The 54,721-nt window shown below is 67.8% G+C and carries 57 protein-coding genes, 1 tRNA gene, 2 pseudogenes and 1 riboswitch (2 of these 61 running past the window's edge); of the genes and pseudogenes, 36 read left to right on the forward strand and 24 right to left on the reverse strand.

Annotated features, from left to right (window positions below; genetic code table 11):
• Window positions 1-90 carry the 5' end (the start) of a hypothetical protein gene (locus tag ACFXHA_RS16775; protein ID WP_379357516.1) on the reverse strand. Its footprint begins 336 nt before the window's first position, so the window shows 90 of its 426 coding nt (coding positions 1-90); its start codon is at window positions 88-90; its stop codon lies off the left edge, out of view.
• Window positions 91-196: 106 nt separating this feature from the next.
• On the opposite strand from ACFXHA_RS16775, the gene ACFXHA_RS16780 reads away from it, so the two are divergent.
• On the forward strand, window positions 197-3,025 hold the full coding sequence (locus tag ACFXHA_RS16780) for a BTAD domain-containing putative transcriptional regulator (RefSeq protein ID WP_379357518.1): 2,829 nt from the start codon (window positions 197-199) through the stop codon (window positions 3,023-3,025).
• A 22-nt stretch (window positions 3,026-3,047) separates the two neighbouring features.
• Here ACFXHA_RS16780 and ACFXHA_RS16785 read toward each other — a convergent pair whose 3' ends face one another.
• On the reverse strand, window positions 3,048-3,737 hold the full coding sequence (locus tag ACFXHA_RS16785) for a hemerythrin domain-containing protein (RefSeq protein WP_379357519.1): 690 nt from the start codon (window positions 3,735-3,737) through the stop codon (window positions 3,048-3,050).
• Between the two features lie 78 nt (window positions 3,738-3,815).
• Window positions 3,816-4,364: an LppP/LprE family lipoprotein gene (locus ACFXHA_RS16790; RefSeq protein ID WP_379357521.1), complete on the reverse strand. Its 549-nt coding sequence runs from the start codon at window positions 4,362-4,364 to the stop codon at window positions 3,816-3,818.
• Between the two features lie 104 nt (window positions 4,365-4,468).
• On the opposite strand from ACFXHA_RS16790, the gene ACFXHA_RS16795 reads away from it, so the two are divergent.
• The 4 genes from ACFXHA_RS16795 (at window position 4,469) to ACFXHA_RS16810 (ending at window position 11,399) form a co-directional block, all read left to right on the forward strand.
• Window positions 4,469-4,954 carry an Lrp/AsnC family transcriptional regulator gene (locus ACFXHA_RS16795; protein WP_379357523.1) on the forward strand — a complete coding sequence of 162 codons (486 nt, stop codon included), beginning with the start codon at window positions 4,469-4,471 and terminating at the stop codon, window positions 4,952-4,954.
• A 190-nt stretch (window positions 4,955-5,144) separates the two neighbouring features.
• On the forward strand, window positions 5,145-8,621 hold the full coding sequence (locus ACFXHA_RS16800) for an indolepyruvate ferredoxin oxidoreductase family protein (RefSeq protein ID WP_379357525.1): 3,477 nt from the start codon (window positions 5,145-5,147) through the stop codon (window positions 8,619-8,621).
• 164 nt (window positions 8,622-8,785) lie between these two features.
• On the forward strand, window positions 8,786-9,856 hold the full coding sequence (locus ACFXHA_RS16805; RefSeq protein WP_379358306.1) for a Glu/Leu/Phe/Val dehydrogenase dimerization domain-containing protein: 1,071 nt from the start codon (window positions 8,786-8,788) through the stop codon (window positions 9,854-9,856).
• Between the two features lie 46 nt (window positions 9,857-9,902).
• Window positions 9,903-11,399, forward strand: coding sequence for an amino acid permease (locus ACFXHA_RS16810; protein ID WP_379358308.1), 1,497 nt, complete (start codon window positions 9,903-9,905; stop codon window positions 11,397-11,399).
• Here the strand turns inward: ACFXHA_RS16810 and ACFXHA_RS16815 are convergent.
• The gene (locus tag ACFXHA_RS16815) at window positions 11,360-11,644 is read right to left on the reverse strand and encodes a YciI family protein (RefSeq protein ID WP_379357527.1); all 285 of its coding nucleotides are present in this window, start codon (window positions 11,642-11,644) and stop codon (window positions 11,360-11,362) included. The two genes, ACFXHA_RS16810 and ACFXHA_RS16815, sit on opposite strands and share 40 nt — an antisense overlap.
• A 152-nt stretch (window positions 11,645-11,796) precedes the next feature.
• Between ACFXHA_RS16815 and ACFXHA_RS16820 the strand changes: the two are divergent.
• Window positions 11,797-12,534: pseudogene (locus ACFXHA_RS16820) on the forward strand (formate/nitrite transporter family protein); the annotation flags it as partial.
• Window positions 12,535-12,564: 30 nt separating this feature from the next.
• On the opposite strand, the gene ACFXHA_RS16825 reads toward ACFXHA_RS16820, so the two are convergent.
• Window positions 12,565-13,818, reverse strand: coding sequence for a serine hydrolase (locus tag ACFXHA_RS16825; RefSeq protein ID WP_379357529.1), 1,254 nt, complete (start codon window positions 13,816-13,818; stop codon window positions 12,565-12,567).
• 84 nt (window positions 13,819-13,902) lie between these two features.
• On the opposite strand from ACFXHA_RS16825, the gene ACFXHA_RS16830 reads away from it, so the two are divergent.
• The 5 genes from ACFXHA_RS16830 (at window position 13,903) to ACFXHA_RS16850 (ending at window position 17,634) form a co-directional block, all read left to right on the forward strand.
• Window positions 13,903-14,451 carry a helix-turn-helix domain-containing protein gene (locus ACFXHA_RS16830; protein ID WP_379357531.1) on the forward strand — a complete coding sequence of 183 codons (549 nt, stop codon included), beginning with the start codon at window positions 13,903-13,905 and terminating at the stop codon, window positions 14,449-14,451.
• A gap of 49 nt (window positions 14,452-14,500) precedes the next feature.
• On the forward strand, window positions 14,501-15,064 hold the full coding sequence (locus ACFXHA_RS16835) for an NUDIX domain-containing protein (protein WP_379357533.1): 564 nt from the start codon (window positions 14,501-14,503) through the stop codon (window positions 15,062-15,064).
• Window positions 15,065-15,186: 122 nt separating this feature from the next.
• Window positions 15,187-15,687 (forward strand): hypothetical protein, encoded by a 501-nt coding sequence (locus tag ACFXHA_RS16840; RefSeq protein WP_379357535.1) that lies wholly within the window; start codon window positions 15,187-15,189, stop codon window positions 15,685-15,687.
• A gap of 75 nt (window positions 15,688-15,762) precedes the next feature.
• Window positions 15,763-16,617: a thioesterase family protein gene (locus tag ACFXHA_RS16845; protein WP_379358310.1), complete on the forward strand. Its 855-nt coding sequence runs from the start codon at window positions 15,763-15,765 to the stop codon at window positions 16,615-16,617.
• 63 nt (window positions 16,618-16,680) lie between these two features.
• The gene (locus ACFXHA_RS16850; RefSeq protein ID WP_379357537.1) at window positions 16,681-17,634 is read left to right on the forward strand and encodes a LysR family transcriptional regulator; all 954 of its coding nucleotides are present in this window, start codon (window positions 16,681-16,683) and stop codon (window positions 17,632-17,634) included.
• A gap of 11 nt (window positions 17,635-17,645) precedes the next feature.
• Here ACFXHA_RS16850 and ACFXHA_RS16855 read toward each other — a convergent pair whose 3' ends face one another.
• Window positions 17,646-18,596, reverse strand: a complete 951-nt coding sequence (locus ACFXHA_RS16855; protein ID WP_379357539.1) for a serine hydrolase — start codon at window positions 18,594-18,596, stop codon at window positions 17,646-17,648.
• Between the two features lie 84 nt (window positions 18,597-18,680).
• Between ACFXHA_RS16855 and ACFXHA_RS16860 the strand changes: the two genes are divergently transcribed.
• From ACFXHA_RS16860 to ACFXHA_RS16875, 4 genes are read left to right on the forward strand one after another with little or no spacing between them, the layout of a single operon-like run.
• Complete coding sequence (locus tag ACFXHA_RS16860; RefSeq protein WP_379357541.1) at window positions 18,681-20,456, forward strand: penicillin-binding transpeptidase domain-containing protein; 1,776 nt, start codon at window positions 18,681-18,683, stop codon at window positions 20,454-20,456.
• 45 nt (window positions 20,457-20,501) lie between these two features.
• The gene (gene bla, locus ACFXHA_RS16865) at window positions 20,502-21,425 is read left to right on the forward strand and encodes a class A beta-lactamase (protein ID WP_379357543.1); all 924 of its coding nucleotides are present in this window, start codon (window positions 20,502-20,504) and stop codon (window positions 21,423-21,425) included.
• A 39-nt stretch (window positions 21,426-21,464) separates the two neighbouring features.
• Window positions 21,465-22,235 (forward strand): cyclase family protein, encoded by a 771-nt coding sequence (locus ACFXHA_RS16870; RefSeq protein WP_379357545.1) that lies wholly within the window; start codon window positions 21,465-21,467, stop codon window positions 22,233-22,235.
• 32 nt (window positions 22,236-22,267) lie between these two features.
• Complete coding sequence (locus ACFXHA_RS16875; protein ID WP_379357547.1) at window positions 22,268-23,887, forward strand: thiamine pyrophosphate-binding protein; 1,620 nt, start codon at window positions 22,268-22,270, stop codon at window positions 23,885-23,887.
• 29 nt (window positions 23,888-23,916) lie between these two features.
• On the opposite strand, the gene ACFXHA_RS16880 is transcribed toward ACFXHA_RS16875, so the two are convergent.
• The 4 genes from ACFXHA_RS16880 to ACFXHA_RS16895 all read right to left on the reverse strand — a co-directional run bounded on the left by ACFXHA_RS16880 (window position 23,917) and on the right by ACFXHA_RS16895 (window position 27,252).
• Window positions 23,917-24,780 (reverse strand): hypothetical protein, encoded by an 864-nt coding sequence (locus ACFXHA_RS16880; protein ID WP_379357549.1) that lies wholly within the window; start codon window positions 24,778-24,780, stop codon window positions 23,917-23,919.
• A gap of 31 nt (window positions 24,781-24,811) precedes the next feature.
• Window positions 24,812-25,684: an RNA polymerase sigma factor SigI gene (sigI, locus tag ACFXHA_RS16885; protein WP_379357551.1), complete on the reverse strand. Its 873-nt coding sequence runs from the start codon at window positions 25,682-25,684 to the stop codon at window positions 24,812-24,814.
• 108 nt (window positions 25,685-25,792) lie between these two features.
• Window positions 25,793-26,557: an SDR family NAD(P)-dependent oxidoreductase gene (locus ACFXHA_RS16890; protein WP_379357553.1), complete on the reverse strand. Its 765-nt coding sequence runs from the start codon at window positions 26,555-26,557 to the stop codon at window positions 25,793-25,795.
• 56 nt (window positions 26,558-26,613) lie between these two features.
• Window positions 26,614-27,252, reverse strand: coding sequence for a DUF4386 domain-containing protein (locus tag ACFXHA_RS16895; RefSeq protein ID WP_379357555.1), 639 nt, complete (start codon window positions 27,250-27,252; stop codon window positions 26,614-26,616).
• Between the two features lie 104 nt (window positions 27,253-27,356).
• On the opposite strand from ACFXHA_RS16895, the gene ACFXHA_RS16900 reads away from it, so the two are divergent.
• Window positions 27,357-27,839: a MarR family winged helix-turn-helix transcriptional regulator gene (locus tag ACFXHA_RS16900; RefSeq protein ID WP_379357557.1), complete on the forward strand. Its 483-nt coding sequence runs from the start codon at window positions 27,357-27,359 to the stop codon at window positions 27,837-27,839.
• Between the two features lie 13 nt (window positions 27,840-27,852).
• On the opposite strand, the gene ACFXHA_RS16905 is transcribed toward ACFXHA_RS16900, so the two are convergent.
• Entirely contained in the window at window positions 27,853-28,275 is a 423-nt protein-coding gene (locus ACFXHA_RS16905) for a helix-turn-helix domain-containing protein (RefSeq protein WP_379357559.1), read from the reverse strand.
• A gap of 84 nt (window positions 28,276-28,359) precedes the next feature.
• Between ACFXHA_RS16905 and ACFXHA_RS16910 the strand changes: the two genes are divergently transcribed.
• A complete protein-coding gene (locus ACFXHA_RS16910; RefSeq protein ID WP_379357561.1) occupies window positions 28,360-29,184 on the forward strand; it encodes a class I SAM-dependent methyltransferase in 825 nt (274 codons plus the stop codon).
• Between the two features lie 12 nt (window positions 29,185-29,196).
• Here ACFXHA_RS16910 and ACFXHA_RS16915 read toward each other — a convergent pair whose 3' ends face one another.
• The 3 genes from ACFXHA_RS16915 to ACFXHA_RS16925 all read right to left on the reverse strand — a co-directional run bounded on the left by ACFXHA_RS16915 (window position 29,197) and on the right by ACFXHA_RS16925 (window position 31,418).
• Window positions 29,197-29,607: a DUF2628 domain-containing protein gene (locus ACFXHA_RS16915; RefSeq protein ID WP_379357562.1), complete on the reverse strand. Its 411-nt coding sequence runs from the start codon at window positions 29,605-29,607 to the stop codon at window positions 29,197-29,199.
• 11 nt (window positions 29,608-29,618) lie between these two features.
• Window positions 29,619-30,185: a hypothetical protein gene (locus ACFXHA_RS16920; RefSeq protein WP_379357564.1), complete on the reverse strand. Its 567-nt coding sequence runs from the start codon at window positions 30,183-30,185 to the stop codon at window positions 29,619-29,621.
• A 75-nt stretch (window positions 30,186-30,260) separates the two neighbouring features.
• Window positions 30,261-31,418, reverse strand: coding sequence for a glycosyltransferase (locus ACFXHA_RS16925; RefSeq protein ID WP_379357565.1), 1,158 nt, complete (start codon window positions 31,416-31,418; stop codon window positions 30,261-30,263).
• 60 nt (window positions 31,419-31,478) lie between these two features.
• Here ACFXHA_RS16925 and ACFXHA_RS16930 point away from each other — a divergent pair, with 60 nt between their 5' ends.
• The 8 genes from ACFXHA_RS16930 to ACFXHA_RS16965 all read left to right on the forward strand — a co-directional run bounded on the left by ACFXHA_RS16930 (window position 31,479) and on the right by ACFXHA_RS16965 (window position 40,844).
• Window positions 31,479-32,111 carry a TetR/AcrR family transcriptional regulator gene (locus tag ACFXHA_RS16930; protein ID WP_379357567.1) on the forward strand — a complete coding sequence of 211 codons (633 nt, stop codon included), beginning with the start codon at window positions 31,479-31,481 and terminating at the stop codon, window positions 32,109-32,111.
• A 98-nt stretch (window positions 32,112-32,209) separates the two neighbouring features.
• Window positions 32,210-32,923, forward strand: a complete 714-nt coding sequence (locus ACFXHA_RS16935; RefSeq protein ID WP_379357569.1) for a GntR family transcriptional regulator — start codon at window positions 32,210-32,212, stop codon at window positions 32,921-32,923.
• Between the two features lie 3 nt (window positions 32,924-32,926).
• Window positions 32,927-36,532, forward strand: a complete 3,606-nt coding sequence (uca, locus tag ACFXHA_RS16940) for an urea carboxylase (protein ID WP_379357571.1) — start codon at window positions 32,927-32,929, stop codon at window positions 36,530-36,532.
• Entirely contained in the window at window positions 36,533-38,260 is a 1,728-nt protein-coding gene (gene atzF, locus ACFXHA_RS16945; protein ID WP_379357573.1) for an allophanate hydrolase, read from the forward strand.
• 117 nt (window positions 38,261-38,377) lie between these two features.
• Entirely contained in the window at window positions 38,378-39,193 is an 816-nt protein-coding gene (locus ACFXHA_RS16950; RefSeq protein ID WP_379357575.1) for an SPFH domain-containing protein, read from the forward strand.
• On the forward strand, window positions 39,190-39,612 hold the full coding sequence (locus ACFXHA_RS16955; protein WP_379357577.1) for a DUF5994 family protein: 423 nt from the start codon (window positions 39,190-39,192) through the stop codon (window positions 39,610-39,612). Before ACFXHA_RS16950 ends, ACFXHA_RS16955 begins: the two co-directional genes overlap by 4 nt.
• A gap of 1 nt (window position 39,613) precedes the next feature.
• Complete coding sequence (locus tag ACFXHA_RS16960) at window positions 39,614-40,054, forward strand: DUF5994 family protein (protein WP_379357579.1); 441 nt, start codon at window positions 39,614-39,616, stop codon at window positions 40,052-40,054.
• Window positions 40,055-40,127: 73 nt separating this feature from the next.
• Window positions 40,128-40,844 carry a TetR/AcrR family transcriptional regulator C-terminal domain-containing protein gene (locus ACFXHA_RS16965; protein ID WP_379357581.1) on the forward strand — a complete coding sequence of 239 codons (717 nt, stop codon included), beginning with the start codon at window positions 40,128-40,130 and terminating at the stop codon, window positions 40,842-40,844.
• Here the strand turns inward: ACFXHA_RS16965 and ACFXHA_RS16970 are convergent.
• Window positions 40,813-41,550, reverse strand: coding sequence for a TetR/AcrR family transcriptional regulator (locus ACFXHA_RS16970; RefSeq protein WP_379358312.1), 738 nt, complete (start codon window positions 41,548-41,550; stop codon window positions 40,813-40,815). The genes ACFXHA_RS16965 and ACFXHA_RS16970 overlap by 32 nt on opposite strands.
• Before the next feature lie 89 nt (window positions 41,551-41,639).
• Between ACFXHA_RS16970 and ACFXHA_RS16975 the strand changes: the two are divergent.
• A pseudogene (locus ACFXHA_RS16975) lies at window positions 41,640-41,756 on the forward strand (acyl-CoA desaturase); the annotation flags it as partial.
• Window positions 41,757-41,823: 67 nt separating this feature from the next.
• Here ACFXHA_RS16975 and ACFXHA_RS16980 read toward each other — a convergent pair.
• Window positions 41,824-42,273: a DUF5994 family protein gene (locus tag ACFXHA_RS16980; protein ID WP_379357583.1), complete on the reverse strand. Its 450-nt coding sequence runs from the start codon at window positions 42,271-42,273 to the stop codon at window positions 41,824-41,826.
• A gap of 335 nt (window positions 42,274-42,608) precedes the next feature.
• On the opposite strand from ACFXHA_RS16980, the gene ACFXHA_RS16985 reads away from it, so the two are divergent.
• Window positions 42,609-44,066 carry a protein kinase gene (locus ACFXHA_RS16985; RefSeq protein WP_379357584.1) on the forward strand — a complete coding sequence of 486 codons (1,458 nt, stop codon included), beginning with the start codon at window positions 42,609-42,611 and terminating at the stop codon, window positions 44,064-44,066.
• On the opposite strand, the gene ACFXHA_RS16990 is transcribed toward ACFXHA_RS16985, so the two are convergent.
• The gene (locus ACFXHA_RS16990) at window positions 44,059-44,412 is read right to left on the reverse strand and encodes a DUF4870 domain-containing protein (protein WP_379357586.1); all 354 of its coding nucleotides are present in this window, start codon (window positions 44,410-44,412) and stop codon (window positions 44,059-44,061) included. The genes ACFXHA_RS16985 and ACFXHA_RS16990 overlap by 8 nt on opposite strands.
• A gap of 115 nt (window positions 44,413-44,527) precedes the next feature.
• On the opposite strand from ACFXHA_RS16990, the gene arfB reads away from it, so the two are divergent.
• Both arfB and ACFXHA_RS17000 read left to right on the forward strand, forming a co-directional pair.
• Window positions 44,528-44,956 carry an alternative ribosome rescue aminoacyl-tRNA hydrolase ArfB gene (gene arfB, locus ACFXHA_RS16995; RefSeq protein ID WP_379357588.1) on the forward strand — a complete coding sequence of 143 codons (429 nt, stop codon included), beginning with the start codon at window positions 44,528-44,530 and terminating at the stop codon, window positions 44,954-44,956.
• Between the two features lie 61 nt (window positions 44,957-45,017).
• On the forward strand, window positions 45,018-45,335 hold the full coding sequence (locus tag ACFXHA_RS17000) for a DUF222 domain-containing protein (protein WP_379357590.1): 318 nt from the start codon (window positions 45,018-45,020) through the stop codon (window positions 45,333-45,335).
• A gap of 21 nt (window positions 45,336-45,356) precedes the next feature.
• Here ACFXHA_RS17000 and ACFXHA_RS17005 read toward each other — a convergent pair whose 3' ends face one another.
• A complete protein-coding gene (locus ACFXHA_RS17005) occupies window positions 45,357-46,187 on the reverse strand; it encodes a helix-turn-helix transcriptional regulator (protein WP_379357592.1) in 831 nt (276 codons plus the stop codon).
• A 102-nt stretch (window positions 46,188-46,289) separates the two neighbouring features.
• On the opposite strand from ACFXHA_RS17005, the gene ACFXHA_RS17010 reads away from it, so the two are divergent.
• On the forward strand, window positions 46,290-47,012 hold the full coding sequence (locus ACFXHA_RS17010; protein WP_379357594.1) for an SDR family oxidoreductase: 723 nt from the start codon (window positions 46,290-46,292) through the stop codon (window positions 47,010-47,012).
• On the opposite strand, the gene ACFXHA_RS17015 is transcribed toward ACFXHA_RS17010, so the two are convergent.
• Window positions 47,013-47,186, reverse strand: a complete 174-nt coding sequence (locus ACFXHA_RS17015; RefSeq protein WP_379357596.1) for a hypothetical protein — start codon at window positions 47,184-47,186, stop codon at window positions 47,013-47,015.
• A 409-nt stretch (window positions 47,187-47,595) separates the two neighbouring features.
• Between ACFXHA_RS17015 and ACFXHA_RS17020 the strand changes: the two genes are divergently transcribed.
• Window positions 47,596-48,441, forward strand: a complete 846-nt coding sequence (locus tag ACFXHA_RS17020; protein WP_379357598.1) for a DUF6551 family protein — start codon at window positions 47,596-47,598, stop codon at window positions 48,439-48,441.
• A gap of 177 nt (window positions 48,442-48,618) precedes the next feature.
• On the opposite strand, the gene ACFXHA_RS17025 is transcribed toward ACFXHA_RS17020, so the two are convergent.
• The gene (locus tag ACFXHA_RS17025; RefSeq protein WP_379357600.1) at window positions 48,619-48,897 is read right to left on the reverse strand and encodes a hypothetical protein; all 279 of its coding nucleotides are present in this window, start codon (window positions 48,895-48,897) and stop codon (window positions 48,619-48,621) included.
• Between the two features lie 245 nt (window positions 48,898-49,142).
• Here ACFXHA_RS17025 and ACFXHA_RS17030 point away from each other — a divergent pair, with 245 nt between their 5' ends.
• The gene (locus ACFXHA_RS17030; RefSeq protein WP_379357602.1) at window positions 49,143-49,436 is read left to right on the forward strand and encodes a tyrosine-type recombinase/integrase; all 294 of its coding nucleotides are present in this window, start codon (window positions 49,143-49,145) and stop codon (window positions 49,434-49,436) included.
• Between the two features lie 84 nt (window positions 49,437-49,520).
• Here the strand turns inward: ACFXHA_RS17030 and ACFXHA_RS17035 are convergent.
• A tRNA-Lys gene (locus tag ACFXHA_RS17035) sits at window positions 49,521-49,593 on the reverse strand.
• A gap of 223 nt (window positions 49,594-49,816) precedes the next feature.
• On the opposite strand from ACFXHA_RS17035, the gene ACFXHA_RS17040 reads away from it, so the two are divergent.
• Window positions 49,817-51,025: an Ig-like domain-containing protein gene (locus ACFXHA_RS17040; protein WP_379357604.1), complete on the forward strand. Its 1,209-nt coding sequence runs from the start codon at window positions 49,817-49,819 to the stop codon at window positions 51,023-51,025.
• An 80-nt stretch (window positions 51,026-51,105) separates the two neighbouring features.
• Here ACFXHA_RS17040 and ACFXHA_RS17045 read toward each other — a convergent pair whose 3' ends face one another.
• A complete protein-coding gene (locus ACFXHA_RS17045) occupies window positions 51,106-51,432 on the reverse strand; it encodes a hypothetical protein (protein ID WP_379357606.1) in 327 nt (108 codons plus the stop codon).
• Between the two features lie 181 nt (window positions 51,433-51,613).
• Window positions 51,614-52,261 carry a cyclase family protein gene (locus tag ACFXHA_RS17050; RefSeq protein WP_379357608.1) on the reverse strand — a complete coding sequence of 216 codons (648 nt, stop codon included), beginning with the start codon at window positions 52,259-52,261 and terminating at the stop codon, window positions 51,614-51,616.
• A 127-nt stretch (window positions 52,262-52,388) separates the two neighbouring features.
• Between ACFXHA_RS17050 and ACFXHA_RS17055 the strand changes: the two genes are divergently transcribed.
• Together ACFXHA_RS17055 and ACFXHA_RS17060 are read left to right on the forward strand one after the other, a co-directional pair.
• Window positions 52,389-53,093: a hypothetical protein gene (locus ACFXHA_RS17055; protein ID WP_379357610.1), complete on the forward strand. Its 705-nt coding sequence runs from the start codon at window positions 52,389-52,391 to the stop codon at window positions 53,091-53,093.
• A gap of 107 nt (window positions 53,094-53,200) precedes the next feature.
• A riboswitch (glycine riboswitch) is annotated at window positions 53,201-53,288 on the forward strand.
• 136 nt (window positions 53,289-53,424) lie between these two features.
• Window positions 53,425-53,958 carry a hypothetical protein gene (locus tag ACFXHA_RS17060; RefSeq protein WP_379357612.1) on the forward strand — a complete coding sequence of 178 codons (534 nt, stop codon included), beginning with the start codon at window positions 53,425-53,427 and terminating at the stop codon, window positions 53,956-53,958.
• 22 nt (window positions 53,959-53,980) lie between these two features.
• On the opposite strand, the gene ACFXHA_RS17065 is transcribed toward ACFXHA_RS17060, so the two are convergent.
• Window positions 53,981-54,376 carry a DoxX family protein gene (locus ACFXHA_RS17065; protein WP_379357614.1) on the reverse strand — a complete coding sequence of 132 codons (396 nt, stop codon included), beginning with the start codon at window positions 54,374-54,376 and terminating at the stop codon, window positions 53,981-53,983.
• A 15-nt stretch (window positions 54,377-54,391) separates the two neighbouring features.
• Here ACFXHA_RS17065 and ACFXHA_RS17070 point away from each other — a divergent pair, with 15 nt between their 5' ends.
• Window positions 54,392-54,721: the 5' end (the start) of a LysR family transcriptional regulator gene (locus ACFXHA_RS17070; RefSeq protein ID WP_379357616.1), read on the forward strand. It continues 567 nt past the right edge of the window; the window shows 330 of its 897 coding nt (coding positions 1-330); it begins with the start codon at window positions 54,392-54,394; its stop codon lies off the right edge, out of view.

Raw genomic sequence — 54,721 nt, forward strand, 5'->3', positions numbered from 1 at the left:
GGCCTTGTCCTTGCTGTCGCTCGAGCATCCGGCGAGCGCGGCACACGCCAGGCCGGTCAACGCGAGGGCGGCCGATACGCGTCGAATCATGCTGATCTCTCCTGGTTTCATGGTTGCTATCGTCGGCTGAGTAGATCAACGCGAAGCCTGTCGTCGATCAACACCGGATCAACGGCCTCGGACTGGAGTGTGCGCGGTGACGGATGCGGAACTGCGGTTCACGATCCTGGGGCGAATGACGGTCCGGCGCGGCGACATCGAGATCACCATGGCGCGGCCGCGCACCCAGGCGGTGCTGGCTGCCCTGTTGCTGGCCGACGGACGGGCGCTGCCCGCGGGCCGTCTGATCGACGCGGTCTGGGGTGACGAACCGCCGGAGCGGGTGATCGGTTCGCTGCGCTCGCATATCGCCCTGCTGCGCAAGGAACTCGAACCCGACCGTCCCCCGCGCACGCCGACGGGCGTCATCGTCTCGGTCGGCGACGGCTACGAACTGCGCGCCGGACGTGACGCGGTCGACGGCCTGCGGGCCGAATCGCTCGCGACGGAGGCCGAGAATGCCCGGCGGGCAGGCGAATTCGAGCAGGCACAGGAACTGGTGGACCAGGCGCTGGGATTGTGGCGCGGCGAGCCGCTGGCCGGGGTACCCGGCCCGTTCGCCGAGGCCCAGCGCCGCCGGTTCACCGAATTGCGGGTCGGGCTCCGGGAATCGAGGCTCGCACTGGATCTCGAACTGGGCCGGGGACAACAGGCCATCGGTGAATTGACCGCGTTGAGCGCCGAGTTCCCGCTGCGCGAACGCCCACGCGGACTGCTGATGACGGCCCTGGCGCGCACCGGACGCCGCGCCGACGCGCTCGCGGTCTATCACGAGATCCGCCGCACCCTCGTCGACGAACTCGGCATCGAACCCGGTCCGGAACTGGCCGAACTGCACCGCCGCATCCTGAATGACCAACTGCCCGTTCAGGTTACCGCCGGCCCCGGCGAGCGGTCCCGCGGCGAAGCGCCGATCGCACCCACCCCGTCCGCCGCCCTACCGATCGATATCAGCGACTTCACCGGCCGCGAAGCACTACTGGCCCAACTGGATTCACGCCTGACACCCTCCGCGACGGCACCCACCGTCGTGGTGATCACCGGTATGGGCGGCATCGGCAAGACAACCGTGGCCGTGCACCTCGCGCACCGGCTCACCGCCCGCTACCCCGGCGGCCGTTTCTACGTCGATCTCGACGGTGTCGGTGACCATCCCGCGGAACCGGATGCCGTGCTCGGCGTATTGCTGCGGGCTCTCGACGTGGGCGAAGGCGCGATTCCGCCCGGCGGGACCGAACGCTCGGCCCTGCTGCAACGCCTGCTGGCGGACCGAAAAGTGCTGCTGGTCCTCGATAATGCCGGCGATGCCGCACAGTTGGCCCCGCTGTTGCCGACTGCCGCGGGCAGCACCGCCCTGATCACCAGCCGCTCGATACTGGCCGAACTGCCCGGGGCGCAACTGGTTCCGGTGGATGTGCTCGACACCGGGCAGGCGCTCACCCTACTGGCCCGCATCATCGGTGACCATCGGATCACGGCGGAAGACGAAGCGGCACACCGCATTGTGGATTCGTGCGGCCTGCTGCCGCTGGCCGTGCGGATCATCGGCGCGCGGCTGGCGGCCCGTCCGCACTGGTCACTGGCCTCGGTCGCCGCCCGGCTGGCCGATGAGGGCACCCGGCTGAGCCAGTTGCGCCTGGGTGCGACCGCGGTGGAATCGACCTTCCGCTTCAGCTACCGCCAGCTCGACGGCGAAACCGCCCGGGCCTTCCGGCTGCTGGCGGTGCCGGCGGCCGGCGATCTCTCGGTGGCGGCCGCCGCGGCGGTCCTCGCCCGCGCCGAGACCGATACCGAGCAGCTCTGCGAGACCCTGGTGGATCTGGGCATGCTGCAGTCCCCGCAGCCGGGCCGCTACCGCTATCACGATCTGTTGCGCCTGTTCGCGATTCGCGAGGACGAGCCCGAAGCCGGGCTCGCGCCCGCGCGCCTGCTGGACTTCCTGTTGGCCACGGCCAAGAACCTGCTGCGCGTGCAGTGCCCGGGCTTCCGTATCGACCATCTGGCCGCGACCACGCATCCCGGCACCGCGATCCCGGATGTCGCCCGGGGCACCGGCTGGGTGGGGCTCGAACAGCCCGGCATCACCGCCGTGATCCGGCAGATCGCCACCGAATACCCGGCGCACGCGGCCGCCGCCATCGATCTCACCCTGGCGATGGCCGCACTCCTCGACGCCAGCGAGTACTCCCCGCATCGCGCACAGTCCCTGCGACTGCTCATCGACGTGACCCGCCGCAGTGGCGATCGAGCCGCGGAGGTCGCCGCCCGCGCGGTGCTGGGACTGCTGCTGGTGATGGATCTCGACGAGCGTGACGAGGCTCGCCGCGTGCTCGCCGACAGCACGATCGCCACCACCACCGACCCCTTCATCCTCGGCACCGTCGAATACGACCTCGGCATCGCCGTCTTCCTGGAGGGCGGATTGGACACTGCCGCAACGCATCTGGCTGCCTCCATCGACTACTATCGGGCCGCGGCCGACACCTCGCTGGAGGGCATGGCCGTCGCCAGCCTGGCCCTGTGCCTGGGCGAGTCACGGCAGTGGGATCGCTGCGCCGAGGCCGCCGAGCGGGCACTGCTGATCGTGCGCACCCACCCGGATCACACCCAACCGGCCTCGGAGTTCGAGTCACTCGCGCTGGGCGAGCTCAGCCGTGTCACGTTGGAACGGGACGCGGACCCGGAGCGGGCCATCGACCTGGCCCGGCAGGCGGTGGCGGCGGCCCGGGCCCGGGGCCGACGTCGCCACGAGGGCTGGGCGCTGTTGCGGCTGGCGGAGGCGGGCCTGCGCGCCGACCGTCTCGACCTCGCCGAGTCCGCCGCCGACACCGCCGTCCGCATCCTGACCGACCACGCCGGGCCCGCCCATCTGGCCCAGGCGATGCTGCTGCACGACCGGGTCATGGCGGCCGTGTCACCGCATTGACGGTTACCCCTCGAAACCGTTGTCAGACTTGCTGTTCCACGGGTGCGTAGAGGCGCTCACGGTTCCGGCGGTACGCCGATCTCCCCACGAAACGCCACAGCAGCCGCACCGGCGCAGGCACTCGATCCAGGAAGATGTGGCGTTCCGCGGGCGTCGCCACCGCCAGCAACCCGCTCAATTCGGCCAGCTTCTCCTTGGGCGGCTTGCGCACCGTCTTCGCCGCGGCGGCCCGGCCGAAGTCCGCCCATTCCGCGGCGGTCAGATACCGGGAGACCAGCGGCAGGATGGTGCGCTCCTCATCGTCCATGTGCGTGCTCACGGCCGACCGCAGATCCTCGAGGAATCCCGCGACCCGCTCCCGCACACCCGTTTCCGGGTCGGCGGTCAGCGCGGGCAGCAGGTTCGCGACCTCGGTGGCCAGCCATTCGATATTGCGATGCTGTTCCTCCATCCGGTGCACCGCCCCGGCCTGCAGGGTCACCCGCGGCGACAGCACCGGCCAGAGGTGGTCGTCCTCATTGGTGTGGTGGTCTTCGACCGCCTGCAGCACCTCGCGTAGATGCCCGACCACGAATTCGGTGCGGGCCCGATCCCCCGGCCGCAATGCCCGCACCAGATCCGGTGTCCGCCGCAGCAACTCCCGCAGCCAGCGGTGCACCACCACCATTTCCTGAATTTCCGGCCCGGCCTCGACTGACGATTGTGTATTCATGAATCCGATCGTCGGCCGCCGCGATCAAGGCCGAATGGCCGCCGGATCCACGCACGTTGATCGAGTGTTGATCACCGATCAGTTGTGTGGCGGGAACTGCCCATCCGCGGTCACCTTGGTGCCGTTCAGCGTGAAGGTGACGACGCTGGGCCCACCCGCCGGGCAGCACATGGCCTCGTTGTCCTTGATCCAGTGGTAGGTGAGGGTCACGGAATTGCGGGTCTTGCCGGTGATCTGCGTGTACATGTACGGCTCGGAGGTGGCGGTACCCAGGTAGGCGCCCCCGGTGAAGAACAGCAGGTGCGTGTAAGGGTGATTGATGGTCGAGCTGACCTCCATCCACGACAGCACCCCGTCACAGCCCGCGGAGATCGGATTGTCGCTGGCCTGACCGGTCTGCCACTTGCCCAGCGGAGCCGGTGCCAACTTGGCGATGGCCGCCTGCGCCAGATCGGAATTCAGGTCGAAACACGACCCGTGCCCGCTGCCCGCGGGCGCCGCCTGCTGCTGCGCGACCGTCGCGACCGTCGTCGAGCCCCCCGCCGTGGTGGACGCGCCACCGCACCCGCTGACCGCGAGCATCACCGCTGCCGCCGCCGAAACCAGCGCCGCTGACCTGGCCTTCATGATTCCCCTCCGCTCACGTTGCACGACTGGATCATCGAGCAAGGCGGAATTCGCGTTATCCCCGGCCCTCCTGTCGCACGCGTTCCGGAGTGCGAGAATGCGTTATGAGCATCAAGATCGACGGGCTGGATTCCGCGTTGCTGGCGGAGTTGGCGGCCGATCCGCGGGCGCCGATCCTGGAATTGGCGCAGCGGCTGGGGATCGCGCGGAACACGGTGCAGGCCAGGATGAAGCGGCTGGAGGCGTCCGGGGTGGTGCGGGGGTATCCGCCGGATGTGGACCTGGAGGCGATCGGGTTCGCGGTGCACGCGTTCCTCGGGATCGAGCTGAATCAGAACAAGATGAACGACATCGTCGAGGCGTTGCGGGAGTTCCCGAACGTGCTCGAGGTGCATGCGACCACGGGGCGCGGGGATCTGCTGGTGCGGATAGCCGCGCGTTCGCAGCCGGATCTGCTGTCCATCATTCAGCGGGTGCATTCGATTCCCGGGGTGAAGCACACGGAAACCATGCTGGCGCTGGCGACTCCGGTGGAATACCGGTCGCTGCCGCTCGTCGAGCACCTCACGAGTCAGCCGGTCGGCGACTGATCACCCGAGCGCTGTGACGCTGAACAGATTGATGCGCGCGTCACAGTGCTCCAGATCACTTTTGAGCAATCTGATCAACTTTTCGCGCCATGGTTGACACAGATCACACATCACGGCAGATTTCGCTGCACCGATCGCTTGATCCCCTTCGTGTGCAGCTCACAAGGCTGTGGAGAGTTGGTGACTGTCCATGACCGACGTTGCCTGGGCGCCTGTCCGTCAGGCCGAACCGGCTACGCCCTACGACCTCGCCGACCGCTACCGGTCCGGCGCGGGTCCGGTCCTTCTCACCGGCGTGCAGGCCATTGCCAGATTGCTGGTCGAGCAGCATGTGCGCGATATGCGTGCCGGACACCGGGTCGCGACCTTCGTGTCCGGGTATCAGGGCAGCCCGCTGGGCGGGGTGGACAAGATGTTGCTGGGCATGCCGAATGTGCTGGCCGAGCACGACATCGCGTTCACGCCCGGCTTCAATGAGGAGCTCGCGGCCACCGCGGTGTGGGGCAGCCAGGCCGATCTGCCCGCCGGCACGCCGACACACGATGGCGTGGTGGGGGTTTGGTACGGGAAGGGCCCCGGCGTGGACCGGGCCACCGATGCCATCCGGCACGCGAACATGTACGGCGTGAACGCCCGCGGCGGTGTGCTGCTGCTGGTGGGCGATGATCCGGCTTCGAAGTCCTCGACCGTGCCCGCGGTGAGTGAGCGGTCGCTGGCGGCCATGGGTGTGCCGGTGCTGTTCCCGCGCAATGCCCGCGAGATCATCACCATGGGCATGCAGGGTGTGGCCCTGTCCCGCGCCTCGGGCTGCATCGTGGCCATGAAGATCGTGGCCGATGTCGCCGACGGCGCGTGGACGGTGGACTCCTCGGTCGCGGAACTGCCCATCTCGGTGCCCGAAGTGCAGTGGGAGGGAAAGACTTTCGCCTACCGGCAGCGGCCGATGGCGGCTCCGGCGGACAGCGTGCTGGCCGAGGCGGATCTGTACGGGCCGCGCTGGGCCACCGTGCGCGCCTTCGGGGCGGCCAATGAACTCGATGTGATCGAGGTGGATCCGGTGGGGGCGCGGCTCGGAATCGCCGCCACCGGAACCACTTTCGACGCGGTGCGCCAGGCGCTGGTCGATCTGGGCGTGGACGACGCGGCCATGCATCGGGCGGGCATTCGCCTGCTTCGCATCGGGATGCCGTATCCGGTCGGGGCACAGCGGGTCACCGAATTCGCGCACGGCCTCGAGCAGGTGATCGTGGTCGAGGACAAGACCGCCTTCATCGAGACCCAGATCCGCGAAATCCTGTACGGCACCGCCGATGCCCCGCGCATCCTCGGCAAGCTGGATGGGAACGGCCTGCCGCTCATGCCGTTCGACGGCGAGCTCACCGCGGGCCGTCTGCTCGCTCCGTTGCGGCGGGTGTTGCGCGATCATGTCGAGCTGAAAAAGGCTCCGCTGCCCGCGCTTTCGCTGGAGGTGCTGTCGGCCAAGCGCACCCCGTACTTCTGCTCGGGCTGCCCGCACAATCGCTCCACCGCCATCCCGGAGGGCTCGATCGGTGGCGGCGGCATCGGCTGCCACACCCTGGTCACGCTGTCGGGGCGCAGTGACAGCGCGGTGACGGGACTGACCCAGATGGGTGGTGAGGGCAGTCAGTGGATCGGGCAGGCCCCGTTCACCGATGTGCCGCACCTGTTCCAGAACGTCGGCGACGGCACCTTCTTCCACTCCGGGCAGCTGGCCGTGCAGGCGTGCGTGGCGGCGGGGGTGAACATCACCTACAAGCTGCTCTACAACGAGGTCGTCGCGATGACGGGCGCGCAGGACGTGGAGGGGCAGCTGTCGGTCGCGCAGCTCACCCACAAGCTGACCGTCGAGGGCGTCAAGAAGATCGTCATCTGCGCCGATGAACCCAAGCGGCACAATCGCAAAGCGCTCGCCAAGGGCACGCTGCTGTGGCATCGCGACCGGCTCGACGAGGCGCAGAAGATGCTGCGCGAGATCGAGGGCGTGACCGTGCTGATCTACGACCAGCACTGCGCCGCGGACGCGCGTCGCCAGCGCAAGCGCGGCACCCTGCCGGTGCGCAATACCCGCGTGGTGATCAACGAAGCCGTGTGCGAGGGCTGCGGTGACTGCGGCACCAAGTCCAACTGCCTGTCGGTGCAGCCGGTCGAGACCGAGTTCGGGCGCAAGACGCGCATCGATCAGACCTCGTGCAATACCGATTACAGCTGCTTGGACGGCGACTGCCCGTCCTTCGTCACGGTGGAAGTGAACCCGGACAGCAAGGGCCGCAAGGGTTCCAAGCGCAAGACGGCCGAGCCGCCGACCGTGGCGGATCCCGGGCTGGGTGCGCCGCTGGGTACTCAGAACGTGCTCATCGCGGGCATCGGCGGCACCGGCATCGTGACCGTCAACCAGGTGCTGGCGACCGCCGCGCTGCGGGCCGGGTACGCGGTGGAGAGCCTCGATCAGATCGGGCTGAGCCAGAAGGCCGGGCCGGTGCTGTCGCACTTGCGGTTCTCCGCAACGGAATTGGAGCCGTCCAACCGGCTCACCCCGGGCAGCGCGGACTGCATCGTGGCCATCGACCTGCTGGGTGCGGCCGATCCCAAGAACCTGCAGTACGGCAATCCGGAATCGACCGTCGTGGTCGCCTCGACCAGCCAGACCCCGACCGGGGACATGGTCTACGACAAGTCGGTGGCCTACCCGGAGACCGGTTCGCTGCTGGATCGCCTTACCGCCGTGTCGGATTCGCTGTTCGACTTCGATGCGCTGGCGGCCGCGCAGCAGCTGTTCGGCAATACCGCCGCCGCCAACTTCCTGATGGTCGGCGCGGCCTTCCAGACCGGTGGACTGCGGCTGCCCGCCGCCTCGATCGAAGAGGCGATCGGCATCAACGGGGTCGCGGTGGCGTCCAATATCGCGGCCTTCCGCTGGGGCCGGGTCGCCATCGCCGATCCCGAGGCCTTCGCGGTGGCCACCGAATCGGCTGCGGCCCGGCGTGTTCCGCGCGTCGTTTCCGCCGAGCTGCTGGCGGGTACCACGTTCGAGGGTGAGGTCCGGCGCATTGCCGAACTCCGCGCCGCCGAGCTGGTCGACTACCAGAACGCCAAGGTCGCCCGCCGCTACCTCGATACCGTGCAGGCCGTCTGGATCGCCGAGCGTGCGGTCACCGAGCGCACCGAGTTCAGCGCGGCGGTGGCGCGGGGACTCTACAAGTTCACCGCCTACAAGGACGAATACGAAGTGGCCCGGCTGCTGGTGGATCCTGCCTTCCTCGCCGAGGTTTCCGCGCAGGTCCCCGGCGGCGAGAACCTCACCTACAAGCTGCATCCCCCGGCGCTGCGCGCGATGGGCCGCAAGAAGAAGATCGGCCTCACCCCCAAATCCCATGTGGCCCTGAAACTCCTGGCCAAGGGCAAGGCCCTGCGCGGCACCAAACTCGACCCCTTCGGCTACGCCCACGTCCGAAAGGTCGAGCGGGAGCTGCTGTCCCACTACACCGAGATGGTCCACCGTCTGGCAGGCGGCCTGACCGACCAGACCTACGCCACCGCCACGGAGGCAGCAGCCCTGCCCGACCTGGTCCGCGGCTACGAGGACGTGAAACTCGGCAATATCGAGCTCTACCGAGCCCGCCTGCGCGACCTCGGCCTCGACGGCTGAGACCAGCCCTCCCCCAACCACATATCCAACGCTGTACGGCGGCATCCGTCCGCCGTGCCGCGATGCCCCGTGCCGTGAATTCGGCGCGAGACCCGGCCGCCCACCACGCGGCCACCCATCAGCCGCCACAAGCGGCGTATTGAAAGGAATCGATTGTGACCGCAATGCACACCGAGGCAGGGGTTTTCGGGCGCTCTCACGAATTGAGCGCTCGGCGACACGAGCAGGTGGTGTTCTGTGAGGACGACAAGAGCGGGCTCAAGGCGATCATCGCGATTCACTCGACCACGCTGGGACCGGCCTTGGGCGGGACCCGGATGTACCCGTACGCGAGCGAGTCGGCGGCGCTCGATGATGTGCTGCGGCTGTCGTGGGGCATGACCTACAAGGCGGCGGCCGCCGGGTGCGATCTGGGCGGCGGCAAGGCCGTCATCATCGGCGATCCGGCGCTGGACAAGAGCGAGGAACTGTTCGCGGCCTACGCGCGGTTCGTGGAATCCCTTGGCGGCCGGTACATCACCGCCGGTGACGTGGGCACCAACACCGACGATCTGGATACCATCGGCCGCTACACCAGCCACGTCACCGGCCGCAGCGCCGGGGCGGGCGGCTCGGGTGACAGCGCCCGGCTGACCGCGCTGGGCGTGTTCAATGCCATGCGCGCCGGCGCCGAATCCGTGTGGGGCGCACCGACACTGGCCGGTCGCACGGTCGGCGTCGAGGGGGTCGGCAAGGTCGGCAGCGAACTCATCGCCCTGCTGCTCGCCGACGGCGCGGAGGTCTGCGCCACCGACGTGAATCAGGCCGCGCTGGACCGTCTTTCGAACGATCACCCTTCGGTTCGACTGTTGAGCACCGTTTCCGCCGCTCCGGTCGACGTCTACGCCCCCTGCGCGCTCGGCGGCACGCTCACCATGTCGAGCGCCGAAGCCATCGAGGCGAAACTCGTCTGCGGTGCGGCCAACAACCAGTTGGCCACGCCCGCAGTGGAATACACCCTGAACGAGCGCGGTATCACCTGGGTCCCGGATTTCGTGGCCAATGCGGGTGGGCTCATTCAGGTGGCCGGTGAGCTGCGCCAGGCAGCGCCGGTCGAGGTCGAAGACGCGGTGAGGGGCATCTTCGACCGCTGCCGCGACATCATCGCGGAATCCAAGGCCGAGGGCATCGGCACCGGTGCGGCGGCCAACAGGTTCGCGGAGCGGCGTCTCGACGCCATCCCGCGGGCCCTCTAGATCGCAGCTGAAGAGAGGAAAACGCAAAGTGGCGTTCGCGAGCGGAATGTTTCGCACGAAATCGGTCGAGCAATCGATCCGGGATACCGATGAACCGGATTCCAAGCTACGCAAGGATCTGACGGCGAGGGATCTCACCATTTTCGGTGTCGCGGTGGTGATCGGGGCGGGCATCTTCACGCTCACCGCCCGGACCGCCGGCACGGTCGCGGGGCCCTCAGTCTCGCTGGCCTTCGTGTTCGCGGCCGTCGCCTGCGGATTGACGGCGTTGTGCTACGCCGAATTCGCGTCGACGGTGCCGGTGGCGGGCAGTGCGTACACGTTCGCGTACGCCACTTTCGGCGAGGTCATCGCCTGGATCATCGGGTGGGATCTCATTCTCGAGTTCGCCCTTGCCGTTTCGGTGGTGGCCAAGGGGTGGTCGCAGTATCTCGGTGAGGTGCTGCACGGGGTGGTGAGTCCGGTCGCGCACGTCGGGTCGATCTCGTTCGACTGGGGCGCGGTGCTGATCATCGCGGTCGTCGGCGTACTGCTGGCCACCGGAACCAAACTGTCCTCGCGGGTGTCGGCCGTCGCGGTCGCCATCAAGCTGGCCGTGATCGCGCTCGTGCTGGTGGTCGGCGCGACCTACTTCAAGGCGTCCAACCTCACCCCCTACATTCCGCCGTCGCAGCCTTCCACGCAGGCGGGCGGGGTGCACCAGTCGCTGTTCTCGTTCCTGACCGGTTCGGGCGGAACGAGTTTCGGCTGGTACGGGCTGCTGGCCGCGGCCTCGCTGGTGTTCTTCGCGTTCGTCGGTTTCGATGTGGTCGCCACGACCGCCGAGGAAACCCGCAACCCGCAGCGGGATGTCCCGCGCGGCATCTTCGGCGCGCTGGCCATCGTCACCGTGCTGTACATCGCGGTGTCGCTGGTGCTCACCGGCATGGTGCCCTACACCGAGCTGTCGAGCGGGAACGCCACCCTGGCAACCGCTTTCGCCATTCACGGTGACATGTGGGTGAAGAACATCATCTCCATCGGCGCGCTGGCGGGCCTGTCGACGGTCGTCATGGTCATGTTCCTGGGTCAGACCCGCGTGCTGTTCGCCATGGCCCGCGACGGCCTGCTCCCCCGCGGCCTCGCCCACACCGGCAAGCACGGCACGCCGGTCCGCCTGACCGTCATCGTCGGCGTCGTCTGCGCCCTGCTCGCCGGATTCGTGGATTTCGGCACGCTCGAGGAAATGGTGAATATCGGCACCCTGGTGGCGTTCGTCCTGGTCTCCCTGGGCGTTCCGATCCTGCGCCGCACCCGCCCCGATCTGAAGCGCGGCTTCCGTGTCCCCCTTGTCCCCCTGGTCCCCATTCTGGCGGCGCTGGCCTGCCTGTGGCTGATGCTCAACCTGTCCATCGAGACGTGGCTGCGGTTCGTCATCTGGATGGCCGTGGGCATCGTCATCTACTTCGCCTACAGCCGCCGGCACTCGGTGCTGGGCAAGCAGCAGCCTCCGGTCTCGGAGCCTCAGACGGTGACCTCGGAGATCACCGAACGGGTCGGCTGAAACTTGGTGACCGTGTAGACGGCGAGCCCTTCCCGGTGGAAGGGATCCTCGGTGATGATCGCGTCGATGGCGGCGCGATCATCACCCTGCGCCAGAATGAACCCTCCGGTACGCGGATTCTTCCGCCCCGCCAGCAGGAACGTCCCGTCGGCCAGATGCCGGTCCAGATAGGCATAGTGCTCGGGGATGAGGGTGTCGAGCTGGTCGAGGACACCGTCGTGATAATTCAGATCGAGAATGAACATGGCTGACAGCTAACGCTTCCTCTGGCTCCCACGTCGAGGCCGCATTTTGCGGGGGTTGCGTTACCCCTCACAGACGTCGTGACGTACCGCCGGAGCTGCGAATTCGGGACATTGGTCAGTGTTGCCGCGACATCGCCGGCTCTAACGTCGTGATGGTGAATACCGTTGCTGAGAATGTCGCGAATACCGTCGACCAGGCGGTTCACAAGGCCGAAGAACTACGCAGTCCCGGACGATTCCTGGTCTCGGCGATGCTGGCCGGAGCCTTCATCGCGGTCGGCGAAGTGCTGTTGCTGGTGGCGGTGTCGCCCTTCGTGGCACAGCATTCGGCCGGCGTGAAGCTGCTCGAGGGCGCGGTCTTCCCCATCGCGCTGACCCTGGTGATGTTCGCCGGAGCCCAGCTGTTCACCTCCGCCGTGATGATCATGCTGGTCGGCGTGCTGTCCGGCCGCACCGGCATCAAGGACATGCTTGTGGCTTGGGCGGCAACGCTTTTCGGCAACTTCGTCGGTGCCCTCGCCTTCGCGGCCATGGTGCACGCCTCCGGGGTACTCTCCTCCTCCACCGCGAAAAATATGCTCGGCGAACTGCTTTCGGCCAAGAACGCACTGGCGGGGGGGCAGCTGTTCTGGCGGGCGGTGCTGTGCAACATGATGGTGTGCCTGGCGGTGTGGATGTTCTCGCGGGTGCGCGGGTCCGGCGCCAAGATCGCGCTGCTGTGGATGCCGGTGCTGGTGTTCGTGGCCGTCGGGTTCGAGCACTGTGTAGCCAATATGTCGCTCTACACCATCGGAATCTTCGAGGGCGAAGCCACTTTCGGTGAACTCGGGCGCAACCTGCTCTACACCGTGCCCGGCAATATCGTCGGCGGCGGTCTGTTGGTGGGCGCCGTCTACTGGTACACCTCCGGCGCCCACCGTTCACGCGCCGGCGAGCAGCTCGAACGCGCCCTTGACGATCCGCAGACCCTTGATGGCCGTGACGGCCTCGTCGAACGCGGTGTCCGGGTCGGACACCATCAGGCTGGTCACCAGGATCCGATCATCGGCGGTGCGGGCCAGGTAGTTCAGGGTCAGTACGCCGGGTTCACTGCCCGGCTTTGACCAGACGGTCGGAAACTGCGTGCCGTCCAGGCCCAGCCCGTGGTCGTCACGGGTCAGGACGTGATCGACCTCGGGTTGTTCGGACCGTGACAGCACGGCGTAGGCGCGGCAGATGTCCATCGGCGTCGCGAACCATTCGATCTCGTCCACATACCGGGGCCGCGGCTGCGTGATCCAGCTCGAGGAAGTCGGATCCGGCAGGGCGAGCTTCTCCAATTCCTCTATCACACCGAGCCTTTCATCCGGTGTAGCAGTGAGATACCGCTGTGCGTGGCCGTCGTCATCGGGAACCTTGCACTGGAATATCGCCTTGGTCGTGAAGAACGGGGCATTCAGGCTCGGGCGATGGTGGCCGAGCACCGCCAGCTGCCGGTACACGGTGTCTCGGCCCAGGTGATGGATCAGGTGATCGGTGGCGGTGTTGTCGCTGATCGACATCATGCGCTCGGCATAGGTTGCCAGCGTGAGCTTTTCGCCGATCGGCCGATGCTGCAGGACGCCCGAGGCGAAGCTCTTCCACTCCTCCCGAATCGCCAGCGTGTCCTGCCAGTCGGCCGCGCCCGTGGCAACGGCGTCCGCGAGCGCCGCCAGCACGTACACCTTGAAGCCCGAGCCGATCGGGTGCACGGCGTCGGCGTCCAGAGCGTGCAGCAGCGACGGCTGTCCCGCCTCGTCGATCTCCGCCGCGGCGAAGGCGACCCGGCCATCCAATTCGGCCAGCCGCGTATCGATTTCGGACCATGAGGTCGGCACCGTGATATCGGCGGCCTCGGGAATCAGCCGTGCGCCGTCGATGAGCCCGTCGGCGTCCAGATGCATGACCAGCAGTCCTGCGGCGTCACCGGTGATGGTGGCCGTGACGGCGTCCGGCTGTGATCTGCGGATCTCCCCGACCGCCACCCGGCCGAGGCCGGCGAGCACGGCATTGAAGCCGTCCACCCCGCCGACCGCGTCGATCAGCACGGTCGCCACCCGGCCGCCGATCTCACTGTCCGCCAACGGCACCCGCACCGTCGCGCCCATCAACCATTCCAGCGCTTCCCCTGCGGTCACCCGATTCGACTCGGACATTCCCCCGCCCTCCCAACGTATCGTTATCACTATTGATATCAATACTTTTATCACAACTGATACTGGTAGCGGTAGGGTCCGGACATGGCCGGTTCCGCGGATCTGCTGCTACACCCCGTACGCCTGCGCATCGTGCAGGCGTTCCTCGGCGATCGCGCCTTGACCACATCCCAACTGCGCGAAGAACTTTCCGACGTCCCACCGGCCAGCCTGTACCGGCACATCGCCCGCCTCGCGCAGGCCCAGGTGCTCTCGGTAGTCGCCGAACGCAAGGTCCGCGGGACCACGGAACGCACCTATGTACTGCGCCTCGCGGCGGCGTCGATCGGCCCGGAAGAGGCCGCGTCCATGAGCGCGGACGAGCATCGACAAGCGTTCACGTCCTTCGTCGCCGGGCTGATGGCCGACGCCGACCGCTACTTCGACCGCGCCGACGTGGATCTGCAACGCGACCAGGTCACCTATCAGCTCAACGGCCTGTGGCTCGATGACGACGAACTGCGTGAACTACTCACCGGATTGACCCGCGTCCTCGCCCCGCTGGCCGCCAACGGACCGCGCGCGGGCCGCAGACGCCGCATCCTGGCATCGATCCTGCTCCTGGGCGAGGACGCACCCGACAGCGCCCAGTAGCCCCATACGCCAATTCGCCTGTCACACCCCGCGCGTAGGCTGCCACGCCATGCAGCCCGCCACCGCTGTCGTAGCCGACCTCGTCGCCGCCATCGACCCGTGGGACGACCTCGAACACCTCCACCGCACCCGCACCCTGGCCTGGCTGGCCTCGACCGACGACATCTGCCGCCGGATCGGAACCTCCACCCCGTCCCCCCACCTGGTGACCTACACCGTCCTCACCGACCCCGACAATCCCGCCATTTACCTTGGGCTACACCGCAAATCCGGCCTCCGCCTCCCCATGGGCGGCCACGTCGAACCCGGCGAACACCCCCTCACCGCCGCCCACCGCGAAGCCCACGAGGAAATCGGCATCACCCCAACCTTCGACATCGTGGGCGAACAGCCACTCTTCCTGACCATCACCACCGTCACCAAACCCGCACGGCACGTGGATGTTTCACTCTGGTACATCCTCCGCGGCAGCCAATCCCACCCCTACACCCTCGACCCCGGCGAATTCGACGGCGGCACCTGGTGGCCCCTCGCCCCCGAGCCTCTTCCCGCCTCCGACCCCCACCTCACCCGCTTCACCCGCAAGCTGGCCAACGCCCTACCCCCACACTGACCCCAGCCGCCCACACCCCCGCCGCATTTCAAGATCAGGGAGTCACCAGCGCGGAATTCTGCCCGATTCACCTCGCTGACAACTCCCTGATCTTGTTTTGGACGCGCGTAGCTTGGGGAGGCGTGAGCGTGCTGGTTGTGATTCGCGGGAATTCGAGCTCGGGGAAGTCGACTACTGCCCTTGCGGTGCAGGGGCGCTTCGCGCGGGGGGCGTGCCTGCTCGTTCCACAGGATGTGGTGCGGCGGCAGCTGCTTCGCGAACCGGATGTGGCCGGTATGGCCAATATCGAACTGCTGGAACAGATTGCGGGTTTCGGGCTGGCGCGCGATCTGGTGGTGATCGTGGAGGGCATCCTCAATGTCGACCGCTACGGCGCGACGCTCGAGCGCCTGACCGCAGCGGCGGACCACGCCCTGCACTACAGCTTCGATCTCACCTTCGAGGAGACCGTCGCGCGGCACCTCGACGGCACCCGGAGGACGGAGTTCACGCCGGAGCAGATGGCCGGGTGGTATCACGGCTGGCAGCCGCTGCCCTTCGCCGCCGAGACACGGATCGACGCGAGCTGGAGCGCGGAGGCGGTCGTGGAGCGGATTCACCGGGACATCCTGGCGCTGCGGTGAGCCCGCGCGTGGCGGTTTTGTCGTACACCGTCTAGTGGCTTCGACGTGGGCTGATACGTTGGGCCCGTGACCAGAATGCATGACGTGACAGCTGTCGACGAGGCGGATGCGGTCGACGCGGCCGGGACCGTGGCCTACTACCTCGCGCGTGGTGCGGGGGCCGATGGGTTCGAGCGGTATCTGGCGACCGCGTCGACGGTGAGCGTGTGGGCGGCGTCGATGCAGCATGGTGCGCCGCCTTCGGCATTGCTGGCTCGGGCCGTCGAGCAGTGCGAGCCGCGGGCGGGTGCTCGGATCGTGCGGTTGACGATGGAGATTCTCGGGCCGATGCCGGTCGACGAGATCGAGGTGCGGGCGTGGGTCGAGCGGCCGGGCAAGCGGGTCGAATTGGTCGCGGCGGAACTCGTGGCCGTGCAGCCGGATGGCAGCCGCCGGGTGGTGGCCAAGGCCGCGGCATGGCGGATTGCCACCTCGGACAGTTCCTCGGTGGTGCATACGGCGGACGCCGCGCTGCCACCGGTGCCGGAGAGCGGCGAGGCCGACTGGGGTGTGCCGCCGGGGTGGGACGTCGGCTATGTGAAGTCGGTGGAGATTCGGGTGGTGAACGGTGACGCGACCACCCGCCGGGTGTGGGTGCGCCCGCTCGTCGAGGTGGTCGAAGGCGAGGAGATCTCGCCGCTGGTGCGGGTGTTCGCGATCGCGGACCTGGCGAATGGCATTGGTGCGCAGTTGGATCCGTACCGGTGGACCTTCATGAATACCGATCTGACCATCGATCTGTTCCGGCTTCCGGAGAGCGAGTGGATCGGGCTGGAGGTACAGACCTCCATCGGTCCCGACGGGGTCGGCATGTGCTCGACCGTGCTGCACGACGAGCAGGGGCCGATCGGCCGCTGCCTGCAGATCCTCGAAGTCCGCGCCCGGAGCTGAACCGCACCCGGCCGGATCCGGCCCCGAACGCCCGGCGATAAGGAAAGCGATATCGTCGGTCGGATGGATCCGCTGCGTCAGTTGCGCTACTTCATCGCCGTGGCCGAGGAACTGCACTTCGGCCGGGCGGCGGAGCGGTTGCGGATTGCGCAGCCGGCCTTGAGTCAGCGGATTCGCAAGCTGGAGAGCGATCTCGGGGCGCGGTTGCTCGATCGCGACAGCCGCCGGGTCGAACTCACCGAGGCGGGGCAGATCCTGCTGGTGGAGGCGCGGGATCTGATCGCGCGCTGGGAGCGGGCGACCTCGCTGGTCGGCAAGGCGCATCGCGGGGAGATCGACGCGCTGCGAGTGGGGGTGCCGCCGGAGCTGGCCGGGCGGGTGCTGGCGGCCATTCTCACCGCGTTCGAAACCCGCGAGGTGCGGGTGGATCTGCAGGAGCTGACCACCGCGGAACAGGTTCGGCTGCTGGCGGATCGGCAGCTCGACGCGGGACTACTGCAGTACCCGGTGGACGCGGTCGGCCTGGAATCGGGTCCGGCGGTGGAGACACCGCTCGGTGTGGTGCTGCCGCGCGATTCTCCGCTCGCCGCTCGCGCCACCCTGACATTGGCCGATCTGGCCGGCCACGGTCTGGTCATCTTCCCGCGCGCCGCCGCGCCGGGCCTCTACGACGCGACCCTGCGCACCTGCTGGGAGCATGGCTTCCGCCCCACCTCGGTGCAGCACGCCCGCAACCCCGAATTCGTGCTCGGCATGGTGCTTTCCGGTCGCGGCGTCGCCTTCGATCAGGGGATGGTGGCGCAGAAGGAGCCACGTGTGGTGTGGCGACCGCTGCCCGAAGGCACCTTGAGCTGGCGGTTCGCACTGACCTGGCCCGCCGCCGCGCCGCACCCCCTGGTCCGGGAGCTCGCCGAACTCATCGTGACCGTGGTGCAGGGCGACGGCGCGTCCCGTCCGGCCCCGATGCCGGAGACCCCGCGACGCCGCCCCTGGGATGTGGTGGCGGGCCGCCACTGAGGCATCGGCGCTCAGCCCGCCGCGAGCGACCCGTTCCGGCAGTTGTGCGCGATCCGTTCGACGGCTGCTCGCGCCGCCTCCCCGATTGCCCGATCCACTACGGGCTGCCGCCCGTCCAGGCTGCGCGAGACGGTGAAAACCGCGACGGCGCAGCGGCTTCCGTCCGGGTAGCCGACCACGCCGATCTCATTGCGGATGCCGGGCATGGTCCCGGTCTTGGACCAGATATCGGTGCCCGGCGGGAACCCCGACGGCAGCCGATTCCCGAAGACCTGCCGCCGCATCAGATCTCGCACCCATCCGCACGCCTCCGGTCCCCCGGCCCGGTCCTCGCCGATCAACCACAGCATCCGCGTCATTTCCCGCGCGGTGCTCGCGGTGGTGCGCAACGGATCCACCGCACGCGAGCCGAACACGTCGGCGGCACTCGATTCCGGATAGCGCCTGGCGAATTCGTGCAGGTCACGGGCCCCGATGTCCTCGGCCATGCTGTAGAGGATGTCGCGCAGCGACCCGACGATCCGGGTCCGGGCGAGCCCGAGCTCCCGCACCAGCGATCGCACATTCTCGACCCCGACCCGAGCGAAGAGCAGATCCGCCGCGGTGTTGTCGCTGACGGTGAGCGCGAAGTAGGCGGCATCGCGCAGGCTGTACTCGACATCGTCGAGGCAGCCCGCGGTCGCCACCCCGCCGAGCCGGTCGGCGGCGGTGGCCCGGACCCGATCGGTCGGATCCAGCTGCCCCGCCGCCACCTGCCGCGCGAACTCCAGCACCAGCGGCACCTTCACCACCGAGGACAGCACCACCGGTTCGTCCGCGTCCCAGCCGAATTCGCCGTCGCAGTCGAAACAGCGGGCATGCACCCGGCCCACGACACCGGCCGTCCGGAAGATCTCGTCCACCCGTCCAGCATCCCCGGTCCCCGAATCGGGCAGTTGACCACCCGCCGCGATCCCCCGCACGCAGCAACGATATCGATTGCTATATCGGTTTCCGACCGTGTTGGTCTTGGACAGCCACCGGTGATCCGTGTTGGGGTGGCAGGCATGGCAGAGTTCAGCAGGCGGACGCTCACGGGTGTCTGCGCGGCGGTGATGCTGGTGACCGCGACGGCATGCTCCTCGAATTCCACTTCCGGGCTGTCCAAGACGGTCGACGGTTTCGCCGACGCGCTGACCCGCGACGACCTGCAGGCCGCCGCCGCGGCGACCAGCGACCCGGGCACCGCCTCCGGCACGCTGGGCACGCTGTTCGACAGCCTCGGCAAACAGGTGCGATTCACCGCGAGCAAGGTCGAGACCAAGGACAGCGGCGGCACCTTCACCCTCGACGCCACCTGGAAGCTCGGCGCCGACGGCAAGAACGAGTGGACCTACACCACCACCGGCCGCGCCGACCGCTCCGGCAACGACTGGAAGATCCAATGGGATCCGGCCACCGTCGCACCGGGCCTGAACATCGGTCCGCTCTCCTATGCGATCGCCTATCCCGATCCGGCCAAGGTGCTCGACAGCTCGGGCGGCCCGCTGCTCACCCAGCAGGTCGTGACGCTGGTGAATGTCGCGCCCGGCGCGGACACCGCCGCCGTGGCCGCCGCCCTGGCTCCGGTCGCACCGGATGTCACGGCCGCGAGCCTGCAGTCGGATCTAGCTGCCGCACAGGGTAAGCCGATCACCGCGGTCACCTTGCGCGACGCCGATTACGCCACCGTGCAGGCCGCGCTCACCAACCTGGCGAATGTCACCGCCGCCCAGCAGACCCGGCTGCTGACCGTCGACAAGACTTTGTCCTCGCCGACGTTCTCCGGTCTGTCGGATCTGTGGCAGCAGCAGGCCGACGCGGCCGCGGGCTGGGCGGTGCGCGCCCAGGGCACCGACGGCACCCAGCGGGTCGGTGGCCCGGATCCCAAGCCGGTCACCGATATTCGCACCACCCTTGACATCGGCCTGCAGCGCGCGGCCGAGGCGGCACTGACCCCGATCACCACGCCCGCGGCCATCGTGGCGATTCAACCCTCCACCGGGAACGTGCTGGCCATGGGGCAGAACGCGGCCGCGGACGCGGAAGGCCCGATCGGGCTGACCGGGCTGTATCCGCCCGGTTCGACCTTCAAGACGGTCACCGTGTCGGCGGCGTTGCAGGCCGGTCAGGTGACCCCGGATGCGATGGTCGCCTGCCCCGGCAAGGAGAACATCGAGGGCCGGGAAATCCCCAACGACAACAACTTCGACCTCGGGCAGGTGCCGCTGCACACCGCCTTCGCCAAGTCCTGCAACACCACCATGGGACGGCTCGCGGTGCAGCTCGCACCGGACGGGCTGACCAACGCGGCGGCCCAGCTGGGACTCGGAATCGACTATGTGACACCGGGTCTCACCACCGTGACCGGCAAGGTGCCGACCGCCGACACTCCCGCGCTGCGGGTGGAGGAGGGCATCGGCCAGGGCAAGGTGACCGCGTCGCCGTTCGGCATGGCGCTGCTGGCCGCCGCCCTCGCCCAGGGTTCGGTGCAACCGCCGACCCTGGTCCAGGGGCAGCCCGGCAAGCCCGACAAGCAGCCCCCGGCGCTCCCGGCCGGCATCGCGGATCAGGTGAAATCCATGATGCGCGAGACGATTACGGGCGGCACCGCCACCGCTTTGAAAGATATCCCCGGCCTGCTCGGCAAGACCGGCACCGCCGAGTACATCGACGACAAGCACGCCCACGGCTGGTTCGTGGGCATCGACGGCGATCTCGCGTTCGCCGTATTCATCAGTGACGCGGGCAGTTCCGAACCGGCCGTGCAGGCCGCGGGACCCATGCTGCGCGCCGCACGCTGACCCTTTACCGACTCCGTTTTCCCAGTTCAGATGGAAAGGCTTATTTTGTCGACCCTGAAATACGGCGCGCTGGCGTCGCTGCTACTGCTCGCCCCGTTGGTCGCGGGCTGTGACTCCGCCTCGAAAAGCGAAGCGGCACAGGCCGGATCGACCAGCACCGCCGCTCCGACCACCATCAGCGATGACGCCACACTCAGTGCCCTCGAACGCGACCACAACGCCCGGGTCGGCCTGTTCGCCGTCGACACCGGGACCGGCAAGACCCTCGGCTACCGGCAGGACGAACGGTTCGCCATGGATTCGACGTTCAAGGGCTTGGCCTGTGGCGCACTGTTGAAGGCGCACCCGCTCAGCAGCGGCTACTTCGATCAGGTCATTCACTTCACGGAGGCCGACCTGGCGGTGGGTGCTCCGGTCTCCAAGGATCACGTCGCCACCGGGATGACGGTGCGCGAATTGTGCGCGGCCGCCATCGAAGCCAGCGACAACACCGCGGCCAATCAACTGCTGAAGCTGCTCGGCGGACCGGGGGCCGTCACCGACTTCGTGCGCTCGATCGGTGATCAGATCACCCATCTGGATCGCTGGGAACCCGAGCTCAACACCAATATCCCGGGCGACGAACGCGATACCACCACCCCGGCCGCCCTGGCCGCCGACTACCGCGCGCTCGTCCTCGGCGACGTGCTGCCCGCCCCCGAACGCAAGCAGCTCACCGACTGGCTGATCGCCACCACCACCGGCACCCAGCGCATTCGAGCCGGACTACCGGCGGACTGGAAGACCGGCGACAAGACCGGCACCGGCGACTACGGCCAGGCCAACGACGTCGCCGTCACCTGGCCCAGCGACGGCGGCGCACCCCTGGTGATCGTGGTGCTGACCACCAAACCCACCGATCAGGCTGCCGCAGCAGACAATCCGCTGGTGGCGGCTGTCGCCAAGGCGGCCGTGGGAGCCGTGCACTAGCGCTATGCTGGCAGCCTCGAAATGGGAAGAGGTAAGCCCATGACGGCTGTCACCGCACTGTTGGCCGCGCTCGCCGACGGTTCCACCGACCTCATCGATCTCACCGCGCCGCTGCACGCCGGAACCCCGATTCTGCAACTGCCACCGCCGTTCTCGAACACCATCCCGTTCGGGTTGGAGGAGATCAGTCACTACGACGAGCGGGGTCCGGGCTGGTACTGGAACAACATTCACACCGGGGAACACACCGGGACACACCTGGATGTGCCGATCCACTGGGTCACCGGGCAGCAGGGTTTCGATGTGCTCGGCACTCCGCTGCGCGGGCTGATCGCGCCCGCCGTCGTCGTCGATGTGTCGGCGCGCGTTGCCGGAAATCCCGATTTCCTGCTGGAAGTCGATGATCTGCTGGACTGGCAGAAGCAGCACGGCCCACTGCCCGACGGCGGCTGGGTCCTGCTGCGCACCGGCTGGGACGCCTACGCCGACGATGCGGCGCGGTTCCTCAATGCCGACGAGACCGGGCCGCACTCCCCCGGCCTCTCCGCCGACTGCGCCGAATGGCTTGCCCAGCAACCGATCTTCGGCATGGGTGTGGAAACCGTCGGCACCGACGCGGGCACGGCACACAGCTTCGACCCGCCGTTCCCGTGTCACCATTTCCTGCTCGGCTCGGGCAAATGCGGGCTGACGCAGCTGCGCAACCTGTCCCGGCTGCCGGTGACCGGGGCCGGCCTGATCGTGAGCCCGCTGCCCATCAAGGGCGGAACCGGCAGTCCCGCACGCGTTCTCGCCCTCATCGACCGGTAGCGACGGTGCCTCCTAGGAACGAGGGGCCGACCGTGAGCGAGATCGTCGGCCGCACCCTCGCCGAACTGGGCATCTCCAAAGTCTTCGGCGTGGTCGGCAGCGGCAACTTCGACCTCACCAACGCCCTGCGCGCCCACGGCGTCGACTACATCGCCGCCCGCCACGAATGCGGCGCGACCGTCATGGCCGACGCCTACGCCCGCATGACCGACACCGTCGCAGCCGTCTCCCTGCACCAGGGCCCCGGCCTCACCAACGCCCTCACCGGCATCGCCGAAGCCGCGAAAAGCCGCACCCCCCTCCTCATCCTGGCCGCCGACACCCCCGGCGCATCGGTCCTGTCGAACTTCCGCGTCGATCAGTCCGCCCTGGCCACCGCCGTCGGCGCGACGCCCGAACGCATCCATTCCCCGGACACCGCGGTCGCCGACACTCTCCGGGCATTCCGCATCGCCCGGGACCAGCGCCGCTGCGTGGTTCTCAATCTTCCGCTGGATATCCAAGCGGCTCATATCCCCGTGCCGGAAACGCTCACGGTGCCGAAGCTTCCGGAGTCGGTACGGCCGGGCGCGGCGGCGGTCGCGAAACTGGCCGGGCTGCTGGCGGAGTCGGCCAGGCCGGTGTTCGTTGCCGGTCGTGGCGCTCGCGCGTACGGGCCGGAGCTGCGGGCATTGGCCGAGGCCACCGGGGCCTTGCTCGCCACCTCCGCGGTCGCGCACGGTCTGTTTCACAGCGACCCGTGGTCACTCGGTATTTCGGGCGGGTTCGCCTCGCCCGCGGCGGCGGAGCTCATCGCCGGGGCGGATCTGATCGTCGGGTGGGGTTGCGCGCTCAATATGTGGACCATGCGGCACGGGAACCTGATCGGGCCTGGAACCGTGGTCGCCCAGGTGGATTCGGACGCGGCGGCGCTCGGCGCGCACCGCCCGGTCGATCTCGGCATTCACGGGGATGTCGGTGAGACCGCGCGCGATGTTCTGCCTCGGGTGTCACCTCGGCCCGGCTATCGCATCGAGCGGGTCGCCGAACACCTTGCGGCCGCATGCAAGTGGCGTGATGTGGCGTTCGAAGACGTGTCCACCGGCGACCGCATCGATCCGCGTGTGCTGTCCATCGCGCTCGACGACCTGCTGCCCGCCGAGCGCATCGTGTCCGTCGACTCCGGCAATTTCATGGGTTATCCGAGCGCCTATCTCGACGTGCCGGACCAGTACGGCTTCTGCTTCACGCAGGCGTTCCAGTCGATCGGGCTGGGGCTGGCGACGGCCATCGGCGCGGCACTGGCCCGTCCCGACCGGCTGCCGGTGGCGGCCCTCGGAGACGGTGGAGCGCTGATGGGCATCGCCGAGCTGGAAACCTCAGTGCGCCTGGGTCTTCCGATGCTCATCGTGATCTACAACGACCATGCCTACGGCGCGGAGGTTCATCATTTCCGCGACACGGACCTCGGTGCGGTGACCTTCCCGGACACCGATATCGCCGCGTTGGCCCGGGGCGCGGGCTGCGAGGCCGCCGTCGTCCGCTGCGTCGACGACCTCGACATTGTCCCGAAATGGCTGGCAGGCCAGCGGAATACGCCCCTGCTGCTGGATGCGAAGATCAGCAGTGACGGTGGATCCTGGTGGCTGCAGGAGGCTTTCGCCCGGCACTGAGATGACGGGTCGAACACTGAGACGGCCGGTCAGGACTGCCTGGTCGAGCTGCCACTGCCCAGGAAGGTCGAATTGCCCTGCGGGTCGGTGCTGTTCATGGCGGAGATCAGCCGGGTTCCGTCGGTGGACATGGACCAGAACGACATCCGCTCCACCCCGCCGGGCACCTCGCAGGTCTGGTCGGCGGGCGCGAGTTCGGCGGTATTGCCGTGCCCGTCCAGCGTCCAGGCGCAGCCGTCGTCGGTGTGCGCGACCAACTGGCTGCCACTGCCCGAATCGATCCGCACCACACCGGATTTCGTCTGATATCCCGGCGAGGTGAGGTTGTTCATGTACACGAGATTGACCGGATCGTAGGCCCAGGAGCCGCTGAACAGCCGTGCCGCGTCACCCGGAGCGGCGGCGTCCTCCCGGGAGCGTTTGCCATTGGCGAGGGTGAAATCGAAAGTGCCGTACGGGAGATAGCTGTTGGCGCGGATGAACTCCTGCTCGTGCCCGTCGCGAACGGTCACATGCCAGTAGGTGATGTTGTAGCCGGAGTCGATGACGTGGTTGTAGCAGTATTGATCGGTGCTGGTCAGATCCAGCGCGTCACCATTGACCCGGAAATGCCAGGTACAGCCCTGATCGGTGTGGCCGGTGATGTCCCCGTCCGCGGTCCGCGCGAACACGACCGTCCCGACCTGCGGATAGGTCAGCGGCTCGAGCCCGAACTTCCCCGCGGTGGCGACATTCGTCATGTCCGAACGCTGTGGCTGGTCATAGTTCCAGGTGCCCAGGTACTGCGCCGCATCGTCGGCGTGCGCGGCCGGGGCACCCCAGGCCAGCGCCGAACCGAACACCGCCGCGATCGCCAGTTTTCCGTATCGTGCACGAATTGTTTTGTGTGTCATGCCATCAAGGACGAGACGGCCGCCCGGAAAGTTACCGATCCACCGTCGCCTCGATGCTCACGATCCGATCGTCGGACACGGTCAGCACCAGCACCCCGAACAGCTCCCGGTCGCGGAAGGCGAGCAGCGCGGGCCGCCCGAATGCCGAATGCGTCACCAGGGTGGTCCCCGGCCCGAAGAAGGCGATCATATTGGCGGCCACCACTTCCGGCCCCCGGCTGATCGGCGCCACGATCGGCGAATCGGGCCGGAAGGTGGCCAGACCCCAGACCTCGGGATCGAGCACCACCAGCAGTTCCGCCAGATCCCCACCGGCACAGGCGGCAATGAATCGTTCGGTCACCGCCCGGTGTTCGGCCGGCGCCACCGGGCCGTCGGGCCGTCGGGCCTCGGTCATCTTGATCCGGGCTCGCCGGGCCAGCTGCCGGCAGGTGCCGACCGGCCGCCCGACCGTATCGGCCACCAGCTCGAACGGCATCGCGAACACATCGTGCAGGATCAGCACCACCCGCTCGGCGGGGCCGAGCCGCTGCAGCATCCGATACAGCGCCAGCTGCACCTCCTCGTCGAGGGTGATGCGGTCGACCGGATCGACGGGCAGGGCCGTGGCGACGGGTGCGGCGGATTCCAGCCGTTCCGGATCGTCGGCCCGTTCGCGTCGGGAACGCGCGCTGCGCAATTCGTCCAGGCAGATCCGGCTGGTCACCACGGTCAGCCAGGCGCGTTCGTCGGTGACCTCGCCGGGCCGGGTGCGGGCCAGCCGGGTGAACGCCTCTTGCGCGGCGTCCTCGGCGGCCCCGATATCGCCGAGCAGCCGGAAGGCCAGGTCCACCACGTACGCGCGCTGCCGCCGCCAGGCCGCGGCGAAGCGGTCGTCGGGCTGCTGCCGATCCTCGGTGCTCATGCGGAGTCCTCGGTGCTCATACACATATGACGGGGTGGGCTCGCCGAAAGTTACCGACACCGGAAAGCGGTGACCCGTCCGGGCCACCGCTGTACGGATATCGCGGCGTCAGTTGGTGATCCGCCCGCCCGCCACATCGATGGTGATGCCGCTCAGATACCCGGACGCGTCCGAGGCCAGGAACAGCGCGGTCTGCGCGACATCGTCGGTCACGCCCAGCCGCCGCAGCGGATGCATGGCCGCCACCTGCTGCTGGACGGCTTCGGGCATGTTGGTGGCGACCTTCTCGGTCAGGATCGAGGACGGCGCGATGGCGTTCACCCGGATCCCCTGCGGGCCGAGTTCGGTGGCGAGGTGACGGGTCAGCATGACGACCCCGGCCTTGGCCACCCCGTACGCGATATTCGCCTGGCTGGGCTGACGGCCCGCCGACGACGTCATGGTGATGATGCTGCCCGAGCCCTGGGCCAGCAGCATCGGCAGGAAGGCTTGCACGGTGAGGAAGGTCGAGGTCAGGTCCGAGTCCAGTACGCGCCGCCAGAACTGTTCGGAGAGCTCGGAGACCGGTGTGGGATAACCCATTCCACCGGCGAACGCGCCGAGGATGTCGACCCGGCCGAATTCGCTCTCCACCAGGGTCGCGACATCGGCGAGCGCGGCGGAGGAGGTGACGTCGGCGACCGCGCCGATCGCGATGCCGCCCGCCGCAGTGATCTCGGCGACGACGCTGTCGAGCGCCTCCTTGTCGCGGCCGACCACACACACCCGCGCCCCCTGGGCGGCGAGCAGTCGGGCGGTCTCGGCCCCGATTCCGCGGGAGCCCCCGGTGATGACGGCGGTCTTGCCTTCGAGGTCGGAGTAGGTGCTGAGCATGGCGGTGAACCTTTCGATGCGGTTGAGCGAGCGATGCGATGGGTAGAGCGGTGAATTCAGCGACGGGACAGGATGACGGCGACGGCGACCAGCCACAGCAGCCCGCCGAAACGGACCACCGGCAGCAGATACCCGAACCCGGAGGCGACCAGCGCGAAGGTGGACAGCGCGGCCGCCAGGGCGATGGCCAGCCCGATCCCGATCAGCCAGATCGGCAGTTTCCGTTGCAGCAGTGCGGGAATCACGATGCCGACGATCAGCAGCCCGAAGCCGGCGGCGAAGGCCGGACCGCCGGACATGTAGCCCAGGTCGGCGATGGTGCGCGCCAGATCCGGTGCGGCGGAAGCGTTCAACCGCGCGCCGGTCCAGGAGAACAAGGCGCTGAAGGTGAGTCCGCCCGCGGCGAGCGCACCGCCGATGGTGAGGATCGACGGCCCGCTCAGCAACCGCTGGATCAGTCCGGTGAGGATGACCAGCGGTGCGGCCGACAGCATCAGCAGCAGGGCGCCGGTGTCGATGAGCCCGGTGTGCGCGGTGGTGTAGGCGAGGACGTCGACCCCGCTGGCATCCGGGTGCGGGGTGCGCGCATTGGCGGCGACGTAGGCGATGGACAGCGCCGCGAACGCGGCAGCGGGGGCCAGAACGGTGAGGTCGGTGCGGGTGGCGGGGGTGGTGCGAGTGGCGGTGGTGCTCATCGCGGGTTCCTCAATCTCGGGGCGAACCGTACTGCCCCAATAATGATTACAATCTGTAACGATTGTCAAGCGTCTATTATTTCGTCGCTGCTATCATTGCCCCCATGGATGGGAAAGACGAGTTCGCGCCGCAGCGCGCCCTGACCGCCGTCGGGTTCCTGTTGGCCCAGGTCGGGGCCTACGCCGCCAACCGATTCGCCGAGCGCACGGCCGCCCTCGACCTCACCCCCGCCCAGGCCGGACTGCTCCGGCTGCTCATCGCCCAGCCCGGCCGCAGCCAGCGCGAGCTCGCCGACGAACTCGGCATGCCGCCGAGTCGCTTCGTCCAATTCGCCGACAAGCTCGAGGAGCGCGGGCTCATCGAACGCAAACGCAATCCCGAGGACCGGCGGCAGCACGCGCTGTACCTGACCGCTGAGGGCCGCACGATGCTCGGCCAATTGGGTGCTGTGGCACGCGAAGCCGAGGCGTACCTGTGCCGGTCGTTGACGCCGGAGGAGCATAAGCAACTCTCGGACCTGCTGGTGCGCGTCGCCGCCGACCAGGGTCTGATCCCGGGCGTGCACCCGGGCTACAAGACGGTGTGACGGCCGCGGATCGTCAGGGGATCAGGGCTTCGAGGGCGGCGATCCGGCCCGTCATGACCTCGCGCAGCAGGTGCCGGAAGCTCGGGCAGTCACCGTGATTCGGGGCGGGGCACGCGGCGGCGTGCCGCAGGCCGTCGCGCACCGCACTCAATTCCTTGATGGTGCGGTCCAATTCGTCGGCCTTGCCGAGCAGCAGACCGCGGTCGACCTGTAGCTCGCCCTGTGGACCGAACAGGCGCACGATGTCGTCGAGTGCGAATCCGGCGGTCCGGCCGAGCGCGATCAGGGCCAGTTGCTCGAGCACCGATTCGTCGAATTGCCGCCGCAGCCCGCGCCGGCCGGTCGACACGATGAGACCGCGCTCCTCGTAGTAGCGCAGCGTCGAGGCGGGAACACCGGATCGGCGCACGACTTCGGCGATATCCAGGCTGCTCATGATGTGGTTCGACCCTTGACCTCAAGTCGGCTTGAATTGAGACAGTGTAGCTCTCCGCCCGTCCAACCGATCGAGGACAGCGCCATGACGACACCACTCGACAATGATCAGTCCGCCCGCTGGAACGGCACCTCCGGCAATGCCTGGGTCGACCTCCAGGACATCGTCACCCGGGTCCTCCGCCCCTTCGAGGACATCCTGGTGACCGCGGCCCGCGCCGTCGACGCCCACACCGTGCTCGATGTCGGATGCGGCACCGGCAGCACCACTTTCGCGGTGGCCCGCGCCCTGAATGCCCGCTGCACCGGCATCGACATCTCCGAACCGATGATCACCGCCGCCCTCGCCGACCCCGAAATCGACTCTCTCCCGGTGAGTTTCATCGAGGCCGACGCCCAGACCTATCCCTTCGCCGCCACCCACGATCTGATCGTGTCCCGCTTCGGCGTGATGTTCTTCCCCGACCCGGTGGCCGCGTTCATCAATCTCCGCCGCGCGGCCCGCCCGGGCGGCACCCTCGCGTGCATCGTCTGGCGGACCCCCGAGGAGAACCCCTTCTTCACCGCCGCCGAACGGGCGGCTGCTCCCCTGCTCGATCTGCCCGCCCGAATCCCCGACACCCCCGGCCAATTCGGCCTCGCCAACCCCGGACACACCACCGCGATCCTGTCCGAGAGCGGCTGGACGGACGTCGCCCTCACCCCGATCGATGTCGAGTGCGTCATGCCCGAGGCGGATCTGACCCCCTATATCTCCCGCCTCGGTCCCGTCGGCCTGGCCCTCGCGGCCGCCGGCTCCCCCACCCGTACCAAGGTCATCGAGACCATCCTCCCCGCCTTCACCCCCTACTTCCGTGACGCCGAAGCGGTCTTCACCGCCGCCTGCTGGCTCGTCACCGCCCGTGCCTGACCCGGCCGGGGATCACCGCGAAGCGCGTCCGAAGCCTTCGAAAAGGTTCCAGGACTGGCTGCCCTTGACGACGTGCAGGTAGTAGGCGTAATTCGCGGTGGTCATGGCGAGCGCGCCGATCGCGAAGCCGATCCCCGTGGAGAGCCGGTCGGGCAGGTTCAGCACGACGGTCACCGCCCCGATGGCCAGGCTCACGCCCAGCAGCGTCAAACCCTTGCGCCACATGCCCTTGACGAGGAAATAGAACGGCCCGAAGAGGAAGGCGAGAAAGTTCGAATTCAGCGCGAATCGCTGCCCGAACGAGAGCGCCTTGAACGCGGCGCGGCCCGCCGGTGAGGAATTCGGTAGCCCGTAGGCATCGTAGAACGCGAAGCGTTCCTGCCATCGGTTCGACAGTTGACGGGTTTCCTGCTGTTCAGACATGAGGGTGGATATTAGCCGTGCGGGTAGGGCGGGTAAAAAGGCGCCGGCGCGGGGCGGAAATAAGCGCTGGATTGTTTGATCCACAACAGGATTACGGCGGCGAGCGCCACCAGCCAGGTCACGATGCTGATCACATTCGATATCGCGCCGGCCTTGGCGGCGATGACCGAGAACAGCTCGCTCAGTGTGTACAAACCGAAAAATACGGTTCCGGTGATGCGAGCCCAGTTCCGGCCCGCACGATTCATGAACGCCATCCAGATCCAGAGGCCGATGGAGATCACCGAGAACACGATGGTGGTGATGATGGTGACCGTGACGATCATGTCGATCTGACTGTCGGTCAGATTGGCGTGGGACGCCTCGACTGCTTTCTCCCGCATCCGTGAAATCTGGGTAAGGCCGTACAGCAAAGCGACGAGTGTCATCGCCGCCCCCGCCAGCATCAGATAAAACGCGTAGTCGACGGTCTGCGGTCGCGGCGGCCGACCCGGTACCGGCCCGCCCGGATATCCCGCCCCGGCTCCGAACGGCTCATAGTTGTACGGCCCCGGATAAGCCGGAAACTGTTCGCTCACGTCGATCCTCCCTCGAACTCCCCGACCAGTTCGAGCAGCATACGGGGTAAACCCGACCGGCAACCGACTTGACGATCAAGCCCCGACGGCGAATCCGTCGAGCAGGGATTGCGCGGCGGATTCCGGGGACGGGCGGGCGGCGATCTCGACACGCAGGCGGGCGGCGGAGTTCCGATAGGACTCGTCGGTCAGCACGGCGCGGATGGCGGCGTGCACGGCGTGCGGGGAGACCGCATCCGGGGCCAGCACCTGCGCCGCACCCGCCGCCCGGCAGGCCGCGGCGGTCGGGAACTGGTCGGCACCGCGCGGCGAGAGCACCAGCGGTAGCCCGTACGACAGCGCCGCGAGGGTGGTCCCCGCGCCGGCGTGACACAGCACGGCATCGCATCTGGGAAGCACGGCCGACAGCGAGAGCCACTGTGTCACAAACACATTGGACGGCACCGGTCCAAGTTCGGCCGGGTCGGTACCGGCGCCGACCGTCACCACGGCATCCGCTCCCGAGTCCGCCAGCCCGGCCAGTAGCGGGCCGAACGCAGCCGGCTGGTTGAAGATCGGAACGGTCCCCAGCGAGACGTACACCACCGGCCGATCGCCCAGGCGGCGAAGCGATTCCGGCAGTTCATCCACGGGACGGCCGGAGACGGCGGGGCGGATCGGCTGCGTGATCGCCGCCGCCACACCGAGATCGGGTTGCAGGCTCGCCGGGACCGGGTCCAGGTAGCCGTGCCGATACAGCCCGGCGTGCTCGTCGGCTTCCAGACCCGCCGAATGCCACAGCGGCGCCACCCATTCCGCCATGGCCGCGACCAGTTCGGGTTCGAGCATGAGGCCGGTGCCGTAGGTGATCGACGGGATGCCGCGTTCGGCGGCCAGGATCGGTGCGGCCAGATCGACCGGTGCGTGCAGCACCAGGTCGGGCCGGAAGCGTTCGGCGATCGCGGTGAGATCGGCCAGTTTTCGCGGGGCCATGACCTTGGCGAACATCACCGCCCCGATGCGCCAGGGCTGGATTCCCGCCCCGAATTCCGGCAGTGTCACCGCTTCGGCCGCGGCGTCCGGTGCGTCCGGCCCGGCCTCCGCCGCGGGCAGTCCGGCCGCGCGGACCCGGGCGGTGAGCTGCGGTGCCGTGGCGACCAGCACCTGATGTCCCGACGCCTGCAGTGCTGCGGCCAGCGGGGCGACGGGGGCGAACACCCCTTCCATGGGCGTCGTCGCGATGAGAATGCGCATGCCACCAACCCTCCCTTGGTATAGCAAACTATATAGTGAACTATAGTTACGATGGTGAGCATGTCAACCGCACCCCGAGGCGGTGGCCGCCGCCTGGCGACGCGTCGCCGCATTGCCGAGGCAGCCGCCCTGCTGTTCGCCGAACGCGGCTATGCCGCAACGACTCTGCAGGCGATCGCGGATGCCGCCGGGGTGCATGTGCAGACCATCTACCAGGCGTTCGGCACCAAGGTCGGCGTGCTCGCCGAGACCGCGGCGGTACTGGTCGCCGGTCCGGACGAGGAGGCCTCGACCCCGCCGCCGGAGCGGGCCTGGGTGCGCGAACTGTTCGCCGAACCCGATCCCGCGCGGCAACTGGCGCTCTACGCGGCGCACATGCGCACGGTCTCGGAGCGCTATCTCGGGCTGCTGGACATCATGCGGGTCACCGCCGCGGTCGATGCCGAGGTGAGTGCCTTCCTGACCGCGGCGGAGCAGGGCCGCTATGACGGCCCCCGCCACATCACCCCGCGGCTCGCCGCCGCGGACGCACTCAAACCCGGTCTGACACCCGAGCGCGCTGCCGACATAATGTACGCCCTGACCACCTACGACGTCTATCGCTCACTCATGATCGACCGCGGCTGGACCGGTTCGGAGACAGAGCAGTTCGTCACGGCGGCCCTGGTTTCGGCGCTGCTGCCGAGTTCCTGACCCGCCGCCGTGCGGTCGAACCGGCGGTGAGTTCCCTCTTACCTGACGGTAACGTGCAGTGACACAAGGGAAATGGCCGCTTCATACCGTATACCGGCATGTCGACCCCAGTGGATACACAGACCGAAGGCGTGAGTGGTCATCTGCGGGACGTGGTGTACTCCGCGTTGCGCGACGAGCTCATGAACGGGCGGATCAAGTTCGGGCAGCGGCTGACCGAGCCGAAGGTTTCGGCGCGGTTCGGTATTTCGCGCACACCGGCGCGGGAAGCCCTGGCGATGCTCTGGTCCGACGGTCTGCTGCAGCGCGACGAGATCGGATTCACGCCGGTGCGGCCGAGCATCCCGCTGGTGCGAGACCTGTACGAACTGCGAATCACCCTCGAGCTCGGCGGTATTCAGCGTGCGATCGACAATCCGGCGGTCCGCCACGATCTGGACGCGCTGCGGCAGGAACGGGAGCGGTGGCTGGCGCTGCGGGTCGATCCGCCCGCGCAGGAGCCGGGATTCGTGGTGGTGGACGAACAATTCCACGTCGCCCTGCTGACCGCCTCGGGCAATCGGGAGCTGGTGCGGGCCCTGGTCGCGGTGAACGCGCGCATCCGGCACGTTCGGATGTTCGACTTCATGGTCAACAACCGGGTCGAGGTGACCATTGCCGAGCATCTCGCGATCCTGGATGCCGTTCTGGCGCAGGATCTTCAGCTCGCCCACGACCTGTTGCGCCGGCATATCGGCGAATCGCTGGACGTGGTCGTCGATCGCGTCACGCGCGCCATGATCGCGATGACCCTCGCCGACGTGCAGGAGTAGCCGGTGAGCTCGGACTTCGACACCCTGTTGATAGCGAACCGGGGTGAGATCGCCTGCCGCATCATGCGGAGCGCGAAGATATTGGGGCTGAAGACGGTCGGGGTGTATTCGGAGGCGGATCTCGGTGCACCGCACGTCCGGATGGCCGACGCGGCCGTCGCGCTGGGGCCGGGACCGGCGTCGCAGTCGTACCTGCGCACCGACCGGGTGCTCGAGGCCGCGCTCACCTGCGGGGCGGGTGCCATCCATCCCGGATATGGATTCCTTTCGGAGAACGCCGATTTCGCGACCGCGGTCGAGGCGGCCGGGCTGCGGTTCGTCGGACCGACGCCCGAGCAGCTGCGCGTGTTCGGCGACAAGCACACGGCCCGTGAGGCGGCCCGGGCGGTCGGCGTGCCACTGATCCCCGGCAGCGGCATCCTCGATTCGCTCGAGCACGCCGTCGCCGAGGCCGAGCGCGTCGGCTATCCGGTGATGCTCAAGGCCGTCGGTGGCGGCGGCGGAATCGGCATGCAGGCCTGCGGCACCGCCGACGAGGTCCGTGTCGCCTACGACCGGGTTCAGCGGCTCGCCGCCGCCAATTTCGCCTCGGCGGGCGTGTTCCTGGAACGGTTCGTGACCCGCGCCCGGCATGTGGAGGTGCAGGTCTTCGGCGATGGCCGCGGACGGGTGGTGAGCCTGGGCACCCGCGACTGTTCGCTGCAGCGGCGCAATCAGAAGGTGCTCGAGGAAGCGCCCGCACCGGACCTGCCCGATGCCGTCGTGACGCAATTGCTGAGCAGCTCACGGGCTTTGGCGCGGTCGGTGGACTACCGGTCCGCGGGCACGGTCGAATTCGTCTACGACACCGAGCGGGGTGCGGCCTCGTTCCTGGAGATGAATACCCGTCTGCAGGTGGAACATCCGGTGACCGAGGCGGTCACCGGAGTCGATCTGGTGGCGTGGATGCTGCGCCTGGCCGGCGGCGACACCACGGTGCTGGACGGCGTCGCCGACGACGGGCCCGAGATCCGGGGCTGGGCGGTCGAGGCGCGCGTGTACGCCGAGGATCCCGGCAACGATTACCGGCCCAGCGCCGGATTGATCACCCACGCAGAGTTTCCCGATAACGCACGCGTGGACACCTGGGTGAGCACCGGTACCGAGGTGAGCCCGTACTACGATCCGCTACTGGCCAAGGTCATCACGCACGCGGACGACCGCGAGGCGGCCTTCGATCGGCTGACCGACGCGCTCGCCGCCACCCGCGTGTACGGGGTGCAGACCAACCTGCCGCAACTGCGGGCGGCCGCGGCCGCGCCGGTGGTGCGCACGGCCGCGCACGTCACGAGCAGTCTCGCCGGAATCGACTGGGCGAGTCGCCGTATCGATGTGCTGCGGGCGGGCACCATGACCACCGTCCAGGACCATCCGGGGCGAATCGGCCTGTGGGAGGTGGGAATTCCGCCCTCGGGCCCGATGGACGATCTGTCGTTCACGCTGGCCAATATCGCGGTCGGCAATCCTTCCGGCGCACCGGGTTTGGAGTGCACCCTGCAGGGTCCACGGCTGCGGTTCTCCGGTCCGGCCGTGGTGTGCGTGAGCGGCGCACCCGCCGTGGTGACCGTGGACGACACTCCCGTGCCGATGTGGGAGCCCGTCGCGGTCGACGCGGGCGCCGTCCTCGATATCGGCGCGCCGTCCGATGCGGGCCTGCGCACCTATCTGGCCGTCCGCGGTGGCCTCGATGCCCCGCTCTATCACGGCAGTTCGAGCACGTTCGCGCTCGGCGGGTTCGGTGGGGTGACGGGCAGCGCGGTCATCGACGGTGACGTGCTGGCGGTCGCGCCGCCGGAAACCCATGCCCTGCGGGCGGCCGCGGCCGTCCCCCTGGAACGGCGTCCGCTGTTCACCCATGAATGGCAGCTGGCCGTCGGCGAGGGACCCCAGACCGCTCCGGCCTACTTCACCGACGCCGATATGACGCAGTTCTACGAGAAGACCTGGCGCGTAGGCAGTCACGCGAATCGGACCGGGATCCGGCTGGAGGGCCCCAAGCCGGAGTGGTCGCGCCCCGACGGCGGTGACGCCGGACTGCATCCGTCCAACCTGCACGACAACCCCTACAGCGTCGGCGCTGTGAACGTCTCCGGCGACACCCCGATCCTGCTCGGCCCCGACGGCCCCAGTCTCGGCGGGTTCGCCTGCCCGCTCACGGTCGTCTCGGCCCACCGCTGGAAACTCGGCCAGCTGCGTCCCGGTGACCGGCTGCGCTTCCGGCCCGTCGGTGACGACACCGCCACGGCTTTGCGCCGCGCCCCGGCGAGCGCGCTGCTTCCCGATGAGGCCGCGGCACTGCGGGATCGAGGCGTGCTCGGTCACCGTGCCGCGGACCCGGATCGCCCGGCGGTGTCCTACCTGCGCGGCGGCGACGACAATATCCTCGTCGAATACGGCGAGATGGTGCTGGATCTGGGCCTGCGCATGCGGGTGCACGCGCTGGCGGGTGCGCTGGCCACGGCCGCGCCGCGCGGGATCCTCGACATCACCCCGGGCGTGCGCTCGCTGCACATCCATTTCGACCCCCAGGCACTGTCGCAGTCGCGGCTGCTGGGCCTGCTGGGCGAGCTGGAGGAGCAGTTGCCCGCCACCGCCGATCTGGTGGTGCCCTCGCGCACGATCCGGCTGCCGCTGTCGTTCGACGATCCCTCGATCGCCGAGGCGATCGACCGCTACCGCAACGGGATTCGCGATACCGCGCCCTGGCTGCCGTCCAATGTCGAATTCATCCGCCGCGTCAATGGTCTCGACGATATCGACGCGGTGCGGCGCACGGTCTTCGAAGCCGAATATCTCGTCCTGGGTCTCGGCGACGTGTATCTCGGTGCGCCCCTGGCAGTTCCGCTGGATCCCCGGCACCGGCTGGTCACCACCAAATACAATCCGGCCCGCACCTGGACACCCTCGGACGCGGTCGGGATCGGCGGCAAGTACCTGTGCGTGTACGGGATGGAATCGCCCGGCGGCTACCAGCTCATCGGCCGCACCGTCCCGATCTGGGCCGGCTACCGGCAGAGCCCGCCGTTCCAGGACGGCACCCCGTGGCTGTTCCGCTTCTTCGATCGCATTGTGTGGGAGCCGGTTTCGGCCGAGCAGCTGCTCGAGTACCGTGCCGCCGCCCGTGCCGGGCGCTTGGACATCGAGGTCGGTGAGGGCAGCTTCGCGCTCGCCGATCATCTGAAGTTGTTGCGGGACAATGCCGCCGATATCGCGGCGTTCGAGACGCGCCAACTGGCGGCGTTCGAGGCCGAGAAACGCGCCTGGCACGCTGCCGGGGAATTCGACCGCGCACCCGCCCCGGCCCCCGCCCCGCCTGCCCGCGACGACCAGCTCGCCGACCTGCCACCGGGCGCCACCGTCGTGACGGCGCCCATGGTGGGCAATGTGTGGCGCGTCGAGGTCACCCCCGGCGCACGCCTGAGCGCCGGTGAACCGGTGGCGGTCCTCGAGGCGATGAAACTCGAACTGCCCGTTGTCAGTCCGGCCACCGGCACGGTGCTGCGCGTTCTCGCCGCACCCGGCAGCCAGGTGCAACCCGGAACACCCCTAGCCGTGATCGGAGTCGACTGAATGAGCACCCAGCCGTCCGTGCCCGCCGCACGCCTCACCCCGACCGCTCGCGTCGAGGACGCCTACACCCGGATCGCCGCGACCGATCGGCCCGAAGTCTGGATCACCCTGCGCGATCCGGCGCAGGTCCGCGCCGAGGCGGTGCTGCTCGAACAGCGGCTCGCCGCGGGAGCGGAGTTGCCGCTGGCCGGGCTGCTCGTCGCGGTCAAGGACAATATCGATGTCGCGGGACTGCCGACCACCGCCGCCTGCCCCGAATTCGCTTACCCGCCGGTCGAATCCGCCACCGCGGTGCAGCGGCTGATCACCGCCGGGGCGATCGTGCTCGGCAAGACCAACATGGATCAGTTCGCCACCGGACTGGTCGGCACCCGCAGCCCTTATGGAGCGGTCCGCAATGCCCACGATCCGCGACTGATCTCCGGCGGTTCGAGTTCGGGATCGGCGGTCGCGGTGGCGCTGGGGCTCACCGATCTCGGAATCGGCACCGACACCGCGGGATCCGGGCGCGTGCCTGCCGCCTTCCAGGGCATCGTCGGCCTCAAGGCCACGCTCGGCATCATTCCCGCCGACGGTGTCGTACCGGCGTGCGCGGACTACGACGCGGTCACCGTCTTCGCCGCCGACCTGGATCTCGCCGTCGCGGCCGCCGCGATCATGGCCGGTCCGGAAGGCCGTGATCCGCGCAGCCGCGGCTGGCCCGCCGATGTCCGGTTGGCCGCGCCCCGGCAGCCGCGGCTGGCGATCCCCGATCCGATGAACCTGACCGACGCGAGTCCCGAGTACCGCGCGGCCTTCGATCGGACGGTGGCCGCCGCGGTCGCCGCCGGTTGCAAGGTCGAGGCCGTCGACATCACCGTGCTGCTCGAGGCCGCCGGGCTGCTCTACGACGGCGCGATCGTCGCGGAACGTCATGCCGCCGTTGGTGCTTTCCTCGACACCCGGCCCGCCGGCGCGGACCCGACGGTGACGGCCATCATCGCCGCGGCGGCCGCGACCGGTGGCCCGGCCTTCGCGGCGGACCTCGACACCCTGGCCCGCGCCCGCGCCGCCGCACTGGTGCTGTTGGAACCCTTCGATGCGCTGTTGCTGCCCACCACCACCGACCATCCCTCGCTCGAGGAGGTCGCCGCCGACCCGGTCGCGACCAATCGGCGGCTCGGGACCTACACCAATTTCTGCAACCTGCTCGATATGGCGGCCGTCGCCGTGCCCGGCGCGCCGACGGCGGAGGGCGCCCCCTTCGGGGTGATGGTCGTGGTGCCAGGGTTCGCGGACCAGGTCGCCGTGGACATCGCGGCCCGCCTCCACAATGCCGGGCCCGCACCGCTGTTCGTGTCTTCCGGCGTGGATCTGGCCGTGTTCGGCGCGCACCTACGCGGCCAGTCGTTGCACTGGCAACTCGAGGACCTCGGCGCGCGCTTCGCGGGCGCGATTCACACCACCGACGCCTACCGCCTCACCGCCATGGACACCACCCCGCCCAAGCCGGGCCTGGTCCGCACCGAGCCCGGTGCGGGAGCCCCGATCTCGGGCGAACTGTATCGGCTCTCCCCCGCCGCCCTCGGCCGCTTCCTGGCCGCCCTGCCCGCCCCGATGGCCTTGACCGCCATCGACCTGGCCGACGGCCGCACCGTGGTCGGCTTCACCGCCACCCACAATGCGACGGCCACCGCCCTCGACATCACCGAGCACGGCGGCTGGACCACCTATCTGAGCGCCCACTGACAAGCTGGTCGAGCAGGCCGTCCCGAGTGGTGTCAACTCCGTAATTCTACAGCGTAGACATCCACCGTAGAATCGGCCTACGCTGGGGTATGACACTCGCCTTCGTAAGGAGGAGCCGTGAACATACTCGGTGTCGCGATCGTCGTACTCGTGGTGGTTCTGATCGGGCTCGCGTTGTCGATCCGGGTGGTGACGCAGTACGAGAAGGGAGTGTTGTTCCGGCTCGGGCGGGTGATCGCGGTCCGGGAACCGGGGCTGAACTTCATCATCCCGGTGGTCGATCGGCTACCGCGGGTGTCGTTGCGCATCATCACCATGCCGATCCAGTCGCAGGGCATCATCACCCGTGACAATGTCAGCGTCGATATCTCCGCCGTCGCCTACTTCCGGGTCGTCGATGCCCAGAAATCGGTCGTGGCGATCGAGAACGTCTACGCCGCAATCGATCAGATCGCGCAGACCACGCTGCGCAAGGTGGTCGGACAGCACACCCTCGATCAGGCGTTGGCCGAGACCGACTCGATCAATGTCGATATTCGCCGGATTCTCGATGTCACCACCCTGGAATGGGGTGTCGAGGTCACCCTGGTCGAGCTCAAGGACATCCAGTTACCGGAGAGCATGAAGCGGGCGATGGCACGGCAAGCCGAGGCCGAGCGCGAGAAGCGCGCGAAAATCATTGCCGCCGAAGGTGAATCGATGGCAGCGGCGGCACTCGGCGATGCCTCCGACACCATGATGGCGCACCCACTCGCCCTGCAACTGCGCAATCTGCAGACCCTGATCGAACTGGGCGTCGACAAGAACACCACCATCGTCTTCCCGGCGCCGCTGATGAGCGCGATCGGCGAGATCAGCGGCTTCCTGGCGCGCGAAACCGCCTCCGCGGCACCGTATGCCACCAACAGCTCGGAAGTAGGCAAGCACTCATGATCATCTTTGAAGGTGTCCTCCGAAGGTGGGGACACGACCACGCGGCCGGGCCGGAAGGTCCGCCGGACCGCGCACCGCGCTTGCGGCTGGAGCCGCGAGGTGAGGACGCCGGGTACATCGACGGCGTGTGGTGGCCCCGATCCGATGATCTCGCAGCGGAATTGCCGGGCCTGCTCACGTCGCTGGCAAGCCGCCTGGGACCTGCGCGACGCGTGGTCTACGACCGCACCAGCTGGTCACCGGCCCGCGGTCGACTGGTCCTCGGGGACCGGCCGGTGCAACTGGATGCCCACTCGTTCGAACTCGGCAACACCATGTACGTCTTCGGCCGCGGCGGCGGCATGATCGTCCTGCGGGTCATCACCTCGGCCACCGACCGCAACCTCGCCCGCGCGATCCTGCTGGACTCGAAGGTCTGAGATGTTCCACTTCTACACCCCCCACATCGGGCCGGACCCGGATCGGACCCGACCCTTCCCCGTGCCGACCCGTGCGCCACGGCTGCTGCTGCAGGAGCTCCGCACCGGGACCGGCGAAGTCGACGGCGCTTGGTGGCCCTGGTCCTCCGATCTCACCGCCGAACTGCAGGATCTGATCGACGCCGTCACTCCGCGCATGGGGTCGATAGCGCGCATCGGATTCGACTGGAATGCCAGAAGTCTGGCCCAGCGCGGCATCGATCACGCCAACGGCATCGAGTTGTACAGCCCCGGCCTCGATCAGCCGCCCGCGGTCATGCGACTCACCGGAATCGACGGCAGCCTGCTGATCCTGCGCATCGTCCCGTTCGACACCCCGGTCCAACTCGCCGACGAGCAGATGCGGCGGGCTGCGCAACTTCGAACACCCCGGCGGCGGTAGTACCGCGCTGTCAACGGCGTATGTCTACGATCATGGCATTCGGATGGTCCGAAGGGAACGGAGGATCCTCCGCATGGTCGAGCGCGACACCGGCAAGACCTCGCGATCCGCGAACCGGCGGGCCGAACCCGGCAACGGCCCGATCACCAGGGCGGTCGTCTTGACCGCCGCACTCGAGCTGATCGATCGCGACGGTGTCGACGGGTTGTCGATGCGGCGGCTGGCCGAGGCCGTCGGGCGCGATCCGATGGTGATCTACCGGCATGTGGCGAACAAGGCGGCGGTCCTCGACGGGGTCGCCGAAATCGTCTTCGCCCAACTTTCCGTCGATGCCACCGACACCGACTGGAGCAATCAGTTACGGGTCGTCGCAAGGAATTTCCGCCGGCTGGCGCTGGCACATCCGCGGGTGGTGCCGCTGCTGGTGACCCGGCCGCTGTCCACGCCGCTGGGCCTGCGCCCGCCGTCGGTGGTGCGCCCGCTGGAGGACATCCTCGAATTGCTCACCCGCGCGGGGTTTTCCGGCGCGGACGCGCTTCATGTGTACCGTGCGCTGTTCGGATTCCTCTACGGGCACGTACTCAACGAGCTGCAAGAGATCGTGGAGCGGCCCGAGGAGACCGACGAGGTACTGCGCTTGGGCTTGTATCGCCTTCCGCTCGAGGAGTTTCCGCTGGTGCGCGCTCTCGCGCCGGTGCTGGCCTCTTATGACGGCGCGGCCGAACTCGAACGCGGCCTGGACATCCTGTTGACCGGCCTCACCGCGACGCTGCCCGTGCCCGGCCGCTGACCGTCGCCGAGCGGCCCGCCCCGCCCTCGGATTCCCAACGTTGTTGTGCGGCAATCATGTCGGCGTCTCCGACCGGGATGACGAGGCGGGGAACGGTGCGGGCGAGGCCGCTGAGCAGAATGTCGAGGCCACGTTCCAGCTCGATCGCGCCGTCGTAGCGGGCCAGCGCCGGGGCGAGCGCGCGGAGCAGGGGGAACTCGCCGATCGGGAGGTGATACAAACCCAGTCGCAGCAGATCATCCGTCTCCTCGGGATGTTCGATGAGTTCCTGCAGTTCGGTGAGGATGTGGCCGTGCAGGAATCCGAACAGCGCACGGTAGATGCGCAGGGAGTCGGGGCCGCTGAAGTCCGCCCGCGTGAGTAGTTCGAGGATGTGTTCGAGCGGTCGCAGGGTGCCCAGGGGGCGCAACGCCAGCGGCGTCGCCAGCGGGAGGGTGACCAGTAGCGGCACCGTATTCGGGTGCGCGACAGCGAGTTTGCGGAAATCGCGGGCGATGCTGCGCAACTGATGACGCCAGTCGGAGTCGTCGGCATCGACGGTCAATTGCGCGAGCACGAGCTCGGCGACCCCGTCGAGCAGTGCCGCCTTGTTCACGGCGTGCCGGTAGAGCGCCATCGGGTCGCGACCGAGCGCGCGCCCGAGGCGGCGCATCGAAAGCCGGTCGACGCTGTCGCGGTCGATGATCTCGAGCGCGGCGGTCAACATCGCGGTCCGGGTCAGCGGAGCCCTGCGCTCGTCCACACTGTTAGTCTACGCCGTAGACATCCATCGTAGTACGCGCCTAAGCCGGCAATATGGCGATCACACAGGTCGCGGTCTACGCGCATTTGGCCACCGAGGACGTCGCGGCGCTCGGGCACGAGCTCGATGCGATTCGCCGCGACATCGAGCAGCGACTCGGCGTCGACGACGACATCGGCTTCGGCGTCATGCGTCGCGGAACGAGACCGCCACCACTCCCCACTGACCCGGCGGACATCAGTTGGCCGAGGTGGTGCGATCCGCCCACCGCCGTGCGGCGATCTTCCTTCCGGCACGTGCTCGTCTGCGCCGAAGGCCCTGTCCGAGTAGTTCGTTCACCGTCGGGGTGCCGTTCGCCGCGGCCGCCGCGGTCATCGCCGCGCACGCGTCGCGTGGATCGGCCTCGGGCGGCACCACCAACACCACGAGCCTGCGGTTGCGGGCATCGATCAGTTCGACCGTGTGCGCCGGCGTGTAGCCGTGCCAGTCGAGCCGTACCGACTGTCCGTCGACGACCAGCGCACGGGTCGGCGTATCCCAGTCGATCAGGTAGTAGGCCACCCACAGCACCGGGCCGAGTCGATCCGCGAGGGCGGTGATCAGGCCGGGGAGCTCGTCCACGAGGTCGGCGGTGTACGGCCACCAGGCACCGTCGACGTAGCCGGTTTTCGGCGCACGGGGTTTCATCAACACCCTTGGACGAGGTTCGCCCAGCCCGAATCGGGCGACGGCACCGATGTGAGTCGGCTGTGACGTGCGGATCGACTGCGTCGCCATGATGTGACGTCGTCCTGTCTCAGCCCCGAGCGGGGCCGGGTCTTCGAGAATCGACTGCCGAAACGGTCTGGATACAACCGGATGCGAGCTGCCGCCGATATGTTCAGCCTACGCCGCACCGAAGCCGTAGACCTACGATGTTGACATCACTGTCGTGGGCGCAGGCACCGGACGGCACCGCCCCGATTCGAGTACGGTTGACTCGTTCCGAATGTTGCTGGGGCACAGAACTGCTGGGGGCCTTCATGTCGGCGCTGGGACGACCGGGCTGGGTGCTCGCCGACCGCTACCGGTTGATCGAGAAACTGGGCAGCGGCGGCTTCGGGACCGTCTGGAAGGCGCGCGACGACCGGCTGCGGATCGATGTCGCGGTGAAGGAAGTGCTGCTCCCCCAGGCCGAATCGAGCGCCGAGCACGCCGAGCGGGTCGCCCGTGCCGAACGCGAGGCCCGCAATGTCGCACGGCTGCGCGACCATCCGAACATCGTCAATGTCCTGGATGTCGTCACCGACGGCCGGACGCCCTGGATCGTCATGCGTCTGGTGTCCGGCCGATCCCTCAAACAGCGACTCGACAGTGACGGGCCGGTGGCGGTCGCGGAAGCCACCGCGATCGCCGACGCCCTGTTGCAGGCGTTGCGGGCCGCCCACGAGGCCGGTGTGGTCCACCGCGACGTCAAGCCCGGCAACATTCTGCTCTCCACCGAGGGCGAGGTGCTGCTCACGGATTTCGGGACCGCCCGCCATCATTCGGATCACACGCTGACCGCCAAGGAGTCGATCATCGGCTCGTTCGAGTACATGGCGCCCGAACGCATCGACGGCGAGGACACACCGGCCGGTGACCTGTACTCCCTCGGCGTCACGCTCTACCACGCGTTGGAAGGGGTGTCGCCGTTCCGCCGCGACACCATTCACGGCACCATGAAGGCGGTGATGTTCGGGACGGCTCCCCCGCCCGTGCGCGCCGGGCAACTCGGGCGGCTGGTCACCCGGCTGATGGACAAGCAGCCGGAGCGACGCCCCTCCATCCCGGACGCACTCACCCTGCTCACCTCGCCCACACCACCGGCCCTCACACCGAAACAGGAAGCCCCGGCCGAGAATTCACGACCACCCGGAGCCGGTCGGCGGCGACGCGAGGTCGGCCAGATACTGGCTCGCGCCCGCGATCACCAGAAGCGCGGCGACATCGGCGAGGCCGAACGACTACTCCGCCAGGCCGCGGCGATGGACGACGCCCTCTCCATGTCCTTCCTGGCGCGCCTGCTCGAAAACCGGGGTGCTCGAACCGAAGCCGAACGCTGGTACCGGCGGGCCGCCGAGAACGGCGAGACGCTCTCGATGCTCACCCTGGGCCATATGTGTATGAAGGCGGGCGACCTGGACCAAGCCGCCTACTGGTACCGCCGCTACATCGACAACGGTCACATCCTCGGAAAGGTCCACCTGGCAACCGTTCACGAGGCCCGCGGCGAAACCGATCGCGCCGAACTGCTCTACCGCGAGGTCGAACACGACGGCGACATGGTCGCCCTCAAAGCCCTCGGCGACCAATGGAAAGCCCTGGGCCGCAGGGAAGCCGCCGAACGCGCCTACCGCAAATCCGCGCGCGCCGGCTACGACCCCGCACGGGCCGCCCTCGAGAAACTACCCATGGCCCGGCCTGAGCACAGGCCGGGCCATGGACGGTCCATCAATTGATCGAGGCCGCCAGCCGATCGGCATACGGGGCAACGTATTTCCCGACGAGCGGTAGCTCCGCGCGGACGCCGCCGGTGTTGTTGGCCTGAATCATCGCCATGATCCAGACCACGACCGCGAAGACCGCGACCACGAGTCCGACCAGGCTGAAGATGATCCCCACAGCCCCGAGCAGCGACCCGACGATGCTCAGCACGATATTGACCACCGAGACCGCACCGAAGAAGACGACCGATTGCGCGGCATGGAACTTCACATCGGGGTCGTTCTTCCCCACGAACAGGAAGATGATTCCGGTGAGCCACCCCAGCGCATAGGACAGGATCGCACTGGTCTTTTTATCCATTCCGGCGGACTGGGGCCGGTCGGCAGGAGGTTGAGAAGATGTCATGCGGCAAGCAAATACCGGCCCCGCCCCCTACCGATCCCAACTTTCTCCCTCGTCGCTATCGTGAACGACCATGGCAGCGGACCTGACCGTGACTCGGGCGCTGGTGATCCCCGCGTCCGAGCTGCGCGAGCGGTTCTCACGGTCGTCCGGCCCGGGCGGGCAGCATGTCAACACCACCGACAGCCGGGTAGAGCTGTCGTTCGACCTGGCCAACTCGCCCTCGGTGCCGGAACCGCTGCGGATCCGGATGCTCGACCGCCTGGCCACTCGCCTGGTCGACGGGGTGCTCACGGTCGCCGCATCGGAGCAACGCGCACAGTTGCAGAACCGGGCCGTCGCCCGCGAACGCCTCGCCGCGCTACTACGGGATGCTGCGGCCGCCCCGCCGCCCACTCGCCGCGCCACCAAACCCTCACGCGGAGCGAAGGAACGCCGGATCGCCGCGAAGAAGCGGCGCGGTGTCACCAAACGCAACCGCCGCGCCGCGCCCGACGATTAGCCGCCCGCCGATTCCGCCAGTTATCGAACATACGTTCTATTCCTGGGGTAGGCTGCTTCGCGTGACCATACATTCGACCGTGCTGGCGCCGGCTGCACCAGCTCGAGGATGGCCGGAATTGGCCGATGTCGACTTACTGCGCACCCTCGTCGAAACCGAACGCCGCCGGAGGCGACTGGACGCCGCCATGCGTGCCGCCGTCGCTGAAGCCGAACGCCGCGGCCTGGCGGTCGACACCGGCTATCGGGACACCGTAGAGCTATTGACCGACCTACTGCGCATCAGCGCACACGAAGCCCGCCGCCGAATCGAATGTGCGGCCCCACAAGCCCGTTCGCGTTCCCGCAAAGTGTGGAGGGCGCTGGCGGCAGCAAGTTGAGGCCGGACACCGCCGTGCGGGTCAGGAGTCTCGGCGGGCAGTGGCAGCGAGGGAACCCAGCAGGGTGAGGGCGAGACTGCTGGGGGTGTCGGGGGCGGCGTGATAGACGACGAGTGCCTGCCCGGGGCTGGAACGGACATCGAAGGTCTGCATCGTCAAGGTGAGCGGGCCGACATCACGATGGTGGAACCGCTTGCTCTGCAGGGACTTTCCCCGAGCATCATGGGTAGTCCACAGCCGCGTGAACTCGGCACTGCGAGCGAGTAGTTCGCCCAGCACCTGCTGGATCCGCGGATCGTCGGGAGCTTCGCCGTGGCCGAACCGAAAGCCGGCCACCGAGTTTCGGGCGACGTCGGGCCAGTCCGCATAGAACTGCCGGGCGGCGGGGTCGGTGAAGACGATGTGCATGAGGTTGCGCGAGTGGGTCCAGTCGTGGAAGAGCGCGTCGGCGATCGCATTGGAGGCGAGGACGTCGAAGGCGCGGTTGTAGACGATGGCCGGATTATCGGGCCAGGCCCCCATGAGCTGCCACAGGCTCGCGTCGACACGGTCGGGCGCGACGGACATCCGGGTGCGCGGGGCGAGCCCCGCCAGCCGGAACAGATGCTGCCGGCCGTCGGCGTCGAGCCGCAACGCGGTGGACAGGGCATCGACCACCTGCGCCGACGGCCCGCGCTCCCGGCCCTGCTCGAGCCGGATGTAGTAGTCGACGCTGACCCCGACCAGCAGCGCCACCTCCTCGCGCCGCAGCCCCGGAACCCGGCGCGGCCCCGCCGACAGCAGGTCGACCTGCTCGGGGCGTAGTTGCGCGCGCCGGGCGCGCAAGTATTCGCCGAGCTCGGTGGGTGCCATATCGGTCATCGTAAGTCGCTCCCGCGCAATGATCCTGGGTGCGTTGCTCCCAGGAGAACGGCGTCCTGCCCCCGCGCTCTCATCGGAGTCACGGTGGTCGGCATGACCACGAAACAGAAGACCGTGCTGATCACCGGCGCCAGCAGCGGAATCGGCGAGGCCGTCGCCGCCCGGCTCGCCGGTGCCGGACATCGCGTCATCGCGGGCGCCCGCCGCATCGACCGCCTGCACGCACTGGCCGAACGCACCGACGGCGACCTGCACCCGATCCGGCTCGATGTCACCGACCCGGCCGACGTCGCCGCCTTCGTAGCGGCCGCCCACCAGCGAACCGGCCGCGTCGACGTACTGGTGAACAATGCCGGGGTGATGCCGCTGTCGCGGCTCGACTCACTGCTGGTCGACGAATGGAACCGGATGATCGACGTGAACATCCGCGGCCTCCTGCACGGAATCGCCTCGGCCCTACCGTATTTCACCGCACAGGGCTCAGGCCACTTCGTCACGATCGCGAGCGTCGGCGCACACGAGGTGGTCCCGACCAGCGCGGTCTACAGCGGCACCAAGCACGCCGCCTGGGCAATCACCGAAGGCCTCCGCCAAGAATGCGCCCCCTCGATCCGAGTCACCACCATCTCCCCCGGCGTAGTCACCTCCGAACTAGCGAACTCCATCACCGACCCCGCCGCAGCCCAAGCCATGCACACCTACCGAGCCCACGCCATCACCCCCGACACCATCGCCGCAGCCATTACCTACGCCATCAACCAACCCACCGAGGTCGACGTAAACGAAATAATCCTCCGCCCAACCCGCCAACGCTGACTACCCAGCTTCATCGCCGAGCCCACACTGAATCGCGTCGATCCGCTCCTCGACCACCCCGGCCCGCGCCACCAACTCAACCCGATCAGCCTCGGTAAGGCTCTCCGCCCCAAGCTTCTCGAACACACACGAGAGCACCGACCGCAACCCCTCCAACTCGCTACCCGTATCCACGAGCCCACCCTACGACCGCCCCAACCAAATGAAGCCCCCGACCGATTCCGGTCAGGGGCTTCATCTGTGGTGCGCCATCAGGGACTCGAACCCCGAACCCGCTGATTAAGAGATGGATCGGGCCCGGACAGCGGGGTATTTGACCGCTCGACGGAGTCTCGTGGCCATGACTTTGCGTCCGTGTCACTTGTGACGGCCGTGTGCACCGACTGCGCGTGGACCAGCGCGTTCGCTCCGCGGAGCAGTTCGACAGCCGAAACCCCGATACCTTTGCAAGATGGCAGACCTCCACGCGCTAACGGACCTTGCCTAATTCATTGGCCATAGAATATTGCCTAGGTCATCGGATTGACCTAGGCTGTCTAGAGACGGCCCGGGAGGGCGACTAACGAACCTTTGGAGCAACTAAATGGCACTGGACAAGCACTTCGAACAGATCAAGGTCGGCAAGCTCACGGTCGATCCGTCGATGGACACGGGGCGTCTCTATATGCAACGAGAGGAGATCGCCGCCTGGACTGCAAAGATCACCGAGGGTTGGGATGTGGAGATGCTTCTCCCGGCTCTGGTTTCGAAGCGAAGCGATGGCCAGCTAGTGATCATCGATGGACAGCACAGCAACCAGGCCGCCATCCTCAAGGAGGGCCCGGACTTCCTGCGCGACGTGATGGTTTACGAGCAGCTGAGTATCAAGCAGGAGGCAAAACTCTTCCTTGCCGCGAACAAGCATCGCAAGCCGGTCAGGCCCTTCGATAACTTCCGGGTCTCGCTTACGGCGGGCGACCCCATCGCGATTCGTGTAAACGATGAAGTGCAGGCCCTCGGCGACGACCTCCAGGTAGCTGCCTCCCCGAGCGCTAACCGTGTTGGTGCCGTCCAGGCTCTGCTGGTAATGGGCAAGACACCGGGAATGGTTACTCGAGTCTTGAAGGTGGTCAGTACGGCCTGGGGTCGCGATGCCAGCACCTGGGACAACATCATTCTGCGGGCGGTGGCCATGGTGCTGACTTGGCCAGGAAACTGGGAACTCGCAGACGATGCGCGGCTCATCAAGGTATTGAAGAAAGGTGGCTCCCCGACGATCTGGAAGCAGAACTCGGTACGCACGAGGGCGAGCGGTGGTGGCTCAGCGTCTCGGTCGACTCCGATGGCATTGCAGATTGTGCAGGACTACAACGTGAATGTGGATCGCGAAAAGACGCTCCTGACCGGCAAACCCACGAAGACATCGTCCGACCGTGATGACGCGTCGTAGACGTATGCATAGGTGCCGTTCGAGCCCGTTATGACAACGGCTGCCCTGACTACTAATACAGGCATCCTCCGCGGACGGGATCGTGTCAAGGATGCCGTAGGCGCCGCGTAGCGGCCGCTGGCTGGCGGTCGTTGGCTCGTCCTCCGATTCGCTCCGGCAGCGAGCCACTCCGATGCTCTACCGCTCCACAGGATCTCGGGTGTCGGGAGGGCTTTCGGCGCTGCGCGCTGCCGACATGCCGAGGGACCAGGCGCGGCGCACCATCAGCAGCCATGTGCATCGTAGCGCCGTCGCCCACACGACATTTTGATGGTGCTCGAACACGCGATGGACCGGAAACTGTTGGTGCGCAACGTCACCGATCAGATCAAGGCAGTGCCGCGGCGGCACAGGAAGCACAAGACCTTCACCGCCGAGGAGGTGATCGACAGCATAGCGAAGGACCGAAACGCGCATCTGCGGCACCTGGCGCTACACGGATTGCGTCGCGCCGAATCGGTGGTTTGCGGTGGCGTAATGTCGATTTCGTCGCGAAGGCGCTCTCGATGGAGATCGGTCGGGCCGATGCGCGGGACGGCATGGTGGTCGAGGACCCGCCCACAACCGAAGCGTCGCGGCGCACGTGCCGATGGACGAGAAGTTGGTGGAGGCGCTGCGGCGGGCACATCGGAGACAGGCGGGCGAGAAGCCGGCGGTCGGGGATGCCTACAGCTAGGGGCGGCTATGCGGCCCGCGATGAAGCGGGACGGCCATACCTCCCTTCGACGATCACGCACTTGTGGGGCAAGGCGGCCAAGGCGGCGGGCGTGCGGCACATTCGGCTGCACGACTGCCGGCTCAGCGCGGGGACGCTCATGCATCTGCGACGTGTGCCCATCGCCGTGATCGCGGAGTGGTTGGGCCACACCGATGCCGGTTTCACGCAGCGGACCTATGCGCACTCGCGGAAGGATGCCCTGGCGGACGCAGCGGCCACTTTGGGGGGGCGGTTGTGACAGCTCGTGATATCGAGACCCGTTGATCCCATTGAACGAGAGAAGCCCCCGACCAGAATTACCTGGTCGGGGCTCCTCTTGTTGTGCGCCATCAGGGACTCGAACCCCGAACCCGCTGATTAAGAGTCAGCTGCTCTGCCAATTGAGCTAATGGCGCGTGTATCGCCGCCGGGGGCTTGGGCTTTCGCTTTGGCTCTCTGCGGTGCGGAAAGAACATTAACAGGAGTCTGCACGGAAAGTGAAATCGCCCCTCTGAGCTGGGGGTTTTCCGGGGGGTCGAGGGTTGTTAACGCGGCGGGGGTGATCTCGGATGTTTGGGGAGAAGCGTGGTGGGTCGGCACAGGCGCGCGGTCGGGCGCCGATACGTGAACGGGGTTGCGATGAGTGGCGCGAAGGGTCGGCGACGGGCTAGGCGGTTGCTGGGTGTGGGGGCGGTGGTGTCCGTACTGGCGTTGGCGGTGGTCGGATGCTCGTCGGGGAGCAAGCACCAATCCACGGCGGGGGCAATCGATTCCAATCCGATCGGTGAGCTGATCAAGCCGAAGGTGATCGCGCCGGTCAAGGACGGGGACAAGGGTGTTTCGCCGGGTGAGCTGACCTTGAAGGTGGAGGACGGCAAGTTCACCGATGTGGCGCTGACCAATCCGGACGGTAAGCCGGTCGGGGGTGAGCTGGCGCAGGACGGCAGTTCCTGGAAACTGACCGAGCAGATGGGGTTCGGCAAGACCTACAAGCTCAGCGCGAATGCCATCGGGCTGGGCGGATCCACCACCACGACTATGAGTTTCACCACGATCACCCCGAACAATCGCACGCATCCCTATCTGTTGCCCGCCGAGAACGATGTGGTCGGGATCGGCCAGCCGGTGGCCGTGCAGTTCGACGAGAACATCCCGGATCGCCAGGCCGCCCAGAACGCGATCAAGATCACCACGACGCCCGCGGTGGAGGGCGCGTTCTACTGGGTCAACAACCGTGAGGTGCGCTGGCGGCCACAGCACTACTGGGCCCCGGGCACCAAGGTCGATATCGCCGTGCAGGCCTACGGCCGGGATCTCGGCAGCGGACTGGTCGGCGACAGCGACATCCACTCCAGCTTCACCATCGGCGACGCCACCATCTTCACCGCCGACGACGACACCAAGATGGTCACCGTCGAACGCAACGGCGAGGTGATCCGGACCATGCCGACCTCGATGGGCAAGAACTCCACGCCCACCGACAACGGCGTCTACATCGTGGGCGACAAGTTCGACCGGATCATCATGGATTCCTCCACCTACGGTGTCCCGGTGAACGCGCCGGGCGGCTACAAGACGCCGATCGATTGGGCGACGCGAATCTCGTACTCGGGCATCTTCTTCCACTCGGCCCCGTGGTCGGTGGGCCAGCAGGGTTCGGTCAACACCAGTCACGGCTGCCTGAATCTGAGCCCGGCGGACGCCAAGTGGGTCTACGACAACGTCAAGCGCGGTGACATCACCATCGTGAAGAACACGGTCGGCGGCACGCTCTCGGGCGTGGACGGGCTGGGCGACTGGAACATTCCGTGGGAGCAGTGGAAGGCCGGGAACGCCGACCGCGGCTGACAGACGACACGACCGAGGGGCGCCGACTCGATTGTCGGTGCCCCTCGGTCGTGCTCGACAGGAATCTCCGGGTGGCGGTTCTACTTGGTAGTACCCGGCACCTGGTTGGGGTTGGTCTGGATGTTGTTGCTCTTGAAGCCGTCGCAGCCCAGCGCCGCGAAGCCCGAGAGCGCGGACGCGGTGCCGAGCACCGTGCACGGGCCGCCCGGTCCGGCGGATCCGGTGCTCGCCGAGCCGAACGCGCCGCCGAGCTTGAGGCCCGAGGATCCGGTGACGTTGGCCTCCATCGGCGCGTTCGGATCGGGGTCGGTGGAGGTGGGGGTCGGCGTGGTGGCGCCCGGCGTGGTGGTGGTCGTGGAGACGTCGATGAGCGGAATCTCCGCCGACGCGACCGGCGCGGCGGTCACGATAGCCGCAACGGCTAGCAAAGTGGTTACGGCACAACGATTCACGTGCGGAGTCCTTCTGATCGAGCGCGGGTCGGGGGCCCCGACACCCCCAGTTTCCAGAGCAGTCTACGAAGATCGTGTGAGCCGCGCGGCAAAATGCGACACACTGACGTTTCTCTCACACTTCGGGGCCCTGACCTCACCCTTCGACGCGCGCGACCGCCCGTACGGGAGCACCGTCGGCCCCGGGCAGATTGAGCGGGAACAGCGAGACCTCGATCGGCCGTCCGGCCTCCTGCAGCGCCAGTAGTTCGGACAAACCGGTCAGATTCTCGGCGATCACACCGTGCGCGCCGCACAGGATCCGATGCACGGGAATCTCCTCGGTAGGCGTCGGATCGACGGACAGCGCGTCGACCCCGATCGTCCGCACCCCGACCGCGATCAGATACTCGGCCGCCGCCACCGTCAGATGCGGATGGTTCAGATACTCGCGGGTGCCCCAGTGCCGCGACCACCCGGTGACGATCAACACGATCTGTCCCGCCGCCACCCGGCCTTCGAAGAACTCGCGCCCGATCGCCCCGCCCGCCCCCACCGCGCGCGCGTCGATCACGACCGCGGGCCCGACGAATCGTTCCAGCGGCAGCTCGTCGAGGGTAGGCAGCGAGTCGTCGATATGTCGTGGCGCGTCCACATGCGTCCCCGTCTGCGAACCCATGTCCAGGTGCAGCACATTGACACCGTCGACGGCCACCGTGAGCGCGGGCCGGAGCGTGACCTCCGGGTCGCCGGGATACACCGGCATACCGGACCTGATCGGTACCGAAAGATCGATGATGCGCACTTTCCGCCTGCCTCCCTGTGATTTTCGCGCGAAGATGACAGCAGCAAGATCGAATGACGCCGCGCCGATGAGGCTGGGAACACTACAAGATTCGAGAATCGCCATGTCTGCCATACATATTGCCGTGTTGAACCGCAGTACCGTACTGACCGACGCCCAGGTATCCGCCGTGGTGCCCGCCCTGCAGACGCAGGTGCACCGGGATTGGGCCCCCGCCTGGGGCAGTGACGCCGACCTGACCTTTGTGGCAAGCAATCAGCAGCCCGAGCCCGGCGCCTGGTGGCTGGTCGTCTCCGATGATTCGGATCAGGCCGGCGCGCTCGGCTACCACGACCTCACCTCCGAGGGCCTGCCGATCGGAAAAGTGTTCGCGCGCAGCGACCTCGACGCCGGGCTGCAGTGGAGCGTGACCGCGAGCCACGAACTGCTCGAGATGCTCGCCGACCCCGACATCAACCTGGCCGCCTATGTGTTCACCTCCGGGACCGCGGGCCGCATCTACGCCTACGAGGTCGCCGACGCCTGTGAGGCGGATCAGTACGGCTATCAGATCGACGGAGTCACGGTGTCGGACTTCGTATTTCCGGCCTGGTTCGAGAACTTCCGGACCGCGGGCAGCACCCAGTTCGACTTCGGCAAGCACATCACCACGCCGTTCCAGCTGCTGCCCGGCGGCTACATCGGCGTCTTCGACATCACCGGCGGCAGCGGCTGGCATCAGCTGACCGCCCAGGACTCCCCCGCGCGCTATGCCATGCGGGCCCGGGTCGGCAGCCGCCGGGAGCGCCGCCGCACCCCGCGTGACCAGTGGCTGCTCAGCGATCCCAAGTAGGACGCGGTGAGATAGGCCACGTTTCGGATGCCATCGGGTTGCTGGTCCCTGGCCAGCAACCCGCTTGTCGACTAGGCTCGCCCGGACAATCGAATACTCGGCCGCTATGAGTCGTGGCGGGAGAACCCCGGAACCCGGGGTACCGAAGGAGCAACCTCCCCGGAATCTCTCAGGTACAGATACCGTTTCGACCAGGCAACTCTGGAAAGCAGGCGTATCCACGCCTCACCTACGGTGCAAATCGCGTATCCCGCGGTGAAGCTCTCAGGTCCCGTGACAGAGGGGGAGATCCGATAACCGGGCGGCTGCCCGGCTGACCAGAGGACCTCCCATGCCCGGCCGTTCCCCCCTGCTTCCCCGCACCGCCGCCGAACCGACCCCGGTCGACTCGCGCCCGCCGGTCCCCCCGCTGGACACTCTGACCGCCGCCGCACTCGGCCGCCGATACGCCTTGGCGGAGGTACTGAACTACACCCGCCGATTCGCCACCGCCTATTGCCGCGCGGCACTCGGCGCGAGCCCGGACGCCGATCGGCTGGCCACCGAGGTCAGTGCCACCGTCGCTACCGGCTGGCCCACCGCGCACGCCGCGCGCCGCGACTTCCTGGAATTCCTGCATTCGACCGCGCACCGCGCGACCCGTCTCGCCCGCTATGAAACGTCACGTCCTCGACTACCCGGCGAGCTGACCGACCAGCAGCGCGAAATCCTCACCCTGCGCGTAGCAGTAGGGCTCTCACCCCTGGAAACGGCTGTCGCACTGGGTATCCGGGTACTCGACGTGCATCGGGACTCCGGCCGCGCCCTGACCCGCCTGCGCCGGACCGCACACCGGCACACGCCCGAGTGCGCCGTCGCCTGCTGACGAATCCCACGGGACCGTAACGCTACTGTGCGACGGCCAGCACCAGCGTCGCCGCCGCGAACGCGAAATACGCTCCCGGAAAAGCGATGTTGCCGATGACCCGGGTACGGACGTGAACGATCAGGGCGGCGGCGAAGTACAGCATGAGGCCGAGTGCCGCAGCGATGCCGAGGGGGCGTGCACCCAGCAGACCCACCAGGACACCGACGGCCCCGGCCATTTTCAGCGCCCCGGCGAGCGGGATCCAGGACCGGGGGAAGCTGACCGCGTCGGAATTGGCCAGTACGAAATCGGCTCGGGCGAAGTCCGCGACGGCCATGCCGCCGTTGATGACGATGGTGACAATGGCGGCGATCAGGTAGGCGATGAACATGATTCGAGCCTGGCCGGACAGGGTTCGCACGTCCAATACCTGCATCTATAACCTGATGGCATGGATGTCGACACGCGCTTGCTGCGGTACTTCGCCGCCGTGGCGGAGGAGGGGAACCTCAGCCGGGCCGCCGAGCGGTTGTTCGTGTCACAGCCCGCGCTGACCAAACAGATCAAGCAGCTGGAGGCTCAGCTCGGTGTGCAGCTGTTCACCCGGTCGAAAGCCGGTATGGCGCTGACGGATCCGGGCCGGGCCCTCGCCGCCCGGGCGCCGAGGGTGCTGGGCAGCTGGGACGAGGCGCTGACGGAGACCCGGAGCGCCGCGAGCCGGGCGGCCAGTGTGCTGCGCGTCGGCTATGTCGCCAGCGCGGCCAATGAGTCCACCCAGCCC

Source organism: Nocardia sp. NPDC059240 (assembly GCF_042753865.1).
Taxonomy (GTDB): Bacteria; Actinomycetota; Actinomycetes; order Mycobacteriales; family Mycobacteriaceae; genus Nocardia.

Excerpts from the sequence above, each read along its gene's own strand:
- ACFXHA_RS16785 (WP_379357519.1), bottom strand. The coding sequence starts at position 3,737 with ATGAATACACAATCGTCAGTCGAGGCCGGGCCGGAAATTCAGGAAATG.
- ACFXHA_RS16790 (WP_379357521.1), bottom strand. The coding sequence starts at position 4,364 with ATGAAGGCCAGGTCAGCGGCGCTGGTTTCGGCGGCGGCAGCGGTGATG.
- ACFXHA_RS16795 (WP_379357523.1), top strand. The coding sequence starts at position 4,469 with ATGAGCATCAAGATCGACGGGCTGGATTCCGCGTTGCTGGCGGAGTTG.
- ACFXHA_RS16800 (WP_379357525.1), top strand. The coding sequence starts at position 5,145 with ATGACCGACGTTGCCTGGGCGCCTGTCCGTCAGGCCGAACCGGCTACG.
- ACFXHA_RS16805 (WP_379358306.1), top strand. The coding sequence starts at position 8,786 with ATGCACACCGAGGCAGGGGTTTTCGGGCGCTCTCACGAATTGAGCGCT.
- ACFXHA_RS16810 (WP_379358308.1), top strand. The coding sequence starts at position 9,903 with ATGTTTCGCACGAAATCGGTCGAGCAATCGATCCGGGATACCGATGAA.
- ACFXHA_RS16815 (WP_379357527.1), bottom strand. The coding sequence starts at position 11,644 with ATGTTCATTCTCGATCTGAATTATCACGACGGTGTCCTCGACCAGCTC.
- ACFXHA_RS16825 (WP_379357529.1), bottom strand. The coding sequence starts at position 13,818 with ATGTCCGAGTCGAATCGGGTGACCGCAGGGGAAGCGCTGGAATGGTTG.
- ACFXHA_RS16830 (WP_379357531.1), top strand. The coding sequence starts at position 13,903 with ATGGCCGGTTCCGCGGATCTGCTGCTACACCCCGTACGCCTGCGCATC.
- ACFXHA_RS16835 (WP_379357533.1), top strand. The coding sequence starts at position 14,501 with ATGCAGCCCGCCACCGCTGTCGTAGCCGACCTCGTCGCCGCCATCGAC.
- ACFXHA_RS16845 (WP_379358310.1), top strand. The coding sequence starts at position 15,763 with ATGCATGACGTGACAGCTGTCGACGAGGCGGATGCGGTCGACGCGGCC.
- ACFXHA_RS16850 (WP_379357537.1), top strand. The coding sequence starts at position 16,681 with ATGGATCCGCTGCGTCAGTTGCGCTACTTCATCGCCGTGGCCGAGGAA.
- ACFXHA_RS16860 (WP_379357541.1), top strand. The coding sequence starts at position 18,681 with ATGGCAGAGTTCAGCAGGCGGACGCTCACGGGTGTCTGCGCGGCGGTG.
- ACFXHA_RS16870 (WP_379357545.1), top strand. The coding sequence starts at position 21,465 with ATGACGGCTGTCACCGCACTGTTGGCCGCGCTCGCCGACGGTTCCACC.
- ACFXHA_RS16880 (WP_379357549.1), bottom strand. The coding sequence starts at position 24,780 with ATGACACACAAAACAATTCGTGCACGATACGGAAAACTGGCGATCGCG.
- sigI (WP_379357551.1), bottom strand. The coding sequence starts at position 25,684 with ATGAGCACCGAGGATCGGCAGCAGCCCGACGACCGCTTCGCCGCGGCC.
- ACFXHA_RS16890 (WP_379357553.1), bottom strand. The coding sequence starts at position 26,557 with ATGCTCAGCACCTACTCCGACCTCGAAGGCAAGACCGCCGTCATCACC.
- ACFXHA_RS16895 (WP_379357555.1), bottom strand. The coding sequence starts at position 27,252 with ATGAGCACCACCGCCACTCGCACCACCCCCGCCACCCGCACCGACCTC.
- ACFXHA_RS16900 (WP_379357557.1), top strand. The coding sequence starts at position 27,357 with ATGGATGGGAAAGACGAGTTCGCGCCGCAGCGCGCCCTGACCGCCGTC.
- ACFXHA_RS16905 (WP_379357559.1), bottom strand. The coding sequence starts at position 28,275 with ATGAGCAGCCTGGATATCGCCGAAGTCGTGCGCCGATCCGGTGTTCCC.
- ACFXHA_RS16910 (WP_379357561.1), top strand. The coding sequence starts at position 28,360 with ATGACGACACCACTCGACAATGATCAGTCCGCCCGCTGGAACGGCACC.
- ACFXHA_RS16915 (WP_379357562.1), bottom strand. The coding sequence starts at position 29,607 with ATGTCTGAACAGCAGGAAACCCGTCAACTGTCGAACCGATGGCAGGAA.
- ACFXHA_RS16925 (WP_379357565.1), bottom strand. The coding sequence starts at position 31,418 with ATGCGCATTCTCATCGCGACGACGCCCATGGAAGGGGTGTTCGCCCCC.
- ACFXHA_RS16930 (WP_379357567.1), top strand. The coding sequence starts at position 31,479 with ATGTCAACCGCACCCCGAGGCGGTGGCCGCCGCCTGGCGACGCGTCGC.
- ACFXHA_RS16935 (WP_379357569.1), top strand. The coding sequence starts at position 32,210 with ATGTCGACCCCAGTGGATACACAGACCGAAGGCGTGAGTGGTCATCTG.
- atzF (WP_379357573.1), top strand. The coding sequence starts at position 36,533 with ATGAGCACCCAGCCGTCCGTGCCCGCCGCACGCCTCACCCCGACCGCT.
- ACFXHA_RS16955 (WP_379357577.1), top strand. The coding sequence starts at position 39,190 with ATGATCATCTTTGAAGGTGTCCTCCGAAGGTGGGGACACGACCACGCG.
- ACFXHA_RS16960 (WP_379357579.1), top strand. The coding sequence starts at position 39,614 with ATGTTCCACTTCTACACCCCCCACATCGGGCCGGACCCGGATCGGACC.
- ACFXHA_RS16965 (WP_379357581.1), top strand. The coding sequence starts at position 40,128 with ATGGTCGAGCGCGACACCGGCAAGACCTCGCGATCCGCGAACCGGCGG.
- ACFXHA_RS16970 (WP_379358312.1), bottom strand. The coding sequence starts at position 41,550 with ATGTTGACCGCCGCGCTCGAGATCATCGACCGCGACAGCGTCGACCGG.
- ACFXHA_RS16980 (WP_379357583.1), bottom strand. The coding sequence starts at position 42,273 with ATGAAACCCCGTGCGCCGAAAACCGGCTACGTCGACGGTGCCTGGTGG.
- ACFXHA_RS16985 (WP_379357584.1), top strand. The coding sequence starts at position 42,609 with ATGTCGGCGCTGGGACGACCGGGCTGGGTGCTCGCCGACCGCTACCGG.
- ACFXHA_RS16990 (WP_379357586.1), bottom strand. The coding sequence starts at position 44,412 with ATGGATAAAAAGACCAGTGCGATCCTGTCCTATGCGCTGGGGTGGCTC.
- arfB (WP_379357588.1), top strand. The coding sequence starts at position 44,528 with ATGGCAGCGGACCTGACCGTGACTCGGGCGCTGGTGATCCCCGCGTCC.
- ACFXHA_RS17005 (WP_379357592.1), bottom strand. The coding sequence starts at position 46,187 with ATGGCACCCACCGAGCTCGGCGAATACTTGCGCGCCCGGCGCGCGCAA.
- ACFXHA_RS17010 (WP_379357594.1), top strand. The coding sequence starts at position 46,290 with ATGACCACGAAACAGAAGACCGTGCTGATCACCGGCGCCAGCAGCGGA.
- ACFXHA_RS17020 (WP_379357598.1), top strand. The coding sequence starts at position 47,596 with ATGGCACTGGACAAGCACTTCGAACAGATCAAGGTCGGCAAGCTCACG.
- ACFXHA_RS17025 (WP_379357600.1), bottom strand. The coding sequence starts at position 48,897 with ATGCGCGTTTCGGTCCTTCGCTATGCTGTCGATCACCTCCTCGGCGGT.
- ACFXHA_RS17030 (WP_379357602.1), top strand. The coding sequence starts at position 49,143 with ATGCCTACAGCTAGGGGCGGCTATGCGGCCCGCGATGAAGCGGGACGG.
- ACFXHA_RS17040 (WP_379357604.1), top strand. The coding sequence starts at position 49,817 with ATGAGTGGCGCGAAGGGTCGGCGACGGGCTAGGCGGTTGCTGGGTGTG.
- ACFXHA_RS17060 (WP_379357612.1), top strand. The coding sequence starts at position 53,425 with ATGCCCGGCCGTTCCCCCCTGCTTCCCCGCACCGCCGCCGAACCGACC.
- ACFXHA_RS17065 (WP_379357614.1), bottom strand. The coding sequence starts at position 54,376 with ATGCAGGTATTGGACGTGCGAACCCTGTCCGGCCAGGCTCGAATCATG.